Raw genomic sequence first — 57671 nt, 5'->3', positions numbered from 1 at the left:
TTTGATGCATACTCTTCCTCAAAAACGATTTTCATAGAGGTGGTGAAGCCCTCGCTTGTAGATTCTCTCATAGATCGTCTGTTTTGGGAAAACTGTTACATCGCGTCGGTTCAATGAGGTCAGAGAAACGAGACACCGAGCGGGAGCAGGGAAAATAACGCACGTGTAGGTCGTTTCCCTGTGAATTGGTCGTGCCTCTTGCACAACCGGTCCCTTGAAGCTGCACTAGATGACATACTAAGTGATATCCATGAATTGTTGGAGAAAAAGGGAATAGCGGTCACTATGTAACCCAAAGGCCACCCAGGCGGCACGATGTTCCGCCTGCTCAATGTGCTCCGCATCCTCGTCTCGGGCCTCCACCAGGGGCATGCGGGGAGTCCTGATGAAGCGTGCCAGGTCCGTGGATCCATGAGCTGAAGTGATTGCTCGCCAGATGGGGCCAGGATCTGGTAGAATACGAGCAGGGGTGTGTGGTCTGCCAGGGCAAAAAAGATCCCGGTCACCCCCTGGCGGGCCACCGCACCATGTTTCTTGCTCTTTGCCCGACGTGTCCCAGGGGGAATGATGCCGATACAGAGCTGGAGCCGCAAGCTGCGCTCTGCTCCACTCCCCAGAGGGGCAGCGACAGGCGAGGATCCACAAATCCCCGATCCCCTCCGCGCCTCTTTCGTCCTCTCCGTATGGATCGGCTCCAGCGAGGCAGAGGATTGATCGCTGTGAAGGGGCCTCCCACTTTGAAGACCTGGTGATACCTCCTGGCGAGTGCAGGGTTCGCGACGCGCACACCAGAGATGGATGTGCTTCCTCGCCTGTTCTCGTGTATTAGCCACCGGAGCGCCGAGAGGGCAGAATGGAGAGAGAACGACAATGCATAAACAATTTGAGCAGGTTGTGGTGGTGAGTGTCAGAACCACTTCCCATGTAAATAAAGTCGTTCCCATGTAAATAAAGTCATTCTCTCGGTTGATACCCATGTGTGGCGTGTCAGTAAACGCCTGGGGCTCATCGGCCCGAAGGTGAACGCCGACATGGCCCACACCGTCTTCGCCAAAATTACGCCGCCTGACTGGGTCTACGCCTTGCATGTTGGCCTCATCCGCCACGGTCGCCAGATCTGCCATTCCCAGCGGCCAAAGTGCAGTGAGTGTCCACTCTATGCCGAATGCGCCTACGTCGGCAGCGTCAACCCGCAAGAGACCGGGGTGTCTTAAACTGCTACGGTCGCCACCTCTGTTACGCACAGAGACCCAAATGCGGCAAGCGCTCAGTTCTTCGCTTTCCATCCCATAGCGAACTCGAAATAGGCAAGTACCCAGATTTGTATGGCCTTCTCTCAAACACCGAGAGCATAGCGCACAATCAGGAAGACTTGTGCGCTGGCTGTACGTGTCAGAACCGGATGTAGTCCTGGCGGGTTGTCTACTTCAAGAGAAAGGGTAAATTGGGCATGATTACCAAGGTCAGTCGTAGCACCTGCCGGGTCGCCAACGTTGGGATGTTTTGTCATGTCCTGCCCATAAAGATCAAAGCCGGTAATTGTAATCGGTTGGCCTTGCGTCAAGTACGGGAAGTAATCCCGGCGAATAACAGTAGTGAAGTTGGCAGTGCCATTGACAAACGCTGACCATTCGGTGGAAAAATCATAGCGCAGATTGAAGAGCAAGCCCAGGTTAGATGGCGAGGTCTGCCTGAACAGGCTGTCTAACGCCCCTTTGACTTTGGTAGGATCAATCCCCTGACGAGCCGTGTAGCGAATATGCAGAATGACATCTGAGATGGTTGAGTAGTCAAATGCTGGATAGTTCACAGGCAGATCCAGCTTCCAGGTGCTCTCTGCGCCTGCGCCTTCGAAGGGGAGGAAGCGCTCATCGCGCAGGTTGGTCTCGAAAAGCCCACTATCATTATTGGCACTGCTTGTGGCGATCGATTGCAGCGTGCCTGTGTAGTCTACAAAACGGTCATCCTCAGTACCCTGCCGCACATACTCACCGTCCTTGAGGAGTGGGGACTTCCGCAGACTGCTTTTCAAGAGCGAGAGGGTGCAGTTGACGCTCGTATACGGGCCAACAACAGATGGCAGAGAGAGCGCCGCGCTTTTGATGCGGCGCATATAATGACCGGGATAGTCCCGGTCGTAGAGCCATTCGGGAATTGTCACCTGACATGTACCAGTGGACCTGAAAGTGATTAACGCAAGAGGATCGAGTTGGCGCAGTGAGACATGGCGTGTCAGCTCCAACTCGCGCTTATTGTTGTCAAGGTACGCCATCTCCATCCGTTTAACATCTAGATAGAGTGCTTCACCAGATAGTAAGCCCTTGCGTCCACTATCCCAATAGTTGAACTTCACAAAGTCCTGGATATCTACTTCGGGGCGCATCAATTCCTGTTTCATTGTTCGCTCGGCTTTACGCGCAGTATCGAACGCGAACCGGTAATACTCGTAGTAGAGCCGCGAAATCTCGCCCTGCATCCACAGATAGAGGTCTTCGTTGGTAAACTTGTCGTGAAGGAACTGGTCTACCTCCTGCGCATTGGCAATCTGTTGCTGAATACTCTGGTACTCGTGGTGCGCGATCTGTTCGGCAATGAGTGAGGTAAGAATCTGCCGACCAATTTGCATTAGCTCTCGGGCGGCCAGATTGTACTGCAAGATCCATTCTCCAGCTCTTCGCTGGTATCCGGCCGCCTTTGAGGCATAGGACGCAGCAAATTCTGAGATATGGGCTAGCTCGTCAAGCGCTCTCGATACCGATTGCCCGGAGTTTGCGAACTCACTACCTCCTCCTACTGCAGCGTGTCCCCCAACACCCAGTGGTAACCCGTCGATAAAGGCATCTGGCACTTCTGCCAACACTGATGTAGTAGTATTTGTAGCAGAGGCAAGCGATCGCAGAACCAGTGCAGCTGGCCCCAGCACATTGAGATCTAAGAATTCGTACAGATTGAGATACAGGTTGCCGGCTGGCAACTGGAAAGCGATCAGATCCGACACCAGTTCCGGCGCTCGAATGATATTTGGATAATCCTGCACTGGAACTGCCCTGGTATATTGATCCACAAGCGCAGCGTAGGCTTCATCAAAATTATCCTCGGTCAGTTCGCGCCGATCGATGGGTAGTTCGTCAGGGACATCGGTGTTGTCTTCGCTGAACCCAAGCAATCGCTGATAATAATTGTAGCGTTCCAGTGCAGTGGCGCGACTATGGCGCAAAGCCTCTGTCGCCTCCTGTGCTTGCTTCCACTGTAAAAAGCGCACGCCCTGCGCCATTTGTTGGATTTGAACCTCATGGCGCTGGCGAACAAGCGCGAGGTGTTCAGCATCGCCCTTCTCAAGCGCAGAAAGGAGAGCATTGCCGAGATTGCGAACCTCGCCGCAGAGTTCTAATGCCTTCTGAATCAGGATCAAGCAACGAAGGGGGCCGATGGGCTGGTTCGCGCCGCTGACGATGCTCCCAATGTCGATTCCTGCTGCTGCCGCTTTGACCAGCATACCAGGATCGATAGGCGGATCGAACAAAGCGAGTGGACGAACGACGCCCGCGATATTCATACAATGACGAATCTTGAAGAGCCGGTCGGAGACGGTGTCCCAGTAGCCCAGTAGTTTGTCGTTGCGTGGAATACAGAAGTAGAGTGTACGCCCAATGCCAAAAAGCGCGTTGGAATCCCCTGCGTCGCTACCATCTGCGCTCGAATTTGGAGCGGCAAGATTGAAAGGGAACTGACCCTCCAGATCCACCAGCGCATCACCAATCGGTCCAAGTTCTTTCTTGAGTTGTGCGAAGGTCCTGATCGCAGTCTTCCCAGGAGGTGGAATCTGCTGCGGGCGTTCTCCAAGAATATTGGCGGCCAGAACATACAGCTGAGTTGCCTCGTTGATGGACTCCACCGTATCTTGCTGAAACAGGTTGTCACCCCACGCGATCAGGTTGTCCAGATACTTCATCACTACACAGTATTGATAGGCCAGATGGCGCGTCCGCGCAACAGCATGGGGCTGGAATGGTTTGTCACGGATGGCATCATAGCCATTCATGATATCATCCTGGAACAACTGATCGTCGTGCGACAATTCAGATCGTGGAATACTCAGCAGTCGAACGATGTCTTCGATGCGCTTGCTGCCGCCTGCTTGGCGGAAAGCGAGAAACTTCCAGAACCGCAGTGGCGGATCAACGCTATGATCGTTTGAGGTTGGGTCGAAGATATAGTGGAACCAGCGCTGTGCCTCAGCGAAACGTTGCGTCTTGCTCAGATGCACGGCGATCGTCAATGGGATATGAAAGAACAATTCCCAGTTGTAGCTCGCATACGGCCCATGCTCGGAGACATCTATCTCCTTTGGGAAGGATCTCACCTGAACAAGCTTGTTCTCAGTGGGATTGTAGAGGGCATTGAAAAAGTCTTGCTTGAGTCCATCCTGCCATGTGGCGTCCAACATACCGGGCAGCGAGTCTCTGTTCAGTTTCGCGAGCAATTCGCCGACAAATGGATGAAAAAAGTTCTCGAACGTGTATGTGAACTGCGTGTCTATATGGATACGTGATATGCCGCTCTTGAGGTCCGCTACCAGCATATCATGAAAGCCGGCATTGATTTTGCTGTTTGCCATTGGTTTTCTTCTCCTTATCTCTAGATGCTACCACTGGCAATCTCGCCCGAAGGCCCGATCTGCCGATCACCATACGTAACGCTGCGCGTGGTACTCAGGCCCTGGCGGATATAGGCGTCCTCGGTGACAAAGCGCTGCATCAGCGCGGGGTCTATCACACCAGGATCTGATTCGATTGGGGCACCATCACCCCAGAACCTTGGTTTCGGAAGCGGGGTAGTTTGCACCACCAGTGGTGGGATCTGCGCAGTTTGCATAACGCCAGGAGTATCGAGGATGCCGTAGCCTCCGTAACTGCGCATCCATACCGACTGCTCCTGAGTCGTGACCAGGAAAGCATGACGGCTATCCGCGAAGAAGAGCGGCGCATTCCAGCTGTCCTGCAGTGCGTGCCTTGGAGTGATCACCTCGAAGGGGATCGGCGTCTGTAGAATCTCCCGCATGAAGTCCGTCCCTGTGACATCGCTGTACTTGAAGGCAAAGTCTTGCGTGTAATCTCCTGCGAGATCTCGCCGCCTCACAGGCGCTGGCGCAGGCGGCACTGGAGCGACTGTATCCTCCCCTCGGATCGGAAGGCTATGAGTGTTATAGAAGAGAAATGAACCAGGCCATATTTCAACGAGATGCTGCAGACCATCTTGACCACGCCTGTAGAACTGGATAGGCGTGTCCTTGATATAGACGCGAAGCGCATCTCCTTCAACTGCAACTCCCAGACGGAGTGCTGCCCGATTGAACGCTCCAAGTAAGGATGTATCCAATGTGGTCGGCCGAGCCACATCCGACGTTTTCGCCGGCTGCCATTTGCCATTATAGTACTCACTCCAGTAGAGAACGGCTTGCACCGTGACCTCGGGACTGCCCGGCAGGTCATTCGTCGTGAGATCAGCGAGTCTCCTCCCGCGAGGTGGTGTGATGGCTACATCCAGCCTTTTCTTCAATAGCCGCAACCAGAATAACAGAAGCCGATCATTCCAGACGACAGGGATCACCGGGTTGTCTTCGATGTCAAGCTTGATCTGCTCCCACGGCATCCAGTAGCCGAGCTCATAGCGGCGATAGTAGTACTTACGATGGGCGCCAGCCGTGCGGGCCACGAGGTGTATGATCTCGTCCTGTTTGTTGGTCGGCTCTACATAGTACATGCCGCACGGCTCCAATTTGGCAACTTCCTCCATCTTCGACAGATAGTTGAGTAGCGTGGTCGTGGCAGAGTCCTCGGTGATGTCGCTTTGCAGCAGTTCGCTCTCGATTTCCTTGAAGAAGGGGGATTTGTCGTCGCGCAATTCGGGCTCTAGCCAGTTCTCAGGATAGAGATATACCTTGCGATTTGCCTCCCAGACTCGATAGCGCTTCATCCATTGCCACTGTTTGGCGTTGATGGCTGCAGGAGAAACGCGCGGCTCCAGGTTCATGAGGCAGCGTTCAATGAAAAGCTGAACCGATGAGAGCGCGTGGCGGATGCGCGAGGTCTGCATGCACGGGTCCATCTGAACATCCATTAAAAAGTATTCGAACAGTTTGTCTGGTGTATCGATGTGGGTGCTTTCAGGGTAAGACCGCATCTGGTGCAGAATGTAGGTTACCAGCGCATCCCGTTGCAAACTGCGCATCTCGTCGTTGATCGGCCGTATAACGTCTCGCCAGCTGGCAGCATCGTAGCGGGCATCCAGTGCCGCTTGCAGAGTGCGCACCATATCGCCTGTCGGCTCGTTCGTGGTTGCCTGGATCAGCGCTTTGGCTGAAATGCCCATCTTCTGAATGAGCGCAAAAGCGGCATAGATACGGCGAAACAGGTCGAATTGTCCAGGCCCTGTAAGGTTGCCACCAAGATGGGTCAGCACAGCATTAAATGAGGTTTGATTCCAGCGTGTGATGGTGAAGAGCAGGCTATCCGTGTTCTTCGTCACCATCACTGGGTCTTTCAGGATAGCCAGGAACGACTCGTCACCAGGCGAGATGTCTGCCTTGATGCGAGCAAAATCCAGTAGAGCACGTAAAGGTGTGAGCAGCGCGGCGTTCAAGTTCTTAGCGATGGCGGCATCCACCGGATTTGCGAGATGGATGTTGTCGGAATTCGGCAAGGCATTGAGCCAGCCCTGACCGTTGCTGTCGATTTGCCCCTGCGCATTAATGCGGTAATCGGCCTGTGTGGCAAAGTAGGCCATTTCGTTACTAGTCAGGCCGAGGTCCGCCGTCAGGGATGCGACTTTGAGGAAGCGGACATAGCTTTCCTTGAACGCCTCGAATAACACCAACGGATAAAGATAGCGCGCGGGAATCACGGCGCGTCCCTGCCCCTTCGGCTCCCACTCCCACTGCATACGTACGATATCTCGCACCTTCTCTACCGTCAAAGCGAACGCATAGAGCGCTCCTGCTCGCAATTCTAGCGGTTCCGTGTTATGCCAGAATGTTGCATCTTGCGCGAGTGAGACTTGCTTATCGTCCAGTGCCAGCTTTACGGTTGCGCCAGCGCCCACTTCGAGATACAGATTGAAGAACCCGCTCTCCGGCGCTTCAAGATAACCGCGCCAGATGCCAGAGATGGCGGTCCCCGGTGTCGGATTCTCAGGCAATGGATTGCCAGCCCCGCCGACCAGCGGAGAATAATTAACCTGCGGGGCATTACTGGGAGCGGGGATAGTGGCTCCCATGGCCGTGTCGCTGGCATAAAATTGCACGGAAAGTCCCTGCGTCTCCAGGGCGAGGAAGTCGTTCAGCGCGGGCTGGTCGTTGTGACCGGCAGCATGCATAGGGAAGGGAGTGGTGGAAGGGTCCAGGAAAGTTTGCGTGCGAGCCAAGTCGGTATTTGCCACCGCGCTCACCGCCTGAAGGGCCTGCTGCCGCTTCTCGCGCTCCACCAGCTCGGGCAGAATCATTTTGAGTAGCTGGGAGCGCTTTTCCGCTCCCATGTGAGTGGTATCCGCGACATAGGTATCATAGGGGGACCGCAGTTCCGCGTAGCGGGCGAAAAAGGGGTTGATAACAGCTTGATTCTTGTTGTACAAATCATCCACGGCGGCCGCGAACGCCGCTGATCCGGTTCCGGCAGCCGCCTTGATCGCATCCCGCGTCCCAGTCGTAAGCACACTAGAAAATGAGAGCCGCTTGCGGAAATCGTCGTAGGCAATTTTAGGAATTCCAGCGTCTGACTTGCCCGCCGCATTCTCGATCGCCTGTCGGACTGTGCCCGATAGCAGTATCCCATCCGGATCACTAAACTCAACCTCCACCGTCAGAGTATCGTTAAGAAGGCCAAAGAAAAACGTGGCAGCGTCGGTTCCGTAGACCATCGCCATCCGGGCCTGCGCAATAGCGCCATCAGGATCGTCAACAACAGCGAACGCGGTCTCGATGGCAGCGAAGTCGAGGCGCAGCATACGGGCAAAGGCAGCAACCTGCGCCGGGTCGGGCACGGACTTGCTGCTCAAGTCCTGATTCCAGATCAGATACAGCGCCGCGGCAGACTTGAACGCTCGCTCCTTCATCGACTGCACCAGCTCGATAAGTTGCGAGATCGCGGGGTGCGTCGGATCTGGTGCAGCAAATGGGTCGAGGCCGGTGAGTTGAGTCAACAATAAGAACTCGCGGACGCTGAGTTTTAATTTGCGTGCGAGCCAGCCTCGGCGGAAAATCGCGCTGATGTTGGGAATTGTCAGTGCTGTGTTTGCGTTATAGTCGAGTGCAGAGACGATGAGATCATACTCTTCCGCGGTCTGGTTGAACGCCGACCGCAACGCCTCGGCGTGGTCAGCCAGTTTCTTTGTCGCATCGGTGAGGAACTCCCCGTAGCCATTATCAGCGAACACGGGATCTTGTTTCAAGAGTGCCGCGTTGAGAAACATCTGGCGGTAGAGCGCAGTGCTGCCCCGGATACCAATATCGGACCAGCACGCCAGCAACGGCAGAAGATCGCGTTCCATCGTCAGGTTCAACGCCTTCATCGCACGGGTAAGCACGCCGAGACGAGGAAGCAGCATCAAAAAGCCGGTATCTAGCTTGCTAACATCGTCGATGTCGCTGGCAGCAAGGGGTGCCATATCCACCCGATAGAACGCACAGATCATGGCATCGGTCTGCTCCATCGTCCAACCAGTTTTTTTCCACAGGCGCAGAAAGCGCAGGAGGCGGACGAACTCGACCTTACTAATGTTCTGAGTCATTCTGGCTGGATCGGCAAAGCGAAAAGCCAGCTTGTCAAAGTTGAAACCGCTCGAGGTATCACGGCAGGTCCAGGCGACCGTCCCATCGCTACATGTATTTCCAGGAGTGGTAGGCCACTGTGGCTCAGAGTTGGCCGATACGCCGGGTGTCGTACACTCGAAATACAACGTGGGCGCCACCTGTGCTGCCGCCGTTGGCCGTATACAATCACCAATAGCATGAACCGTTGCAGCGGCCCAGATACCAGTTGGCAGCGCGAGCGTAATCAGTCCCATGATGCGAGCATAGTTATCAGCGTTTTTCACCCATGTGCGGATTGGCGTAAAGTTATCTTTCGGAGCATTGGGATCGCCAACGTATGCTGCAGGATCTGGTGGTACCGCAAGGGCAATCAGCAGCTGATCAAAATCAGCATCTGTGATCGTGCCATCTTTCAGGGCCTTGAGGGTGGCGAATGGGACACCTAAGCGTTCCAGTTTCGGCAGCAGGTCGCTGCTCGGGTTGATGAAACGCGTCTTGAGGACTGAAACCAGGTCTTCATAGCTAATTCCAACTCGACGGGCGAACTGTTCCGCATTGGATAGGCCCGCAATGACATCAGCGTCCAATGTCCCACTGAGAAAATTGTACATCCGCCATAGGGGGGCCGCGTTGGCGTCGGTCAAGATCTCGTATTCGGCTCGCGAGAGGCTAATCTCTTCCATCAGGATATCGCGCCAACCATAGGGATTAGCCCCGCGCTCAAGGTCTTCGGTCTTGCGCAGGCACTCCATCGCCAGCGGTAGCGGAACCTCAAACTTATTGAAATAGCGGCGCAGGTTTTCTAACGGCTGGTGAAACGGCAAAGAAAGCGGGAAACGTTCATTATACAGAATTGTGTACGCCGCATCTATCACGAACTGTGGGCTTGCCAGCAGATCTTCAGACGCGCTATCGTTTGTGTCGTGTCCAAGGTAGCCATTCAGTGAGAGTTGTTGTTGGTTGTTGGCAATAAAGTATTCCATTGTCTCGTTGACAACGTCGATGTATGGCAGAGCAGTGTTGGTGTTCTCACATGTCAGCGGGAGGTGTTCGATGTCCGGGCGGCGCGAGAGCAGGACATTCAACGGCGAAATCTCTGTACCCTGAGGTTGATGTGCCGCATTCCATACATCTTGATTTGCAAACGGATACGGAGCGCCACCATGTTGCGCGCGCCAGTTGGCACAGAAATCATTCCATTCCTGGTCATCAGCATGCAGGAAGAGCAGCAGGTCAACCAGGTAAGCAGCGGGCGAGAGAATAGAGCGGCAGTGCTCACACGCGCAAAAATCCATCGAGCCGAACAGCCGCTCCAGCGTCGCAGTAGCGATGACATCGTCCGCATTAGACGGCGCGGGATCCAAAATGCTGGGTGGACTGTGAACACCGATCGCGGGTGCGGTGCGTGCATTCAAGTAGCTGAGAGTAATGTTGAGTACGGTGTTATGGATCTGTACTGACTTGTCATAGGTCAGCGCGGCATGATCTGCCCCGCCTACATCCGCCGCGAAGCTCTGAACAAATGTTTCTTTGTCGTAGCGCACAACATGATAAGCAGCGTCAATCCCGCGCTTCATCAGCCCAATCATCGCCTGATCGCCTGGCGCAATCTGGTACACGCGCTGCAGCCGCTTCACTTGCTGGACGATCTCACTGGCGACCTGCACATTATTCTGGGCGATGTACTGCTCAACCGGTTGCACTCCGATCTCGAATTTGCCTTGATGCTCGGTTAAAAACGCATGCACCTGGTCAGAGACGCCAGTTGCCGCGCCTGTGAGGGGTAACTCGCCGCTTTTGACCATCTGTGCCACAGCCGCCGTCGGATAGCTCAGGCGCACCTGTGCCGCAAGAAAATCGGCGTAATTCGCCCGCTTCGCCTCCGGCGTGTCACCGGGGATCTCCTTCGGAATGGGAGTGGTCGTGGTCAACAACTCGCTCCATCTGGCGGCGCGGTGATAGCCCGCCTGCGCCAGTAGGAGTGGGTCAGACAACCCTTGACTCCCTCCTACTCTATGCAGCACCTGCATGAGCGAGGCGTTATTGATGGTAAGAAAGGCCAGCTTGCCATCCAGTTGCAGGCGCTGGGCCGTGTCCTGTCCAAATGTCGTGCCGACGGCCTGCCAGAAGGCTGCCGGGTCGGTGCGGTTTGCCGTGTAGAGCGTAGCGAATTGCTGTTGCTGGGCGTCGGTGAGGCGAGAGGAAACCAGCAGATCCTTGAGCGAGGACACGCCTGTCAGGGCGGGACCATTCAGCAGTTTCTGGGCGCTGAGAGCCTGGAACTGCCTCACGGCCGATGGAATCGTGCTGGTGGTGGAAAGCGGAATCACGCCTTGTTCGGCAGCCTTGTTCCAGATCGCTGTCAGTGTCTGAGCATCGGTATGATAGAGGATATCTTCGTTGGCGGGCAGCCCGGCGCGGAATAGCGCATAGAAAAAGGCCGGCGGAATTGCCAGGCCCGCGCCACCTGCCGGGACGGTCCTGGCACTGAACTGATCTGCCAGAGCGGCGAGCGCCACGGGGCGGGCGTCCCAGCCGGACTTGTTGGCAAGATAGGTGATGTCCTGGCGCTCATCGGTTTCCTGCAGATCACGCAGGTTGCCCTGGAAATAGGTGGAGAGCGTCCCGGTCAGGGTCTCGTGCTCGGATGCCAGCGCGGCATCCGCCTCATCGGGCAAGACCACGTTCAGCGTTTCGACGTTTGAAGCATTGTAGCGCACTTCTGAAGCGCCCAGAAACTTATCGCCCAGGAGAACGCGCGCTTGCAGGTCGGCCTTTTGCTTGGGGCCAGAATAAGAGAAGGCGGCGTGATAACTGCCATCATCAGTGGTCGATACTTCGGTGAGTTGCACATCCGCCCCAACATTCTTATCCACAATCTGGACGAGCAGCCCGCCAACGCCGGCACGTGAGCGGCTAGCGACCCTGCCATCGACGCGATAGAGCGGCGCCTCGCGGGGTACGGTCAAGTTGACAATTTCGACTGGCTTTGCGGCCTCGAGCTTTGCGTCAACACGTAGTTTGCTATCAGAATCGAAGGCCGCCACGCGCAACTTCGTACCATTGAGGCCCAATGCTGAGTCGTAGCTGATGGTGTAGCGTCCCTCGGGGTCGGTGGAATCTTCGCCCAAACGGATACTCCCCTGGTCAGCCTCATAGAACAGGATCACTGTGCCTCTGAACGGCGCGCGATCGTCCTGCACCACCTGCCCGGCAATCATCGGCTTCTGGCCGTTCTGCTCAGCATCCAACGCACCCAGATCCTTCAGCATCTGGTTAAGGGCAGCCGCTGTCGGCGCATCCACCGCACCTGTTGACTGCTGCAAGTGTTGCTGCTGCTGAAAAAGAGCAACTGCTTTAGAGGTGCCATCTTTGTAGGTTTGGGCTTGCTGCTCCTGGGAGAGCAAATTCTTGAACGTCTGGGCCTCGGCTGCCGAAAGCTGGATGCGGCCCTTGTCGATCAGCAACAGGAGCGCATCCTGCAAATTTGCCACGTCCGTATCATGGTCGCCAAACTTGAGTGGTGAGATCACTGGTTTCATTTCAATCGCCCTCCTTAGGAGACTTGGATTGCAAATCGAGAGGCAGTCAATAAAGGCCACGACAAACGGAGCTAATCGATCTCGTAAGCCTTAACAACGTAGAACGTCTTTCTAAAAAAGATATTCCTCTCGACTCTTATATCGACATAGCCTGAGCCACCGAGCGGGCCTATACCTGCTGGAACATCCTTGAACTCTTTACCAACATCGAAATCACCTGGGTCCAAACCCTCTAAGTCGATTGGCATCCGTCCGTCCAAATGGTTCCTAATATCTTCGACCATGAGGATGTTGCCCAACACACCAACTGCGCCGCCAACAATCGAAACTCCGGTGACCCTAATGTTCGGTCTGCCAGCGGACTCAATAATCCCTTCCGTCGTGATCTCAGGTTTCCTAACGCGTAGTTGGGCTGCATCCTTTATTCCAAGAGGGTCGCCATACCGGATTACATTTCTTGTTTCCGCCACTTTGTTAAGTGACAGCGCAGGCTCAGGACCAGGGAGAGATGAACGCGTTAGCGATTCGAGCTGCCGTCTTGAGGTGATTGCCGTGTCTTCCGCAACGTCGGCGGATATCTTCCCAGATAAGTAATTCTGCATGGTCTGGAGAGAATTGGCTGCGTTCTTAAAAGCGTAGGATAGACGTGCGGAGGAAATTCGAACGACGTCGATATACTGCTTTGTTAAACCATATCCTGGCGCAACGGTCGTGGGCATATCCGACGATGTTAGCGTCGGGCCAGTTGTGGGCGTATCCGATGACGCTAGCGTCGGGCCAGTTGTGGGTGCACCTTTGAGCCAGGAAGGGGGCGGCAAAGAGCGCTCATTTTCCGGAAGGGATTGATGTAACTCTTCTTCACGCGCTGTGGGGGTTGTAGAATCGAAGCACGACTGCGCCGAGTAATCGCACTGGGTACCAGTTGGATCGGCATAATTGACCGGATTGTTGCGCCCGTAGACATACACGTTCAGGCTGTCAAGCACGCCTTTCGGGTCGGTACTTGTCCACCTCCCCAACCACACTGTATAATACCTCGCCCCGTGATAACTAAACCCATTCTCCTCATCGCGCTCCATCACCGTATATCGATATCGTTTCAGGCTCACCTCTGCTGCACTACGCCCTGCTTGATAGGAGGTGCTGCCATAGGGGGTGTATTCCTCATAAGAGATGATCTGTCCGGCATCATCCAGCTCCAGAGAGGCCGAACCCAGATGGTTACCGTACTGATAACGGATGAGAGATTGGAGGGTAGGGATTGAGGATTGATTGTCGATTGTCTTCGTCTCCACCAATGCGATACGCTGCTTGTCGTCCATCACGTGCAAGGTCTCGCGCTCCAAGGTGACGCTGGTTCCGTTGCCGTCGTATTGGCGATAGACCTCGAACCCGCCAAAGTAGGTCCGCTCGTTCTGGCGCGTGCCGCTCTGGCGCTCGGTGACTTTGCGCACGCGCTGGCCTGCTGAGTCGTACACATAGTACGTCATCGCAGGCGTTTTGTCGGGCGGAGGGTTGTCGTTCTTGACCATCCCTGTTGTTGCGCTCAATTGATCTTTGAAGTCCCAGTTCATCTGCGGCAGGTGCGGCATCGCCGTGATGTTGCCGTGCAGATCGTAGGTGTATCTGGCGCTGTAGCCAGGTGTGGCGACGTAGTCGGGCAGGTTGGTTGAGTCTCCGGCCAGGCTGGTAGCGAGCAAGCGGTTGCTGTCCAGCGCATACTGGTAGCGCCGGTTCCACAGTACCTGACCCGGTTGCTCAAGGTTGCGCCCCTCCTGATGCAGCATCTGCATGATGTTGCCAACCTCGTCGTAGCGATACGTCTCAACGTAATTTTGCAAGGACTGGCAGTCGTTGGGCAGCGTTGACGCACAGCGGGAACTATCATCCCAGTCATACTGCTGGCCATCGCCCTTATGCTCGCGTCCGCTGGCCGCCAGCAGACGATACAGGGCGTCATAGCGATACAAGGCGCCCGGCAAGACACAGGTGTTGCTGTGGTACACGCGATCATTGGCGTTGTCAACAATCTGGGTGATGTTACCAACCGGATCATAGGTGTAGTTCAGGTCTTGCAACAGCGCATTGTCGCTGGTACGCGTGGTCTTCAGTTGGCTGAGCCGGAACGTGTCTTGTTCGTATTCATAGTTCGTTGCTGAGCCATTGCCAGATTGCAACAGCAGGCGCTGCCCTTTCGCATCGTAATCGATATTGGTGACAGCATGCAGGTTGGCGGTCGTTGGATCGAGCAAGGCCGTTGGCTCAGCGGACTGGTTGAGCCACACGTCCACGCGCTCCAGCAGCCCGGCTTCGTTGTATACAGGCTGGGTGATATTGATGCGTTGCGGGTTGGCTACCGTGCTGTGCGGTGCGCTCGTTTGCACAGGACGGTTCAGCGCATCGTAACGTGTGCTAGCAACGAATACCTCGGTTTCCAATCCTGGATTCTGCGACCAATCGGGTGTGGACTTGTAATCGACTGTCAGTTGGCGCGTTGTGCGCAGTGGATTGCCTTTGAAGTCGTAAGCCTCGCTGGTAATCATACCAGTTGTATCTTGATGCTTATACAGCTTACCGCGCAGGTTGTATTGTTTATCGTTACTCTGCCCTTCGCCGTAGGTCAATTTTTCGCATTGAAGCTCGTGTGCGGGGTGAACCGGGTCAGTGCCAGTGACAAATGAGCCGGTCGGTCGGTGTAGCCCATCATAAGTCACTCGCGTGATGAAGCCACGGCTGTTCCAGGCGAACATCGGCTTGCCCGCTGCGTCGTTCAACAGCCAGCAGTCACCGGCATCCATACTGTGCTGAAAGAGCAGGTTGCCAGCGATGTCGTAACACGGCGCAAAGCCTTGTGGGTTGATATTGTTTGCGTCGTTGAACAGGCTCACACCATCGGGTAGCGGTGTCATGATGTACTGCATCACACGGTTGCCGCGCGAGTCTTGCACCCACAGTGGTTTGCCCTCGGCATCGAGCTTGCTAAACGTGACGTATTTCTCGTCGAGCAGCGCGTTTGCCGCTCCCACACGGTTGTGAGCGATCGTGACGACCTCGCGCCCGAGGCTGTCGAGCACCGAGACCGATGGCGTGTCCGCATGTTCAGCGGCCAGGCGCGCCGCGCGCTGCTCTTCTGCCGAGGCTGTTGGCGCGCTCTTATGGGCAAACCAGGCATTACCCGGTTCGCTCACGGTGTCGTTGGCGTCAGAGTGGGTCACGTACCAGGGCGAGAACTCAACACGGCTGTAGGAGCCATCCGGCGACTCGGTGCGGATGAGCCGCCCAACCGCGTCGTAATACAGCACGGGTGTTACACCCACTTCAGCCGGTTCCTCAAAGCGATGCCCCACCTCGGGCGGGCTGAAATACGGCTCATATTGTTTGACTGGTTTTCCCTTGTTGTTGAGGATGGTCTTGCCACTGGCGACCCAGCGCAAAGGGCCACCGGGCTGTACTGGTTCGGCCTGTATCTTCTTCACCAGTACAGTTCCCATGCCATCCGAATATACAAAGGTGCTCTGCACCGGGCTACCTGGCATGTCGGCAACATGTCGCTCTCGCACGATACTACATGCGCAAGGGGGATGCTGTCCCCAAACCGCTTGGCCGTCTTTGAGGGTTTCACCGAAGGAATACACATGCCGCGCGCTGGCCCCGCGCAACAGGTTTTTGGCGTCGGTAACGTCATAATCTTTGGTGACGAAGAACTCCTGCTTAGAGGCAACCCCTGGATTGAGCAGCAAGTCATCAAAAGAGCTCAGGTTGTCACCTTCATTCCCGTTGCCCAGCAGCGCCATCGCGGCGGGCATCCCCAGAATATCGAAGCGCACTTCCGAAAGATTGTCGTTCGCATCTTTTATCTGGCATGGGGCCAGCACACGAAAGTCGAACCCGGTCACTTCGGTGCGATTGCCCAGCGCATCGGTGCTGGATTGGATGTAGAGATCGCATAGATCGTAGGTGAGCGTGGTCGGATTCCCAAATGGGTCGGTGTACTGCTCGGGCAAATAAAAGTGCTGTGGGGCATCGGGGGCGAAGCCCGCGACGCCTGAACACATCCAGTATTGTCCTGGCCCAGCCTCGCTGCCAAAACGTTCGGTCAACTCACTGCCGCTCAGGTATCCGCAGGCATGCTTGTCCGAGAGGGCCGCTTGAATGCCCGGCTGGATCTTGTCTTTGAAGATCAGTCCAAGCATGTCATCGGTCAGTGCCAGCTTGTAGCTCTCGTAGGGCAACCCCAGCGCGTTGAGCTGCCCCAGCACCAGTGGCTTATCCAGGATTGTATCGAAGAACAGTGAGCGAGTGTACTCTACAATGCGCTTTTGCGGCGAGGTGCGATTGGGCAGCACATGATAGGCGATCTCCTCAACGGCTATTCCGCCAGTCTGATAGGTTTTGTATGCGCGCACGTCGTCCAGCGTGAAGTAGCGACTTGTGGGCGCGATGCCGGTCAACTCATAGGTCAGCACCTCGCAGGGCAGGCGCAAGCGATAGCTGTCCGGATCGAGCACATCGTTGGTGTAGCGCGTCTCGATATAGGCCAGGTGCAACTCGGACTGTACGTGCTGGATCAACTCCTGTGCACTATCCCTCAAGGTGGCATCGATATACGTGCCCAGGCGGGGGTAGACCACGGCGACGGATTGCTGGATGTTGCCGTACTCGTCGATGCGCACGTTGAGCGTGTGGGCAATGCGCGGGTCGGGCGTCAGTTGTTGGGGGTGCAGGTCGAGCTCATAGTGATACGTGATCGCTTCGCGTTCGGTGACATGGAAGACCGCGTGTTGGTTGGCTGCTTTCGCTTGCAGGCGGTGAATATGGCAGGTGTGGTAGGCAGCCGAGAACAGCTTGACCGGCATGTATCTGCCAGTAGCCAGCGCATCCACATCCAGTGCATAGACCTCTTGTCGCAGCATCATACCTTTACACGCGCGCAGCGCTTCGCGCCACTCGTCGGCGGTGAGGTCGAGGACATCGAGGTCCGGTTCAGGCAAGGTATGCTCCTGGAACGTACCCAGCACGTGCTGACCAGGTTGCTCATCCTCAAACCAGTTTGGGAAGTACTCATCCTGAAAGTGATGCAGGAGGCATTTGCGGTCGAGAAACACGCCGGTGTGATACCAGGTCACGGTTTTGACCGGCGGCTGATAGAGCGTGTGGTCGTCGGTAATGTAGGGACTGCTCGTATTCCCCGCCGCAAACGTGCCGTAGTCTTCGACATCGACCTGTTCCACGCGACCAAAACCGCGAAACTCGCGCTCCGGCCCATCAAAGTAGCCGTGGTGATAGCTATAGGTAGTGGAGAAGGTGGCGTTGCGCCATTTGTCGCGCACCGTCACCTTCTCCACACAATGCACGGGGAAGGGCAACCTGGTGACCCAGGGGTTGCCTGCCGCCTTGTCTTGCAGGTAGAATTTGGTCGAGGGCGCATATGCAACCGTCGTCTCCGCACCCAGGTTGTTGACCGTCTTGACGAGCAAGTGGGGCTTTTGCCCGCCCATCAGGTCAAGGTAGCGCAGCGGGCGGCGCGCCTCATTGGGAAGCGGTGACGACCAGACCAGGCAGGCGGTGCCATTACCGAGCAGATCCAGCGTCTGCACGTCGGTGACGTTATCGAGTGCGGGGAAGTGCGTGATCGTGGTCGCTGCGCTCCAGCTATTGCCCGATTGATTGAAATACACACGCACGCCCTCACGGTGCAGATACAGCAGGTCGGTTGTGCCGGTGCCGTCGATATCGGCCAGACGGAGGCGGCGGTGATCGAATTGATCGACAGCATCAAACAGAGGCGCGTTGTCCATCGTGACTTTCGCGCCAAAGCGGCCATAGCCAAGGTTGGGCCAATAGCACACCTCGCCGTTGCGAATGCGCACGATATCACTCAAGCCATCACCCGACATGTCCGCAAGCAAGATGGACTGTTCCCCATCAGCAAAGACGATGGCCGGGCCCTGTTCTTCGTCCCAGAGCTTGCTCGCCCGTTGCGCGGCGTCAAAGCCATCTTCGCCCAATGAGCGATACCACACAAACGCATCGTGCTCGCTGATCAGGATGTCGGCGTGACCATCGCCATCAAGGTCAATAAACTTGAGGTTGGGGTCGCTCCAGTCCCTATTGGGTAAGGAGGCGAACGGCACAAACGGGTCCCACTGCTCGTCCGTAGTGCGGTCGTAAAACCCCGGCGTCGGGCCTGCAAATTGCACCACGTCCAGGCGGCCATCGCCCGCCAGATCGAGGAACTGCGCATGACCGGCCAGCGCCATTGCAGGCTTTGGCGAAACGACCTCTACCGTGGCGAACTTCGCCTCGATGTGCGCGTCACCATCGTTCCCAACCGTGTTGGTCGGGCTGAGGTTGCGTTTGTAGAACCACACACCAGCCTGTTCGGTCAGCACGCCCGATAGCCCCTCACCGTCAAGGTCAACCCATTGATACTGTGCGCCGTCAATGCCGATCGGCAGATCTGCCAGGCTCTCGCCGCGCAGTTCCCGCAGTTCCGCCTGGATGGTTGCGTCGCTGTAGGTGAACTCGAGCGGGGGGAGCGACGCAGAGAAATAGTCTCCACCTGCCTGCCGTTGATAGCTGCGCTGCGTCACCCCGATAAGTTTGGAGAAAAGAGGCGCGCGGGCGTTGGTTGCGTCCTGCTCGTACTCGTAGGTGAAGTCGGTTGAGCGTACGAGACCGTCGTACCCCTGCTGGCCGTCTGGAGCATCCGGGATGTGATGGAACATCAGCACACGCTGGCACAAGCGATGGGTACGCACTTCAAACGTCGAGCGATAAGATGAGAAGGGGTCCTGGCGGGCTGTCCATGTGCCGTCCTCTTGTGGTGTGGGATGGGCCTGGCCGTGCTCGCCATAGTCGAACACGACTTCGAAGTACCAGTTGCCCTCTCCCGGTGGCTCCGGCCACGGCTGGTTGACCACAAGTTCGGGCAAATAGGGTGTGTGGTTGCCGTAGAAAATACGCTTGAGATAGCGGTTGGCGGTGCGTCGTGGGTCGAGCCTGTCGCCACGATTGTGCTCGTGGGCTTGCGCAAGATCAACGTGTTCGGCGTCCTCTGCCTTGTAATGATAGGTGATGATGTTGCCCTTGTCGTCATAGGTCTCGCTGATCAGCCAGCTGAAAATGCGTTCAGGATGCGCGGGGTCGGCGATGCGCGAATTGTCGCTTCTGCCATACCAGGTGGTGATGTTGTCTTTCGAGATGGACCGCCAAAAGCTATCGCCTGGCTTGTCCGCGTTTGTCCATCGCTCAATGCAGGCGAACAGCCCTTCGACGCGCGGGCGATAGAGACGAATGCGATAGGTGGTACCATTGACGGTTCGCGGAGGCAGTTTCTCGTTCATCCATGTGCCCGATGCATCTTGTTTGAGCACGGGTACCAGATCTTCGGTACCCGAGAGGATGAATACATCCGATTCCTTGTCCGGGGCATCCTGATAGTGCGGCAACCCTTTATCCGTTTTGCGCGTGATCGCGGGCAAGGAGAGATTCCAGCCGAGGCCGAAGGGGCTGTTGCCCGCGCCGGAGTCATACGAGAGGATCAGTTGCGGACCAAAGCCGGAGCGGCCTGGGCTGGTGGCAAGAGGTACCGTTAAGGAGCCAGTGCCGGTCACCGGATTGGCACCGAATTTCTCACCGATGCCACGAATCGCGCCGCCGCCCCTGGGTAAAGAAAGAGTTGGTGGGAGATTGCGATTCGTCTCAGATGGCTCTTGCGAAGCCGATGCAGAGGCTACGGGCTGTTTGTCAGCGATTTGTCCACCTTGACCGAGAGTCATGAGCCCCTCTTTCTGCATGATGCAAAGCCGTTATCGCTCAGGTGCTACCAAAGAGTCGCAACGGGTATGAAAAATGGATGGCTCCATTTTCGTTGATCTGTCGTCTGCAGGGCTTCCATCTCTCTAGACGCAGAGGAGAAGATTTTTAGAAGATGACTTTTGCAAAGAGGAGAAGAGTGATAGGATCCCCTTACCGGGATTCTATCACCCTAATTCTGCAATGTATTCGAATAGAAGTGAATGAGAAAATATATACTCATCCCCCACTTTCCGAAGCAGCATGCATGTAAATTTGCTCACTTCATGGGAGGAAATTTACAGCAGGGGGGTGACACAGGAACGGTTGAAGTAGCAGGTGTTGCTCAAGGATCCTGATGCGCTGGTGGAGCGAGCGCTCTCCCTGTTGTTTCCGCCAGAGTGGGCGGACCTGGTCGTCGACATCGCCGTGTGTACGAGTCGCCGCCTGTTGTTGATAAATGAAAAGGTGACCAAATGGCTCCGAATGATAAAAAGAGGGGACTATGAGGAGTGGAGGGTATTGTCAAGTTAATGTTTGAAGTAGCGAGAAAACGCTTGCTGAGAGAACAAGAGGAGGTGGGAACTGGAGAAAAGGCCCATTATGCAGCTGATTTTTCGGTGGTAACCTCATTCCAGATCTCAAATCGTTCCTGTAGAAGCGCACGATACTCTGAGGCGTTGAGATGATGCCTTCGGGGTCGGAAATGATCGGAAATGGGGCCAAAGGCCGAGAGGAAGCGCTGAGCGTGACCAGGAGATGTGAAACGTCGCATGGTTCGTTCACGTTGTCTGGTGGGCTGATGCGAATTCTCAGCTCGATTGTTCAGGCCTTTGTGTTGTCGATGCTCGACGCTGGGCAGGATTTCCTTCTTAGCTGCAGCATAGCTGGGCAGCTTGTCAGTGATGATGACGCGAGGCGCGTACTTGAGTCCCTTTAAGAGCTTGCGAAAGAACTGGCTTTCCCGCTTGTTTGTTGCGTCGACTCTGTACCAGAATATCGAGCACGTTGCCATGTTGATCAACCGCACGCCACAGATACTGTCTTTTGCCCTTGATCGTCAAAAACACCTCATCCAGATGCCACGTGTCTCCCGGCTTTGCGCGGCGATGCCTCAGCTCATTGGCATCCATTTGGCCAACGTTGAGGCACCACTGACGGACGGTTTCGAAGGTGAGCACCACTCCACGCTCGGCCATGAGTTCTTCGACATCACGGAAACTGAGCGAAAAACGGAAGTACAACCACACGCAATGACTGATAATCACGGGCGCAAAGCGATACCCTTTGTAGGGTGAAGATGAGACGCTCTTTTTCATGAGGGTATTCTATCATGCTCTTCAGCTTTTGTGGGTAGCTTCATCAACTTGACAATACCGAAAGGTGGTATGCTTGATCATGAAATCAAGAGTTTTGCACATACGCTCGAAACCTCGCCACGACTTATTGGATCTCCCGAACTTTTGATGATTTCAGGATGAGTCCAACTTGGAAGCCGTTTCTACCCGCATCGCAGCACTCGCTCGTTTTTGTCGTGCGTTTGAAGAACTACGCAATTATTTTCGCTTCTCTTGCACAAGAGGAAAACCAGCCTCGCTGCGGGAATAACGGCAAAATTTTCTCCAGCGATTCATAGCTTTACAGGTATTGCTACAAGCTGCTTCATAGGCCGATGAGTGAGAGAGACGCATCCACGCACCCTGATAAACTTTTTCGTATCCTGAGCTCTGACAGAACCTATGCTGTACGCTTGGGGCGAGATCTGGGTCTGATTCGACCCTCGACTCGTTATCACATTGAGGTTCCCTGGATTGATCCCAGCTGGGTTGTGCCACTATCTCCCGAGGCGGTGCAACCTCGGGAGATGGTCCGCTATCGTTCCCAAACGAAAGGCACCGGGCCGAAGAGGGTTGGCCTCGTCCGGATCAAAGCCGGCAAACTCTATTTATTGGAGTAGGTGCAAACGCCCTTTCGTACTTACTGCTTGAGCAGTTCTTGCCCTCGTTGGTCGTAGATACTGACAATCTCACCGGTACTCTCTCCCCGGAGCAGATTGACGACGAGACGCGCCGGTTGAGATGGCTCAAGCAATGTGCCTTGCTCATACAAGCCTTTGAAACGGTTATGGATTTGCTGCCCGACTTGTTCTATCGGTAGGCCACGAATATGCGCCTGCATCGCCGTATCAACGGTGCCTGGACGAACGGCATTCACTGTCACGCCTTTCCCTCGTAACTCAGCCGCACTATTGCGAGTAAGCATCTCAAGCCCTGCTTTGCTTGTCGAGTACGCACTACTGTTCTCCATCCCGGTTCCAGTCGCGGCCCCTGTCGAAATGTTGATGATACGTCCCCAACCGCGTTCAAGCATCATCGGGAGACAGGCACGCATCCAACGAAACGCTCCGATGAGATTGATGTCGATGGCTTGCGCCCATGCATCAGGATCAACCGTTTGAATGGAGCCAATTGGCTCGACGACCCCTGCATTGTTGACCAGAATAGCGATTGGACCAAGCTCTTTCGTGATGGCTGCGATTGCGTGAGTTATCGCTTTGCCATCCGAGAGGTCACTCCTGATTGCAAAGCTCCGCTGCCCTGTTGCTTGTATTTCGGCGGCGACCTGCTTGATCTCTCCATGAGTACGCGCTAGCACTGCAACATCACAGCCCGCTTGCGCTAATGCAAGCGCGATAGCACGTCCAATACCACGTCCGCCACCTGTTACCAAGGCAACTTTTCCCTGGAACTCGTTCATGATGCAATCCCTTCGTTATCGCTCAAAAGCGAACATCGTCAGTTCTTCCAGCGTCATCTGGATATGACCAGGAAGATACGACGTACATAGGACATATAGACGTTTAGGCGTTTTTTCATATCAATGGGCATGAGGGCACATGTGAGAGTACGCTCCTCCCTGTTGTTAGTAGTTCTGATGCTGCATATATTTGATGAAATTGATGGTGTCGGCAGCAACAAGACGACCAATCGCGTCACTGGAAGAGACAGAGACAGCAATGGTGCCATCGGGTTGCAAGACGAATCCAGTGGCTTGCAAGTAGAGCGGGTCTTCGTTGATATAGGCGGATCTGTCAGAACTCAGAACACAGTCAGAGCATGGATGAAAGGTTTCCCCACTTTTCCTCTAAAACAGCGCTCATATACTTGTGTTTTCCCCACCAGCTGCTCGTTTTGCAAGAGGCATTCCCCACTTTCTGGGGACATTTCTCGCCGTGTCCTGAGTTCTGGCAGATCCTTTGCTGCTGCTGCTGCTTTCGCTTTTCACGGTACGATCTTTTATCCTGAAAGACTTCCCGCTGACCGCAATCACCTCTACATGATGAAGCAGGCGGTTAACCTAAGCGACGGGGTTGCCCCCGCCGCTCGGCTTCAGAACCGGACGTGACCCGTTAGCGTCATCCGGCTCCTCAATGATTTGGCTTTTGTCAAAAGTACCTTTCGTCGAAAAACCGTCGGTGGCTGTTTTCTGATCGTGACAGTGGCGATGCATGAGTTGGAGATTCGCATACCCATCTGTCCCTCCATGAACGCGAGGGAGGCGATGATCAATTTCCAACTGATCTCCGTCTTTCAAGTAGAGGTTGCACCAGGCGCACTTCCCTTGCTGCCTCTTCAGAAGGTAAGCCATCTTTGGGGGCGTTTCGGGATGCGTGCCTTGCCGTTTCGTCCAATAGATCCAATCGCCATCGAATGGACTTTTCTTGGCTTGGACCTTTACATGTCGTTTGATCGGCGTCATGCGGTGCAGTGTCAATGCTCCCTGTTCCGTCGCAAATTGCCATCTTCCCTTCTCGGGATGCCAGTATGCCTTGGCCCTCCACTTCCCTGATTTGTTGGGATGACGCCGTTTACTCCAATGCCACAGTTGTTGGAACAGATAGGTATCCATCTGCCCGTAACAGCGTTTGGCACAGACCGGAGCGTAATATCTTGCCCATCCTCTAATGAGGAGATTGAGATGGGTAATCAGCACTGCTTGTGGCAGGGCTTGATCCCGTTTGATCCGCTCTTTGATGGCCTGTTGATGTCGTTTTACGGTGGTGGCGCTGGGGGTAATGATGGTCTTGAAGCCGAGGAGCTTTCCATCATGCGTTTTTCCTGCATGCATTTTGCTTACAGGAAATTGTTGAATATGAAAGCCAAGGAAGTCGAAACCCACTTGACCTTCATCGGGAGACAACATATGCGTGATATGTGTTTTGCTCGCCTTCAAGGTCAATCCCATCCCTGTGAGCCAGTTTTGAGCAAGCTGTTGTATCTGCTCTATCGCTGTTTTCTCAGGATGGAGTACCACAAAGTCGTCAGCGTAGCGAACCACAGTCGGTTTCCAGCGTTCTCCGTGATGGGTCGAGGGAAATGCGGCTGTGAGTGCTTCTTCTAACCCGTGGAGGGCAATGTTTGCCAGCAGCGGGGAACACACGCCTCCTTGTGGGGTTCCTTTCTCTGTTGGGAACCAGGCTCCATTTTCCATGACTCCGGCTTTGAGCCATGTTTTGATGACGCGCCGCAGGAGTGGAAAGGTGTGGAGTTTGGCAAGGAGAGCTGATTGATCAATCTGGTCAAAACAGTGCGCAATGTCCGCATCGAGCACATACTTGGGCTTCTGGTTGATACTGCCATAGATCGCTTGGATCGCGTCATGACAGGAACGTCCCGGTCGAAACCCATAGCTATTTGACTCGAATTTGGCTTCCCATTCAGGTTCCAGGGCGAGTTTCGCAAGCATTTGTGCTGCTCGATTGAACAGCGTGGGAATGCCTAGTCCCCGTTTTTCCGCCGGGTTATTGGGTTTGGGAATCCAGACCCGTCGCACCGGATCGGTTTTCAGGTCAACACGCAGTCTCTGAATCAAATGTATACGCTGTTGAGGCGTGAGGGATTTTATCCCATCTACTCCAGCCGTTTTCTTGCCCTGATTGTCCTGGGTTACCCGACGGACTGTTAAACATTTCGCGGACCAGGAAGACAGTAAAAGTCGTTGCAGTTTGTGGACGCGATCAGTGTCACCTGCCTGTGAGGCTTGATAGATGCGCTTTTGGAGCTTAAATACCGACCGTTCGATGACACGCCACGGTAAGGTATTCCATTCATACATCGGCTTTTGTTCCGTGTTCATAACATCTGGACTCCTACTTGAACCTCTATCGTCCAAACCATCGTCCACACGTCAGCGTATCTGAGGCATTACCCTCAGCTTTTGCTTCTTGTGGAATCCTTCTAGCCATGCTATGTGGTTGACACCTGCTCAGCTTTGCTGAGAAGAGATGGCTAGTTATCTCGTTCCTGAGAATCGTTTTGCGTCGCGGTAGGCTGGTCCTCTACACCGGGGGTTTGTGGGGTGAACCCTGGTCACAAGAACGCGTGCCAGGCCCTTATCCTTTCCCATTTTGGGCAAGCTGATAACCCACGTAAGCTTGTTATTGTTAACGATGCCTCACAAGACCTTCGCTTGCGCTAGCCATGACGACCTGCTTCCAAAGGTGGCTCAGGTGGGTTCTGAACGTCCTCGGTTTTTCTCCCGCTTCAAGGATTGATGGTCAGTCGCTACCCTGGGGAGAATGCATTTCTCGGTTCACACGAGGTTGGGAATTGCGCCCAACTTCGATTCTCAAGTTGTAAAGGATGTTTTCCTTCCTCCTCATCCTCAGGTGATTTTACCTGTTTCGAGGAAACGATTCGCACGTTCTTATACACTCTTGGTGAAGGATGAGCTTATCTGAACGAGGCATCTCTTTCTTTGAGCACGATATCCATAGAACCAGGTTCGTATTGAAGAACTTATCCCTAAGATTGTGTAAGGCGCAACTTTCACCCAGATGACCAAACAATGCTTGCGTCTGTTCTAGACACTCAGAACTATTTTCCCGCGCAGATGACCTTCTAAGAGGCGCTCGTAGGCTTGACGAGCTTGTTCCAGAGGGTACACTTTCTCGATCCGTGGTTTTAGATGCCCTTCATCGGTGAGGCGAGCAAGCTGGGTAAGATCATTGGTGTCGGCTTCAACGATGAACCAGATTCCTTTCTTTTGGTACTGCTCAGCATATTTACCCACCAGATTATAGGCGTTGCTGGCAATCCCTACATAGGTCCCCTCTGGTTTGAGCAATTTGAAGCTCGCTTCAATCACCGAGGCTCCCACCACATCGAAGATAAAGTCGATATCACTCACTGCTTCAGCAACGTTGGTCGTGATATAATCGATCACTTCATCAGCACCGAGGCCGAGTAGAGTCTCACGATGCTGTCCAGAAGCCACAGCGATCACGTATGCGCCTTTCCAATGAGCGAGCTGGACGGCATAGTTACCAACCCCCCCAGCGGCCCCGTGGATGAGAATACGCTGTCCCGCTTGCAGATTCCCCTTCTTGAAGAGGGCTTGCCAGGCGGTGAGCGCCGAGAGGGCGAGAGCTGCACTCTCGTTATGACTGACTGATCGGGGTCGTCGGGCAATCCGATCGGGAGTGACAATGGCATATTCAGCCCAGGCACCATCGCGATTAAAGTGGGGAAGCCCATAGACTTCATCGCCTACTTGAAACGCTGTCACTTCTTCACCAACTGCTTCAATAACCCCGGAAACCTCGTGGCCGGGGATAATAGGGCGTGATCGTGGCTGGGCGCTATCTCCATGGTTGTACCATGTTTCCGGCCATGTAAGTTCATCAGGTGTTAAAGCCGCAGCTTTCACGCTCAAGAGCACTTCCCCGGCAGCGGGTACCGGTTTTGCAATCTCTACCACTTCCAAAAGCTCGGGACCGCCAATGTTTTCAGACAGAATGCCAATAGCTTTCATTCGCCTCTCCTTTTCTGTCCAGGTTATTTTTTATCCTGGATTCACTAACAAGAATAGTGTATAATCCAGGATACAATTTGTCAAGAATATAGAGTATAATGAAGACAAAGGAAACGAGGTTCTCTTAATGAAGTTAAGTGAAGGGGTTGAGTGGGGGATCCACTGCGCCTCGATGCTGGCGGACCTGCCTGAAGGAGCGGTGCTTCCTACAAAGGTGTTGGCGAAATACCATGGGGTCTCGGAAACGTATCTCGCCAAGCATTTACAAGCATTAAAGAATGCGGGGATTATTGGCTCAGTGCCAGGTCCGAAGGGCGGTGTCTATCTACTGAAAAAGCTGGAGGAATTGACCCTGTTGGATATTGTTGACGCTATTGAAGGGAAAGAGCCTCTTTTCCGCTGTACAGAGATCCGCCAGCGCAGTCCCATCCCCTGTTCCCAGAGCGAGTTTGATACCCTCTGCCCTATCCATATGGCTATGCTTGAAGCGAATAAAGCCTGGCGTGATGCACTGCAGGCGCAAACCCTTGCCAGTGTTATCCGACCGTATAAAACAACACTAACATCTGAAAAAAAAGCTCTGATCAACGCCTATATGGAGAAGGTGATCCGGAGATAGAAGGCAACGCATCTTTTTCATCAAAACTAATGGCACGCGCATTTCGTGGAGCGGCAAGGCGAGGCCGGGAACCAGTATATCCGTGCTTGCAACTTTGCATTTCGATAGATGTATGAACGCGCTACTCTGGTAGCGTCAATGGGGTGAGAGCCTGCAATTATGGAGTGCAGCCTCTCTTTTTGCGCTATACCAGATGCTGCTGCTAAATGCGCTGGAGCGCCTCTACACCCTGTCGTTATAATGGTCCCATAAATGAGGGTCCATCATACGTATCTGTGCTAACTTTCTCCTATTGGCTGGCAAAAACCACTCAACCTGTGCTCACAATAGCACTCGTAGCATGCGTTGTCGATGTTTTCTCCTGGCAAGAGTCATTGGTAAACAACCTGCTCAATAAAAATAGTGCTGCGTTCGTGCGTCGCCTGCCTCGGGGAGGTGGTAACGCACGATGCCAGTGTAAATTCAGGAGCAGGAGCCGTGACGACCGTCTACAGGGTCATTGGTACCTGCCTGCAACTGTACGGGTGTCAGGATAGGCTGACCGGGCTCACCGAGTAGAACCGCGACAAGTACAGCCTTGCCAGACGGGCTGGGATTGTTGGCGAGCAGATGAATGCATCCATCCGGCTCATAGAAGGTATCCCCCTGCTGATAGACCGTGGGTGTATGCCCACGCATCTCAAAGAGGACACTGCCTTCTACGACGTAGCCAAAGATAGGCCCTGGATGACGATGAGGTGGGGTCGTGTATGCGCCGGGCTCCATCGCCACCTCGATTACACTTACCTGTACTGGATCGTGAACCTGCACCGTTTTCTCTAGCAGCACTGGACTTTGTGACTTCGGGACAGGGTAGTCATCCCTCTCATGACACCAGTAACGCATGAACTCCTCCCAGGTCTGTTTACCCACAGCAGGGGCAGAATGCTGACGCTCGCTGGAGCTAAAAGTTGCAAACAGGGAGTTGGGCAGGTCTACAGCGCGCATGCGTACCTCCCTGCCTCGCACGTGGAGATAGGTCTGGATCATCTCTTCGAGGGTGAGAACCTGTGGGCCTCCCATATCCTCGACCTGCCCCGTCGCGCCTCCTTCGGCCAGAGCAAGCAGGCGCTCTGCAACTTCGCCAGTTGCGATGGTCTGCAAACGCACATTGGGCGGAACGGGGATCACGTTCAACCTCTCAATGCCAAGCGACTGGATGAGGTGCAGAACCAGGCTATGAAACTGGGTTGCACGCACGATAGACCAGGGAAGCTGCGATTGCATCACAATGCGTTCAGCTTCATACTTCGCCTGGTAGTAACCAGATTGTGCATGATCAATGCCAACGATAGAAACATAGATGAAATGAGGTGATCCGGCCTCGCGGGCGGCATGAACGAGCATACGCGTTCCACCAATATCAGTCGCCAGCGCTTCTTGAGGCGAACTGGCACAGTGAATGATGGCATCTACTCCTTCAACTGCCTCGCGTAGCCCGGTTCCCGATGTAAGCTCGCCATAGACGGACTCGGCCCCTCCGGAAGATCGAGATGCGTCTGACGGCTCAAAACCCGAGGCGTATGTTGATGGGCCAATAATTGAGCGACGACCAGACGACCCAGTTCGCCGGTTCCTCCCGTAACAAGAACATTTGCCATAGTGTATCGTAGTCCTTTCCTTCTATTCTGAGAGTGCCTGCCAGGCGGTGAGCGCCGAGAGGGCGAAAACTGCACTCTCTTCATGACTGACTGATTGGGGTCGTTCGGGACCATCAATGTTTTCAGAAAGAATGCCAATAGCTTTCATTCCTCTCTCCTTTTCTATCCAGGATATTTTTTGCCCTGGATTTACTAACGAGAATAGTGTATAATCCAGGATAAAGTTTGTCAAGGATACGAGGTATAATGCAGACAAAGAAAAGAAGGTCCTCTTAGTGAAGTTAAGTGAAGGGGTTGAGTGGGGGATCCATTGCGCCTCGATGCCAGCGGGACTGCCTGAAGAGGCGGTGCTTCCTACAAAGGTGTTGGCGGAATACCAGGGGGTCTCGGAAACGTATCTCGCCAAACATTTACAAGCATTCGAAATGCATCTGCTCTCGCTTCATTCCCCTGATTCGTATAGAAAGGAAGTTGTCACCATGATAGTCCTCAGTCCGCTCCACACGATCTTTTTGTTTCTCAGTGCTCTCATCTCATTTTTTTCCTTCTTTCGCTGCATCGGCGGTCGCCGATGGCTGAGTCACTTTGATGCAGGAAGCGAAGTGGGACATACAATGATGGCTCTTGGTATGACATTCATGTGCGCGGGCTGGCTCCCATCTGTTCTCATTCACTACTGCACGATCATCCTGTTTGCACTCACATCGCTGCTCTGGATGTTCCGCCTGCTCGCGCGAAAGCCTCTTCTCTCCTTCCTCCTGGATTACAATGGCGAGCACCGCACGATCCAGTCTACAATGATCCATGTGCTAATGCATATAGGGATGTGCTTTATGTTTCTCTGCATGAGCAATATGGCATTGAGCATGACACCGCCAGCGATCTATACCAGTACCATCTTTTTTGTCTCTTTCGCACTCGTCACCTTTTTCCAGAGCCGGGAAACTGCTCAACATCTTCAGATGACAAAGATAGATTGGCTTCAATGTGGCACACTTCTGGCCCAGACTCTCATGAGTGGCATGATGTGCTGGATGTTTATCGAAATAATCTCTATGTCCATGAACATGCCCTGATTTTTACTTTCGCCTCTTTTTCTCGTAATCTATCACCACGTACGAATGTTCGACGCGATTGCCCTCAGCCCAACATGTTCAATGCGATCATTCAACGCAATTACCCAACTATCCGATAAATCTTAGCCAGTGAGCTCGTCGTACTTTCCGTTTTTTCTCATTGTATCCCCTCTCCGGGCCAGGCGCGACGTTTTCACCGCCTATTCAACCATTCTCCCATCACTCAGAACGTACGTCTTCCTTGAGCACGTACGTTTCGACGATCCGGTCGATGGCAGCGAGCATTTTCTTTTCGGTGAAGGGCTTATACACAATGATCGTTCCTCCTGCAACTCGCGCACGTATCCGATCGAGCAAACCACGTCTATTCCAGACGCTGATAACAGGAATAGACGCCAGTGGATCTGTCAGAACTCAGGACACGGCGAGAAATGTCCCCAGAAAGTGGGGAATGCCTCTTGCAAAACGAGCAGCTGGTGGGGAAAACACAAGTATATGAGCGCTGTTTTAGAGGAAAAGTGGGGAAACCTTTCATCCATGCTCTGACTGTGTTCTGAGTTCTGACAGACCCGTCACTTCGAGGCCGAAATCATCCTTGTCTGTGTGAGATGGTATTTGCGGTACGCCCTCAGTTACCGCGACCTCGAAGAACTCATGCGAGAACGAGGACTCTGCGTCGATCACACCACCATTTACCGTTGAGTGCAACGCTATGCTCCTGAGCTTGAGAAGCACTGTCAGTCTCATCTCAAAAGGATGACCGACTCGTGGCGCGTCGATGAGACCTACGTAAAAGTCAAAGGGGAGTGGATGTATCTCTACCGCGCAGTCGATAGCCAGGGAAGCACCCTGGAGTTCCTGTTGAGTGCTACCCGCGATGCCCAGGCAGCCAAACGTTTTTTTCGCAAAAGCGCTCCATGCTTCCCACACCGTGACTCCGCGTGTCATTACGGTCGATAAAAACGCAGCCTATCCCAAAGTCCTCAAGGAAATGAAAGCAGCAGGGAAGCTTGCCGCTTCGTGTGAACTCCGACAGAGCAAGTATCTCAACAACGTAGTCGAACAAGACCACCGCTTCATCAAACGGCTGGTGAAACCGGGATTGGGCTTCTTTTCGTTTCAAACAGCATGGAACACATTACAGGGCTATGAGAGTATGCACATGATTCGTAAGGGACAGATTCAGGGGATAAAAAAAGGGAACCTCATTGGACAGATTTCCTTCATTGCCAGCCTGTTTGGACGAATCGCCTAAGCACGACAAGAAACGAGACTGCACACCTATCGTCTTCCCTCGTGAATCTTTGCAACACAGCCTTTTTTGCTATGAACGACCCTACCCTTACCACCCGAACAATGGTAATCACGACCTTGCCCAGGCGCGCACGTTACAGCTCATCGTTTGCGATGTATCCGCGAGTCAGCTCAAGCTAGTTTTTGCGATGACTCTGGCAGGTGGCATATGATTAACAATTCTCTGCCTGTTGCTTCCGTCCAAGATTTTTGCAACACAGCCAATACTTTACCCATCACTCCTCTCATAAAGCGTAAAATGTGCATATCACAATACAAAAAAGGCCAGGTTATCTAGGAGTGAGCTCATAGTAGCCTCGGTTATAACCTGCCGGATAGCCTGCACGGAAGCCCTTCTCATAGCGCGATGAAGAGCAATCGCCTGTAATAACACCATGCATTTTGGCGAGGGACAGATTGACATTCCACTGCTCCATAGACACCTCTGGTGAATAGGTGCTACCACTGTCCAAACGGCCCACTATATGGCCTAGGTCATAGCCTTTTGAGTAGCCCTTCTGATAGCACGAATCGCCTCCACCTCTACTTTCGTTATCTGTTGGTCCTTGAGCATGCGCTACTGAACCGAGGGTGATAGCAAAAGAAATCGCTACTACTGTTACGATAGCAGCTAAAACAAGCAATCTTTGGAGTGTCTTCGGGAGAAATCGGAGGAAGTTTTCTACAGTTTGGTGTTTCATTGTACCTATCCGTTCTGTCCAAATGCTTAACGGTATCGTAAAAATCAGCAAGCAATAATACAATGATTATAAACAGCCCCTTATTGCTACGTTCCTCATTGGCGCTATCATTACTGCCAGGCAGAGTCTATGGATAAAACATGCCTGCATTGGTTCTAAACCTTGATTCAGCGTTTTATTCAATCAATGAGGAACGCAGCATTATCGGTACTTCGTTGGTTTGGGATTTTGCTCCTTTTTAAACCCATCAAGTGAGAGCAATCTGTGCTTAAATTGCTCAGGATATACATCTAATACCAGACGCGATTTCCCGAGTCCACAAAGTACCGTTATTGCTCTGTTCCTCAAAGAGAGCGGTCTGTGGAAAGGCAAAGCCAAACTTTCCAAACGCGGCAGTGGCTTGTTACGGCGAGTTCTCTACATGACTGCTCTGCGGAGCATTCATCGGGAAGACTCGACCTTCGGCGTGTACTATCAGCGCCAGGTGGCGCGCGGCCTCAAGACGGACTCGGCCCTTATGGCCGTCATGCGCAAGATGCTGGCAGTGGCTGCTCACTTCCTCATGCATGAGGAGGAGAAATATGATCCCAACAAGGTCTGTGGGAGCAGTGCAGGCTAGTTGGCCGGCTAACTAGCCTGCACTGCTCCCACGCCAAGGGATTCGCTTGCAGAACGCTTCAGGACGTTGCTCTGAAGCGCAAAGGGGTTATCTTTTTTTCTCAGCCCAAAGACTTTTTTGTCTTCCTTGTACAGAGCTTGACAAATCTTATAGCTTCTCTCTAAGAGCTTCTGGGGAGTGAAATCGAACACGGTCATGAAGAGGCTAAGGGTCATGGGCTTACAAAGCTCAAGAAGCACCCTGTCGATGGGTGGTCTATGGCCCATCAGCAGCAGATGGCCCATCCTGGGTAAGTCCGTCAGCCTGAGTAGTGGTACATTGGAATTATTACCTTGCATTGCATATGTTCCTTTCTTACCCACAATCCGCAGCTCGCCGATTCCGCGAGCCAAAATATGAACACTCTCTACCCTCCCGCCGGGTGAGCAGCGATCCGTTGCAATGCCTGTTTTACATCCGCCATATTGGCTGGCCTCTCATTCTCAATTGTCTTCACCATGCTCAGAATCAGTGTGCTCAGCTCAGCAGATATGCCAGCACCCGTAAGCGGTGCGAATTGGAAAGGATTCTCCGTGGGATCGTCCCCTGACAACAGCTGGTGCAGGGTTGCCCCCAAGCTATAGATGTCAGAGCGAGGGGTGGTCTGTGCTTTGCCAAATTGTTCTGGTGCGGCATAGCCTATGGTTCCATAAGCGGCGGTATCCTTGGATTGTCCCGGCTTAAAGTGGCGGGCAATGCCAAAGTCAATCAGGTAGAGATCGCCATCAGGGGTGCGCATAACATTGCCGGGCTTGAGGTCACGGAAGATGATAGGAGGCTGCTGCTGGTGCAGGTAGCACAGCACACTAGACAACTGGATGCCGATGTCCAGCACCTCCCTCACGGGCAGTTGTCCACCCCTTGTCTCGAGATACTCCTGTAGCGTTTCCCCTTCGATGAAGTCCATCACCAGATACCAGCGCCCACCCTCCTCGAAATGATCGTAGATATGCGGTAAGTGGTGATGATGCAGGCGAGCCAGCAGCAGCGCCTCCCGTTTGAAGGCGTCAATGGCCTCCGTGACCTTCTGGGAGTCCAGCCCATGCTGGCTCATTTCCTTGACCGCCACTGGCCGGTTGCCTAGTTTGATATCGGCAGCCTTATAGACGGCTCCCATTCCTCCCTGCCCCAAACGGCTAATGATCTGATAGTGCTTATCAAGCAAAGAGTGAGGAGAAAGCAAGCCAGTAGTGTGCGCAGAGGGAGGGGCGAATTCTTCCGATGGAGTTTTTGTGAGTTTTACTTTTTGCTCTTTCTTTTGTGGAGTTGCTGGTTCTTTTGGTAGAGCTTTTGCTGGTTTTGCCTTAATAGCATCAAAGGTCATCGATACGGCGGCAATAGTACCAAGTATGCCAAGAAGCATAAGTCCTCCTACCAGTAATTCCATCATCTGGTTTAGATGGGTATGGCTGTTTTCAAGATATATCCCAATACCTCCCATGAGTACAAATATAATGAGCCATGCGACCGAGCAACCAATCGTCGGTGGACCATCTTTCTTCTCATTAGGCATCGCTATCTCCTCTTCGTTCTCCCTACTCTGCCACACAGATCTGCACCATGGCCTCTGCTATTGCAGAGGCAAGGTATTTCCCATCGAGCGACCACGCCATTGCATTCACGGCAATAATACATCTGGTCATGAAGCGTGCCAATAGCGGGTGGGTCGATCTTCCACCTCCATACTCCTTAATGTCGCGTGTTCTGTGGTTGGTTCCCTGGGATAGTATGATGGTTGAGTGCAAGCGTTTTTTGCGTGTAGTAGATGAGGGCAAGGCAACCTTCACCCGCGTGTGTTGGCGGGTCTTGCAGGCACCTGCTTGGCCCAACTCCACCGACTGACTATCCCCAGAACGGTTCCATAGGTCAGGTGCCCCACCATCGAGACACTCACAAACTCGTTCAACGCCTTGATATGCAACCACCCTGGATAGATCCCTAACATGAACGCCTCGAGCCCTAATGCCCAGAGGATACCATTCCACCACCGACGTGGAGCGAACAGAATGGCGTACGTAACCGCGAAAAAGAGTCCGTTGAGATAGTGATAGAGCAGGCCAATGGTGATAGCAACGTCTGGAGCCAGTGCCTGGCCAGCTATCGCATACCCGAAGAGCGGAAAGATATCGAACGGCCAGAAGGTGTCATGAAAGATGGTCACGATGCACCACCGTGAAAGGTCATATAGGAGCGTCGCCAGCAGACCCGCCACCACTCCTGCCTTGACGCGCCTGATCAACTCGGATCGAGCCTCGGTGGCCAGACTGCGCCAGGTGAACAAGCCCATGCAGACATTCAGGATGCTTGTCACCACCAGCGCCAGCCCAAGAGAGATAGGGATCAAGACGTGGACCAGCAGAGCAATTCCACTGCCAAGCGGCAAGATAGCCAGGAGGAGCCAGCGTCTTTTGAGGGTCATTACTTTGCGCATGCATTTCCTCCTATCGTTGTAGGAATAATACAACCAGACGGTAATCATCATACCATTCTGGGGAACCTAGAGCAAAAGATCGTGAGATCAAGGACCTATCACCATGATGGGAACCAAATTTTACCTGAAAAACCGAGTGTAGCATTGAAAAAAAGAGAATATTCTATTAAGAATCAAAAAAGCATTATATTATTGCATAGTATCAATAAAAATGATATGTTTCAGAAGAAATTTAGCCATATATTTAATTGATCAGATAGCTTTTATTGCCTTTGTATAGTGAGCACAAGTAGATATAGCTGAATAGAGAGCGCAAGAGACAAGATAGGTAAGCTCATTTGATTCACCCATGCGGAGGTTACTATGTCCCTTACCCCTCCCGATATATCAGAGCAACAGGGACCGCCTATTATCTGTGACAGTTGCGGCTCTGCGAATCGTCCTCTGGGGAAGTTCTGTTCCCACTGTGGACACATATTGTCTCACCAGGCGCTTCCCCCACTTCATCCATCTGACCCGCCTGTCTCTCCAGTTGTACCCAGCCAACCCTTAGTTATAGGAACTGGATCACGACCGAGCAAAAATCCGTTCGTAGAACTCTGGTGGATTCGTCTTCCTATCTGGTTTCGCCGCTCTTCGGTTCTTCTCTCTGAGATCTGGCGTGATGGTCACTATCTGTTAACCATCCCATTGGCTGCAACACTCTTACCACTCTTGCTCTTCTTCTTTGGCGTTCTCGAAGGCATAACTCATGGGGGCATCCTGCCCAATCCGTACGCGAGTGGCGAAATGCTCGTGCCTTTTACTCAACTCTTTCCGCTCCTGCTCTTAACGGCGGCAGCCAGTGCCTTCAGCATGAATGTAGGTCTGACCACCGTCCTTGGCTACGCTCTTGGAGATACACTGCATACAGCTTTTGACGTTCATAATCCAGCACTAGCAGAGTGGTACGCCATGCCGCAGGCTGCTGTGCTGAACATCTACGTGCCCCACCTGCTGAGCTATGTGATTTTCGCTCTCCTCGTGGTGATTCCTACATTGTGTGCCAAAGCACTGATGGCCTGGCTGAGCCGGCTGAACCACTCACCTTCTCTGCTAATTGTGGCTGTCGGGGCCTGTATCCAGGGGGGCCTCGTGTATGCCTGGATACAGGCAGCTCCGCTCTTGATTCGCACCTTCTGGGGTTGGGGTTGGTATAGCCTCAATACCACTACAGCGGCCATGTACTATCTGCAAACCCCAGAAATGAGTAAATGGATCATATGGTTCGCGGTCATGGCGTTCGTGTTACGCAATGTCCTGGCATACCGGGCATCTGCAAAGTCATCTTTCAAAGAGCGTGAGGAGCGATTGAGCAGAGGCTTCAAAGAGGCGGATGCGCATCCAGGTGTGCTGAGGCGGCTCCCTTCCTTCCTTCGTGCCCTTGTCTCAGCAGGCGTCACGACGTTAGTTCTGGGCGGTATTCTCACAGATCCGAGAGAAGGTCTGATCTTCTTCCTGTTCTTGTGGTCCCTGCTTATCATGCGAGGCACGATCTTACCTCGCTTTAGCTTTTGGACAAGCTGGACCCAGTTGGTAGCTCGTGTTCCTGTTCTGGTGCGCCTGCTCGCTGCCCTATTGATCATCTATGTGCTTGCCTGGAGTGCGATCAATTTATTTTGGACCCAGGCGAAGCTGTTCGTTGATACGCCGAGCGCGAGCTTTGAGCCTTACCTGCTCACGATAGGAATCTCGATCGCTATCATGGCTCTTCTTCTCCCGCAGACAAAGCAACTGGCGCAGCCAGGAAGAAAGCCAACCAGCTAGGAGAAGGGGAAAGAGCCATGCGACGACTATGCATCCAGTTAGCGACTGGGCTCTGCGGAGGTGTCATACTGTGGCTGCTGACCTCTCCAGCAGTGTACGCCGATAACTGTGGCAGCCTTCGGGATTGTTATGACACGATCGCTGCTGCTGTAAAGGCGGCAATTGGCCTTGGAGTGCTTATCAGTGTACTGCTCAGCCTGGGCGCAATTGCTGGATGGACTCCGAATAAGCAACCACCTAAGACGAAAGAGGGGTGGTGGTCAAAAGCTGGGCGATTTCTATGGGGCGTTGGTGAAGGGTTGCTGCCTTTCGGTCTGGTGGCAGGAGCAACAGCACTGGTATCAGTAATATCACCCGTCGCTGCTGCGGTTGGTGCAGGCGCGCTACTAGCTTCTGTGATTGGTTATACTTATAGTCATGCACCTGGGCCTGGAGTAGGGGACAAGGTAAGAAGCGCATTTAACGCGGTAAATCCTGTTAGCCAAGTCGGAGAGGGTATTATTGGGGCACAGGAGGCATTCAACGAGGGTGATTATCAGGAAGCTGGAAAACAGGTAGCAAACACGGCTTTAGGTGTATTTGGGGTTTTCACGCTAGTGTCGTCGCTGGTGCGAAGAGCGGCCAGTGCATTAGGACTTGGGAAAGGAACAACAGTAGAGCCACCAGCGCCAGCCACACCAGAGGAGCCGTCATCGTCTCTGCCGGAAAAGGAGCTACCGCTACCAACCGAAGGTACTCAAGGAGATCAAATCGTTATAGCAAGATCATTGCTCAGGCGACTTGCAGCAAATGGCGAAGAAGTTATCGTTAATATTGGCGGTGCAGGAGCTCCACATGAGCCTCCAACTGCTATTAATGTAAATCCAAATATAGACGCACCACGTATTGGGATTCCTAATTTTGTTAAGGAAAGAGGAGAAATGATCGGCACTCTATTTGAGGCTGGAACTGTTGATAAAGTTGTAGGTAATAGATTGCTTATTAGCAAACTTGGATTGGATGAGATCGCCCAGGGTGCTTACAAAATCTTGCGCTCAGGTGGAACCTTCGACATGAATTTTTTCCCGAACGAGGATGTTAAACTCATGGCAGAAGCCTTAAAGAGAGCTGGATTTGAAAATGTCAATGTCGAACTTGACCTTGCAGTAACGGCTAGCAAGCCATAAGAGATTATAGGGTGATTGGAAAGAAAGGCTCTTTGCTCCCATGGTCGATCTCACGGCAGGCGAAGCGGGGAAGCAGATAGCTTTTCTTTATCAAGGATCAGTTGATGGTTAGACAATCACTCGGAGATCGCCACCAACCAATCCCCCAGCTGGGTATTGGTGCCTGATAGACGGCCCCCGTTCGGCTAGCCGAATGGAAGTGGCATCTCCTTGATCCCATCCGCTACATGCGAAAAACAAAACCATATGCTTGCTTAGTGAAAGGAAGGGGTAAATTTGGTAATTACATGGCTCATGACCACTTGAGGTACTGGTGATGAGGCCAATTTTCACACTCGGCATCAACCATGACAAGCTGAAGAGCACTTTTTTTAACGTCGTCACTAGTACCAAATCTGTGCATGAGCCATTGAGCTGCCTCATTTACAACAGGAGGGCACTATGGCTCAAAATTTCCCTTTTTGGAATACTTTAAGCGAGGAAGCGCGACAAGCTTACGAGATAGCCGAAAGAATGCTGCAAAACCAAGAAACCATAGGTCAGGCTTCTAAGTTTCTTAATAGAAGGGGGATTTCTTGGCCTGCAGAAAGGTTGGCTAATGGATTAAAAAAAGTTACAGAAGCAATGGAGCAGTATGGCGTTGAATCTCAGCAAACAACTCAAGTAATTACCCATGGTACTGAAGCAGCTACTGAAGCTATGGAAGCTGCGGCTGTGGAAGCTGCAGCAGAACAAGGCATAGTTAGAAGAACTCTCTCTACAATTGGCAGATGGATTTTGAAAAGACTTGGTTTGAGTGAAGGAGTGAGTTTAATGGGAGCAACACTTACTGGTGCTCTTGCTGCAACTGTAGTTCTTGGTCTACTTGCATGGGGTTTATCAAGTTGGTTAGGTTCACTCTCTGGTGGCCATTCTGTTCAGCTGGGTGAGCAGAAAAATAAGTCCCACTACGCTCGTGTAGATGTTCCAGGATGTCAATCGGATGGGCCTTACTTCATCTACGTGCTCGATATTGAGCCTGGTGGCTCCATCTATATCTGTGGGAAGGAAGGTGTGCAGAAGCCTAGTTGTAACTTTGTGGATGGAGGCCCCCCTCCTTGCGCGGGCCAACCTAACGTGGGTGTCCTCGGGACGCTAGGCAAGAGCGAAGGCTATGACACGTACGACCAGGCTGTGGCTGCATACTGTGGGATGCGTACAGAAACCCATCCGGCTTATGGTGGGACGAAGGGCACTGTCAATGGGCAGCTTTACTGGCTCGACAACGCGCCAAAGTGTCCAGGTGATTAGAATGGATGTGTCAGGTTCTGTTGCAAAAAAAACATCTGATAGGATAGAGCCAAAAGCTGAAAAGAAGACGGTTCTGACAATGCAAAACGTGTTCAAATGGCGGCATTTTGAAGCAGAGATCATTTTGCTTTGCGTTCGCTGGTATCTGCGGTATTCGCTCAGTTATCGAGATCTCGAAGAGATCATGCGAGAACGAGGATTGCAAGTGGATCACACCACCATTTACCGCTGGGCCCAGGGTATTGTCAACTTGAGAACGTAGCTGAACACTGTGTTACAATAGCCTCATGAAAATAATGACTACTGCTCCCAATTACAAAGGCTACCGTTTCCCGCCTGAGATTATCAGTCACTGCACCTGGCTGTATTTTCGCTTCTCGCTCAGTTTCCGTGATATTGAAGAGATTATGGCAGAGCGCGGCATCATCCTGACCTATGAAACCATCCGTCAGTGGACGTTGAAATTTGGGCAAACGTATGCCAATGAACTGCGCCGTCACCGTCCTCGTTGTGGCGACAAATGGTACATAGATGAAGTCTATCTGAAGATCAACGGGAAGATGCATTACTTATGGAGAGCGGTGGATCAGGACGGCAACGTTCTGGATATTCTGGTGCAGAGCCGACGCAACAAAAAGGCAGCCAAGAAATTCTTTCGGAAACTCCTGAAAGGACTTCAATACGTGCCACGAGTAATTATTACCGACAAACTAGCCAGCTACGCTGCCGCAAAGAGGGAGATCATGGCAAGTGTGGAGCATCGCCAACACAAGGGCTTAAACAACCAGGCGGAACGCTCACATCAGCCGACCAGGCAACGAGAACGTACGATGCGGCGGTTCAAATCCCCTGGGCAGGCTCAACGGTTTCTCTCCGCGTTTGGACCGATTTTGGATCACTTTCGGCCCAAACGGCATCGCCTCACTGCAGAGGATTACCGTGCTCGCATGCAGGACCGCTTTCTGGCCTAGAACGAGGTGACCAGAGGAAAGGCAGCCATCTAACGGCGAACCATTCTTTCTAATCCTACGCCTCTCTCCTCCCATTTTCTCTTCACTTCAAAAAAAGCTCTTCTATTCTCTCGCCAAGTTGACAATACCCCTCCGAGTAAGAGCAGGCAAGTCACTATGACAAAACTTTTGATGCAAATATGCTCTTCGATTTAAGAGACCTCGCACATTTGGTCGATAACAGCCAGAATGAGTTCTATATTTGGTTGATCCTTAGTAGAGATGCTTAGGGTCGGAAAAGAAACTTCTTCCCTTGTATAGATGCGTATAAACCGCTCAGTTTCTTCAGCGTGGTCTATCTCCTGCCATGATAGGAATCTCTTGCCTTCAGCTGCGCTTCCAGTGATACCTCTTTTGTCTATGCGCGTGGAATCCGTCAGAAACAATTCCTTTCCTGCTCCAAATCCATGCAAGATGCGTGGAAGCTGGGTGTTGGTAATGCCTTCAGAGCAGAATGCGCCGAACTCATCCACGTTCTCTGTAATACGAGATGAGAGGCGAATTGCTGTTCCATCTGTGCAATCGAGGAGACACCGGTAATCAGGCCTAGTGAGGATTCCCCCAAGAAGACGCCCAAGAAGACCGTAATATCTATAAAAGTTTGCAGGCAAACGGTATTCTCGTAGCTCCTGAACCTCTTCCCAGGGATAGCATCTGAACTGTCCATAATGTGAGAGTACAAATCCTCCCTTATGCAGATAAATGCGTCGGCCTACGCCAATGAGCATATCCTTCCACACAAGAAAGAGCAGGAACATAAAAAAGAGAGCAAAGATACCGAAAATGAGAATAAACATAAAAAGAGAAAAAGGATCTCGATAACCATCATACCGCATACTCATAGTAATCTCTGAGAGAAGCATAAAACCTATCAAAGCGACCAGGGGCAATAGTATGATCGTTACGAGGATTGCCCTGGTAACTAACCAAGCAATCCGTGAAGGATATTCCGCCACAAATGCCCCTAGATTGTAGTCAGTTGCCATTTGTTGTATTCGTTGCGGAATGCCAGATGTGGAAGTCTCCATCAACATAATTTCCTTTCATTCTTCAAAAGATCTGTAGGTCAGCTAAGCAGTGATGTACGTGACTTCTCGTGTCTACGGCGCTCGCCTGAGAGTGGGTGTGGAGCACCTCATTGACAGAATTGTGTTTTTTATGTACAGTAATGATTATACAACGTTTTTGGTCATTACATTCCATAAAGGAAGGGTTATTTATTCGCCGAAAACTTGTTGAGCCATAAATCCATCCCTTTTTCTGATGCGTTGATGACTACCATCTGATCTCCGACTCGACCATCCATGAGTCCCTGCTCTTCTTGCTCGATCATCGGTTGTGTTGCAAAGATGACGCCAATGCGATAAGCTTGGGCTTATTTTCTGAAGAGAGGCCCTGTCATGGAAAATGCCAAACTGTTCAAATGGCGTCATGCGCGAAGCGGAGCTCATTTTGCTCTGTGTTCGTTGGTATCTTCGGTATGCTTTAAGCTACCGAGATCTCGAGGAGATGATGCGGGAGCGGGGCCTATCCATCGACCATACGACCATCTATCGCTGGGTTCAGCACTCTGCTCCAGAATTGGAAAAACGCTGTCGGCTTCACCTAAAAGCCTGGAATGATTCGTGGAAAGTCGATGAGACGTACATCAAAGTCAAGAAAGTCTGGATGTACCTCTATCGCGCAGTGGATTCTGAAGGAAATACGCTCGAGTTTCTCCTGAGCCCAACGCGGGATGCCGAGGCTGCCAAAGGCTTCTTCCTCAAAGCCTTGCAACGCACAACGTGTTCTCCCCCTTAAGACCGTTTGCCCCTGGAGCTCATGAAAGATCCCTCGGCAGAGGATGCGGTTCAACCCACCGCTTCTGCTCGTTTTGAGGTCCGCAGAATGATCCCAAGAGTGATCAATGTCGATAAGAACGCAGCCTATCCCAAAGCGATTGCTGGGCTTAAAGCAGCCGGAGTGCTGCCTGAACACGTGGAACTGCGGCAAGTGAAATACCTCAACAATCTGATCGAGCAAGACCACCGGTTCATCAAACGCTTGACCAAGCCAGGAATGGGCTTTTTCTCCTTCGAAACAGCCTGGCGAACCGTACAAGGCTTCGAGGTGATGAATATGCTGAGGAAGGGGCAGGTACAAGGAGTGAACAAAGGCGATGTACAAAGGCAGGCCGCACTAGTCGCCAGACTCTTTGGAGTTGTTGTCTAAGCTGAACAAGGAGAGGCATTCCACGCTCATCTTGTTTCTTCTCATTTCTTGCAACACAACCGTTTCTGCTGCGGTCAAGCCTCGGACTGACCTGCCAATTCGTCCCACCGGGTTGAGAACCGACCAACCCGGTAGGATGTCTCTCAAGACTTCTTGAAAGGCAACTTAATTCCATAACACGAACGATGGTCTCGTAGGGAAGAGTGCTCCCAGCACTGGCCTGGCCTCATCGCTCACCCACACATCAGGGAAGACGTGGCGGAGGGCTTCTATGCTACGATGACCGAAGAGGACTTGCAGGAAGACCAGGGGAGGGAAAGCGCCATTGGCAGCAGAGCCGTAAACGGGGGGCTGCCAGTCTTCCGCGCCTACCAAGCGTCCTTGTTCAAAGACCATGCGCAGGCCAGAGCGATAGAAAGAGAGCTTGATCTCCTGGTTCAGGCCCGCGACAGGCGAAGTTGCCAACCGTCGTTCGAGGACGGGAGCGATATGCAGGAGAAAGGCCGGAAGATTCTTCACACGGATATACCAGGCGTAAGGCGGCTCTCTGGGACGATCTAATGCCTCGCCCAGCAGTTCGTGAACCGGGTGGGTCGTTCCCAGAGAGAAGCTGATTTCCTGCAAGGCCCCGGTCTCAGGCAGGATGGGTTTGATGCCCAGACCATAAGCGGAGAGCGCACGCAACACAGAGGGCATGGCGCGTTGCATATTCACCCCATCGACCCATTCCAGCAGCCAGACGCCCAGTGCCCTGCCACGGCGATAGGCATCGCATGCCACGAAGCCAACCGTCTCGCCCTTCACATCAACAATCATCTGGAAGGTAAAGGTATGCAAGAGGTCAGGATGCCTCTTCCAGGTTTCGATCTCATAGAGCCAGAGCTTCCGTGTCCGACGTTCTGAGACGATGGAGTGCTTTTGTTGCCGCTCGTAGAGTTCCTCCATGACGGGGATATCGCGGGCGGTCACCTCACGGAGGGCGTAGCGTTCGGGCTCATCATCTTGCGCTTTGGGGATCAGCACCAGGGGAGTGGCGCGCCAGTCTTCCAGTTCGAGTGCATATTCATAGCCGAACTGGCGGTAGAAGTAGGGGACGCCGCTAATGGCCTGGACAAGGTCGCCTTCGGTCTCGCTACGTGCGTGAATCATCTCAAAGAGCGTACGAATGAGACCCTGATGCCGATACGCCGGATGGGTGGCAACTGCTTCAGGCCGACCAACCCCGAAAGGGATCCCCTCGTACGTCCAGGTATGCTTCCACAAACAGGTGGAGGCCACCACCGGGCTGCCTTCCTCGCTCGTGTCCTCAATGATGCCGAAATCCCGTGGCCCCATCAGGGGATAGTCTCCGTTCATCAATCTCCGAATGTGCCTGAGATAGTGGGCGTTGGGTGGAGCGTCAGCTCGCTCACGATGAACGAGCGCGTGCAGGGTCGCGATGCGTTCGGTATCTTCGGCAGTTGACCAGTGGAGCACCAGTCCATCGCCTAAATCACGACGAAAAGAGCTACTGTGAGCGGTGTGCATAGGATTCTCCTTTTTGCTGCGTGTAGGTTGATGAGACAACAAGTGCCTCGTAGCGTGCAACAACATGCGAAGGATATGACGAGGCCGTGAAGGGCGGAAGGTATTGCATCTCATGTGCATGCGAGGTGCGGGAACGTGATCCGAAAGCCAGGAAGACCCCTTATCTGCAAATGGACACAATGATCCTCTGGGCCAAGCTGGAAGTGGGTTTATGGTGATGGGAAGGAAGAGAGAACATGACCAGAGAGAGGCGTGGTGCAGTATGAGGTGATAGCTGCATAGTTCTTCTGCCTTTCTTGATCATAGAGTGCCGTGCCCCACGATGGAGCTGTAGTAGAAGCATCTCCGTGATTCTACGAGATAAGGTCAGGGGCTGTCAAGTCGAGGCAGAACAGCTCGAACGTGAACCTGCATGAGTGACGAATCATGAGGTCTTTTTCTGTTTGGAGGCGGACCCTGCTATGACCAGCTATGTGGTGGCGTTACCCTCAGGCCAGTGCTGGGATCTCTCGTGGTTGGATCAGCAGCGCGAACAGGGGATTCTGGCCTGGCACGAGCCTGTGCGCCAGCCTCGTTACGCTGGATGGCGCGTGCTGCGACGCGAGGATCAGACGGCGGGGGAAGTGCAAGGCGTGGTGAGGGAGTTGGCTATGGCGGGGACCTATGAAGTGCGTGTGCAGCAGACAGAGGTGCAGTTGATTGGGATCAATGACCGAACAGAGGTCACGCGCTATTCGCCAGCCGAGGGGGAAGAGGTCGCGCTGTCATTTGCGCTGGAGCCGGGGGAGTCGCTGCTTTTGTGGTGTCGGAGACGAGCAGGGGAGCAAGACGCGGTGGTGACGGCCCTGTTCTTTATGGCGCGTGCTGAGAGCGTGGCCAGGAGAAGGAGGCTCGCGCTCTGCGGAACCTTGGTGTGTCCAGGCGGTACACCGCATGTGCTCTGCCGGTGCAGAGTGTGTAAGCCAGAGAAGGGGACAAGCGGGGATGGCGGAGCCGAGAGCTGTAAGCAAGGACGTGCGGGAAATCATGCCTGCACGTCCTTGCGTTTGCTCCCCTCGAGGATTGGCTGTATCGAGGACCTCTCCTAGCAGCTTGTCGGAGAGAAGTGGGAGCGTGCCTCTTCTCCTTTTCTTAGAGCATACCTGACAGCAAACCTATGCTGTAAGCATAGAAAGAGCGTTGGAAACATGCTGAAAGCAAAGTATAATCGGAGCGAGGGACAGGAACATTGATACTCCCTCAAGCACGTTCGGCTCACGAGGGAGAGCTTTATGCCTGGTTTCTTTGCTCATGCACCTCTCCGACATTTCCAAGGCGATTTCTGGAAATTTTGGAGCGGACAGACCATTTCTACGCTTGGCAGCTCAGTGACGAGCTTCGCATTGCCCTTGCTCGTTTTCAAATTGACCAACTCGCCTCTGAATCTTGCGCTGACGATGGTTTTTACTGTCCTGCCATATCTCCTCTTCGGATTAGCAATCGGTGCCTGGGTGGATCGCACCAATCGCAGGTGCGTCATGGTTGGCACTGATTGTGCCCGTGCGTTGGTGATTGCTTCGATTCCTCTCCTGGCGGTCCTGGGCCTGTCGTCGGTCTGGTGGATTTACATTGTCTCATTCGTCAATGCAACGTTGACCATTGGTTTCACTGCCGCCAACTTTGCTGCTCTTCCCAGTCTTGTTGAGCCGGATGACCTAATCGCGGCGAATGGGTCTATTCAGGCTAGCTTCTCCATAGCCAGCATTATCGGGCCGCTTGTGGCAGGGCTCTTGCTCGTGCATGTTCCACTGCCCCTATTACTCTTGATTGATGCTGCCTCGTTTCTCGTCTCTGCTGCCTCGCTCTTGCTCATCAAGAGGAGCTTTAATGCCAGCGAGCAGAAAGGAGAGGCAGGAATCGGCAATGCGATCCTTGAAGGACTGCACTACGTGTTGCGCTCCCCGATAGTGTTCTGGCTCACGCTCCTGCTGCTCCTTTTCAACTTCATCCTGCCAACGGCTGATGTCCAAATCGTGTGGTACGCGAAACACTGGCTGCGGGCGAGCGATACGCAATTAGGGTTGCTGTATGCGAGCGACGGGATCGGTGTGGTGGTGTTTTCCCTGCTGACGAACCGCTTGCGCAAGCGCTGGTCGTTTGGTGTCGTCGCGTTAGGATCGATGATGGTCCTGGGGTGCTCACCTCACTCATGGCATTCACTCACTGGTATCCATCTGTCCTTGTGATCTGGGCCTTGCGCGGCGGGACAGACGTACTTTTTCTGATCAGTACCTACAGCATGACCCAACGTATCGTTCCCAACGCGTTGCTTGGGCGCGTCATCACCTTCATCAGAGTCTTGACCTGGCCAACCGGCGCGCTGGGTGCGCTGCTCGGCGGCCTGGCACTTGCACAGACTGGGAATGTGGGCTTGGTCTACGGATGTGTTGGTTTGCTGGTCTTTCTCGTTGCGTTCGCCTTTTGGTTGACACCGCTTGGTCACGCAGAGCGCTACGTGCCAGAGGCGAAAGCGCCCCAAGGTGATTGATTGGCCGGGCCCCATTTTTGTGGAGACTGGAGAACATGAGTAGAACATTTAAAAAGGTGGACTACGACCAGGCGCTCGATCTGACGGTGCGGCTGGGCGACTGTCTGCCACCCGACCATTTGGCCCGCTTCGTGGTAGACAGCGTGGCCCAACTTGATCTCTCGGCTCTCTATGCCCGCTATGGGTCGCGCGGTGGGGAACCCTACGGGTATTGTCAAGTTGATTAGAGTAGTCACAAACAGGCTGAACGGTATGATAGAATGTTCTCATGAAAAAGAACAGCCCCGTTTCTCCATACAAAGGATACCGTTTTCCGCCCATCATTATCAGCCATTGTGTCTGGCTCTATTTCCGGTTTTCTCTCAGTTTCCGCGATATCGAGGAACTCATGGGAGAACGTGGGGTGCTTCTATCGTATGAAACCATCAGACAGTGGTGCATGAAATTTGGTCAAGCTTATGCTCATGAGCTCAAACGGCGACGTGCTCGATCTGGAGACAAATGGCACTTGGATGAGGTGTTTCTGACCATCAATGGGAAACGATCCTATCTGTGGAGAGCTGTCGATCAAGATGGCGACGTGCTTGATATTCTCGTGCAAAGCAGGCGCAACAAAAAAGCAGCGAAAAAGTTTTTTCGCAAGCTGCTCAAGGGCCTCGAGTACATTCCACGTGTCATCATCACCGACAAACTAGCGAGTTATGCAGCAGCGAAGAAAGAGACGATGCCTAGCGTCGAGCATCGTCAGCACAAAGGCCTCAACAATCGAGCGGAACGTTCGTACCAACCGACGAGGCAGCGTGAACGGACCATGCGTCGTTTCAAATCCCCCGGTCATGCGCAGCGGTTTCTCTCCGCCTTTGGTCCCATCTCTGATCATTTTCGGCCCAAACGCCACAGTCTGAACGCCTCAGCGTATCGAGCCCTCATGCAAGAGCGATTTGAGGTCTGGAACGGGGTTACCAATGGAAAGAACATTGTATAACCAGGTCATTTCCCCAGCCATCTCTGTTCTTTTCCTTCTCAAGAAGCTTGGTTTGAGCAATATGGTCCTCTTCGAGCAGTAAGTTGACAATACCGCTGTTTTCCCGCTGGTTACCTCATTCCAAACCTGGAAGCGATTCTGCATGAGGACTCGATACGCTGAGGCGTTCAGACTGTGGCGTTTGGGCCGAAAATGATCGGAGATCGGACCAAACGCAGAGAGGAAGCATTGCGCATGGCCAGGGGATTTGAAGCGTCGCATGGTGCGCTCTCGTTGCCTGGTTGGTTGGTACGAACGTTCCGCACAATTGTTCAAGCCCTTATGCTGGCGGTGCTCGACACTGTGCATGATGTCCCTCTTGGCGGCGGCGTAACTAGCGAGTTTGTCGGTAATGATAACCCGCGGCACGTAGTGCAAGCCTTTGAGCAATTTACGAAAGAACTTTTTGGCAGCATGCTTGTTGCGCCGGCTTTGGACGAGGATATCAAGCACATTGCCATCCTGATCAACCGCCCGCCACAGGTAGTGGGTTTTCCCGTTGATTTTGAGGAAGACCTCATCTAAATGCCACTTGTCTCCTCGCTTTCCATGACGGCGTTTCAGTTCATTGGCATAGGTTTGCCCAAACTTCTGGCACCACTGGCGCACTGTTTTATAGGTTACGACGATCCCTCGCTGGGCCAAAAGTTCCTCAACATCACGATAATTGAGTGAGAAGCGGAAATACAACCACACCGCGTGGCTGATAATCTCAGAAGGGAAACGGAACCCTTTGTAGTCGGGAGCAGTGGTGTTTGTTTTCATGCTCGCACTCTGTCACAAGATTTGTTTTCTGGTCAAGCCAATAGCCAAGTTGACAGTATCAAGACATCGGTACAAGCAACCTCCTCGCAAGAGACCGCAATATCCTCAGCATTCGATTTCCATGATGAGCTTCTGTGTTCTCAGTTCTGACAGAACCCATTGTTCTCTTCCTCCTATGTGAGGAGTGCTAAAACCGTTTTCTGCCTCGATTCTATCCCATGTTCCCTTTTCTAGAAGTCTCTTCCTGCTGAGATAGACACGAAGTCGCTACCCAGTTAAGATGACGATGACGCAACATCATACACTTCTCAATAGAGCCATTACCTAATAAACCCATCATTCACCAAACTTATGCTAGTTGCCACGGAGACGCAACAAGACGTTATCTGAGACCGGTGAGCCAGATCTCTCGCCTCCTGCCCTGTTGTTAGATGAGGAATTGACCATCTTTACAGAAGAGTTCATCGTCAACATGGATTTCGCTGCCCTGGCGCAAGTCACAGACCATATCCCAATGCAGGGCCGATTGGTTGCTGCCACCAGCCTCAGGGAAACCGGCACCCAATGCGAGGTGAATAGTACCACCCATCTTCTCGTCGAAGAGAATGTTTTTGGTACAGCGATCAATATTGTGGTTATTGCCGAAGGCAAATTCACCCAGGCGACGAGCACCTTCGTCCAGCGCCAAAATTTTGTCAAGGTAGTCCTGCCCTTGTGTCGCTGTAGCTTCGATGACCTTGCCGTCTACAAAGCGCAGGCGCACATCTTCAACTGAGCGACCACCGAACGTGGCAGGGAAACTGAAGCGGATGTAACCGTTAGCGGAGTTCTCGATTGGGCTGGTGAAGAATTCACCACCAGGAAGGTTCTTCAGGCCATGATCGCTGATGAACGTGCGACCATCAATGGAAAGCGTCAGATCAGTATCCTGGCCGCGCACATGGATTGTATGCTTTCCCTTGAGCCATTGAACAAAACGTTCTTGCTGAGCGGCAAGTTCTTGCCAGCGCGCGACTGGATCTTCATCATCCAGGAAGCAGGCACGGTACACGAAGTCCTCGAAATCGCTCAGAGACATATTCGCATCCTGAGCGTAAGCATTCGTGGGGAACATGGCAATGGACCAGTTGAGTTCTCCCTCTGCGGAGCGCTGCGTTTGTGCCTTGTTCAATTCGGTCATGGACTGCTGTGATACGGCCATACGGGCAGGATCAACACTGCTCAGACTTCTGGTGTTTTCTGCGGAGAAAAACATGAGGAGCGCTTCGTATTGCTCGAAGGCCATGCGTCGTGCAGAGGGGATAAAAAGGAGTTGCTCGTTGCTCCCTTCTTGCAGCAAGATCTCCCTGATGCCAGGCAGATCGATCATTGGTTCAGGGTGTGCTCCTGCTCGTATGGCTTCACGATAGACTTCACGAATGATCGGGGCGGCCACAGGACCAGCGATGATAGCCAGGCGGTCTCCCTTTTCAACCTGCAGCGAATAGGTCACAAGTAGGCGTGCCATGCGCTGTAAACGAATATCAACCATAAATACGCTCCTTTGTCTATGCTCCATCGATAATACCTGCCTTCAAAGGCAAGTTTTGCTAAGAGCCAGTTTGAAAAGGGGCAACCAGTCAGGTGAGATAGACTTGGGATATGAAAGCAAACCAAATGTATCCCACAGATCTGACGGATGCCCAATGGTATTGTATCAAAGCGTTGATCCCAGCAGCCAAGCCGGGAGGAAGACCCAGAACCCTACCATGCGAGCCGTCGTCAACGCGATCCTCTACGTGGTTGTGACAGGATGCTAGTGCGCGTATGCTACCCAAAGAGTATCCCGCTTGGCAAAGCGTGTATGTGTACTTTCGCGCGTTTCGTCGCGATGGGACGTGGCTGCGAATTCATGAGACACTGCGTGCTCAGGTTCGTCGACGAGTTGGTCGTCACAAGCATCCACCCGCAGGTGCCCTGGACAGTCAAAGCGTGAAAACGACACAGGGGCCTGGTATCCGTGGCTATGACGCAGGCAAACACGTCAAGGGTCGCAAGCGTCATATCCTGGTCGATACGTTGGGCTTGCTCATGGCCGTTGTGGTCACGGCAGCCTCAATGTCCGACGCCGCAGGAGCCAAACTGCTGCTCAAGCCCCTGGGTGGGGCGTGCAAAAAGCTCCGGCGCATCTGGGTCGATGGTGGCTATCGCGGCCATCTGCTCGAATGGGTGATGCTGCATTTTCACTTTCTTCTCCAGCCCGTGCTACGTAGCGATGATCAGAAAGGCTTTGTTGTCCTGCCCAGGCGATGGGTGGTGCAACGAACCTTTGCCTGGATCACCCAATGTCGTCGCTTGAGTAAGGACTATGAAACGCTGACAGAAAGCAGCGAAGCTATGATCTACATTGCCATGACTCGCTTGATGATCCGACGCTTGGCAAGAAAATGACCTTTACAAACAAGTTCTAATACTACAGCTCCACTTAAAACGTGGGGTGGCTCCACACGCTCACTGCCACGTTACAAGCCTTCTACAAAGAAGAAGCCTACGAGGCCACTTCGTAACATACATACCTCGCTAAGTGGGGCTGTAGTACTAAGCAGGATCTTTTGGGAAAGGGGGCGCAACGCGGAAGTCCTCTTGCGCCCCCTTTCAGGCCAAGGTGGAAGAAGCTCTTTGTTCTTCCACCTCGCGAACATTGCTCTTCTTACGCAGAGGAATGGGAGCAGGGATCGGCCCTGGCGCTCCTCGCCGCCATTTTCCGCACTCTTTTATTTTATGCACTCGTTGGCACCATCGGCGGCTGGACCTTGCAGTGTCCTCCGCGTTACTGTCGTGCGTCGCTCGGCTTATCGAACAGGTTGGAGATCAGCAGTGCGATGACAAGCAGTGCCAGGCCAATGAAGCCGCTTCTAACATATCCACTGCACCAGACCTGTTCCAATCCCTTAAGCGAAGGTGCAAGTAAATCAGGAGTGCAAAACAGCCTTTTCGTCGACGGCTGATCGTCTCTGTTTTCTTTCAATACAGGAGCAAGTAAATCAGCAATCGAAATCTTTGCCTGTTTTCGCGAAAAGCGTCCCTTTCGCTTGACAGAAGAAAGGCTCCTTTGCAGCGTAGTCATAACCACAATTCCCTCAGCAAAGGAGTCCCTGGCTATGATACCTGTTTCTCATCTTTTTGACCAGACGATTCTCACCGCCCTTCTCGATCATGATCCAGTGGTCCAAGACTATCGCCAGTTTTTTGCTTTGCTCGACTGGTCCCTCGTTGAGCAATGGGAGCGTCAGTGTTCCTCGCATCGGCGTCCGCCTCTTCATCCCGAAACGGCCTACATCGAAGCCTTCCTTGTTCGCATTCGTGAAGGTCTCATCTACTCGACACAACTGAGGCACATTCTGCTCAAGCACCCGCTTCTCATCATGGAGCTGGGTTTCCATCTCGAGCTTGATCCTCTGGCTCCCTACGACTTTGATGCGCACAAGGCGCTTCCCTCTCGTTACTGGTTTGGCGAAAAACTGCGCACCCTCGATGCGTCGCTCCTGCAACAGCTCCTTCAGGCAACGGTGAAGGCATTACAGGCGCAAATCCCCGGCCTGGGCGAAACGGTCGCCTTTGATGTGAAGCACATTTACTCCTGGGTGAAAGAGAATAACCTGCATGCCTACATCACTGAACGCTTTGACAAGCAGCAGGTGCTTGCCGGTGATCCTGATTGCAGGCTTGGCGTCAAGCGCAGCACCAATCAGGAACAGACTGACGGCACCACCAAAGAAAAAAAAGGAGCTGCTCTGGGGCTACGGGTCTGGCGTGGCCGCTATCACCATCCCCGACTACGGCGATGTGGTCCTGACTGAATACACTCAACCCTTTAACGAAGGTGATGTGACCTCCTTTCGCCCCCTCTACCAGCGTGCTGCACTTGCGTTACAAGCCTTCCCCACCCATGTCACCGCCGATGCGGCCTTTGATGCCTGGTATGTCTACGATGCGGCTGCTCGTCATGGGGGTATTGCTACCATTTCTAAGAATGGACATGATTATCCTGAAATGCAACGTGATCCTGACGAGACTCCTCGATGTGCCAAAGGCTTGCGCATGATACCTCGCTTTGGATTTCAGCATACCAACGGCTATCGTGCTCAGCGTTTTGGCTGTTCCCTCCTCCTTCCCACCCTAACTGGAGAGGCCTGTGAACGGCTCTCATCCAATCATGGACAGGGTAGCCACAAAGATCCCAACTGGGAAGCTGGTGGAGGTATGTGTGTGCTCTTAGATCGCTGCAGCCCGCTCTATAAGGCTATCTATACCCAACGCACGAGCTGCGAACACATCAACAGTCAGGCCAAAGAATTGGGCATCGAACGTCCCCGCGTCCACAATCGTCGCTCCGTTGCCAATCTCAATACGCTCATTTATGTGATTATTAATGTACGTGCTTTCAGTCGAACTATTTCTATCAATAAGGGACTTCTACCTATGATTTAGTTACACCCCTCTAACTCGGGAGCAAGAGCATTTAGATGCCGGAGTTTCCGCGAGGCTTGAGAAGTCCTTTGAGAGAGTAATTCGCGGGAACCTCTCTTTTCGTGTGCTTTTTGAGGGTAGAAACCGGGCTATTTTTGGTTGGAAAAGTGCTGAGCTAGCTTGTAGCGCCTAGCGGGAACTTGAGCTCAGAACTCTCAGAGTATCTGGTTCTCGCGCAATATGTCATGGTGTATCATGCACGTTCGCCAGTTGATGGCGAACCTCTCAACCTTCACTGTTTTTGTTACAATCTGCATAAGGAACTGCGCGACATCCAATAGTGCTCTTAGCAGTATACATCGTTCTTCTTGCTGTGGGCAAGCGTGTTGTATCGCATTCTCCATAGGGAGAAAGGCATGACATGTATCCCGGTGCAGTCTGATCAAAGGTGGTTCCAAAATCTGTATATAAAAGCAACATGTAAACTTATTCCCAGAGTATCCGCCTGCTACGACGAGAGCTCGTCCTGTGCTTCCTCCCATGCATGGCTCAATCAGGCATCAAGCATTCGGAGCCTCAGAAGATGGTCCCGCTTACGAAAAATCGCCTGGCTTCTCAGGGCGTCTTCTCGTCCTTGCGCTGGCAGGTATTGTCAACTTATCTGTAAAAAAGGGAATATTGATGAGCTGTAAGGAAGAGAGCCCCAGAAGAACAATGAGAGGTGAGGAAGTCTGTGTGGTTATGCAATCCGCTTGACTCCAATTACCTCATTCCAGGTCTGAAATCGGTCCTGCAAAAGAGCATGGTACTCCCCTGCACACAAACGATGTCTTCGTGGTTGGAAATGTCCAGTGATGGGTCCAAAGGCCGAAAGAAAGCGTTGCGCGTGTTTGGCTGATTTGAAGCGCCGCATGTTCTTCTCTCGTCGTCGCGTCGGTTGATGGGAGTTTTCCGCTCGATTGGCAGAAGCCTTTGTGTTGCCGATGCTCCACGCCAGGCAGGATCTCGCGTTTGGCTGCTCCATAGCTCTTCAATGTATCGGGAATGATCACGCGCGGGACGTAGTGCAACCCTTTGAGGAGCTTGCGAAAGAACGTTTTGGCCGCCTGCTTGTTGCCTCGGCTCTGCACCAGGATGTCCAGCACGTTGCCGTACTGATCAACAGCTCTCCACACATAATGGGTTTTGCCATTGATTTTCAGGTACACCTCGTCCATATGCCATGTGTCTCCCGTTTTCGGACGGCGACGGCGCAGTGCGTTGGCGTAGGTCTGCCCAAACTTCAAGCGCCACTGCCGCACGGTTTCAAAGCTCACGACGATGCCGCGCTGTTCCAGAAGCTCTTCCACATCGCGAAAACTGAGGGAGAAGCGGAAAGAGAGCCACACAGCGTGACTGATGATTTCAGGTGGGAAGCGAAAGCCTTTGTCGCTTGGAGCAGGGGTGTTTGTTTTCATGCAGCTCTTCTCGCACATTGTTCAGCTACTTTCCCAAGTTGACAATACCTTATCCCGTGCTGGTTGCCTACCAAGAGTCCCTGGCTCAACCGCATTGAGCCCAAATGGGTTCATGGCAAACGCGCCACTGTTGAACCGGCTCGGCTGCTGATGGCAAGCGAGCTCAAGCAGCGCGTCTGCGATTCCTTTGCGTGCGAGTTGCTTGAATTGCTTCTACAGCAGGTCTCTTGACCCAATGCTAGCTCCCGACAGCTATGATGCTCTGCCAGGAAGCGCCAGACCAACTCACCTCCAGGGAGTAACAACCAGCAGTGGAGAAAACGGGGAAGAGCCCCCATTCCGACCAGCCGGGACCTGATGAGCCATGTGGAATGTCTGGTACGCCGGGTACGGAGCCGACATCCCCTGTATCTGTGAGCGGGTTCAGGATCAGCGTCTGAGTGGCTGCTCTGGGGGAGTCTGGCCATCGGTCCACCAGGCCAGTGTTTTCGTCTGTCTATCTCGCAGGCGCAACGTGACCGGCAGAGAAGTGTTTGGACCGACTTCAACGACCCATTTCGTCATTGGCCATCTCTGATCAGGGCCAAACTGGCTCAGGTGGAGAACATTCTGATAGAAGCCGTCATAGATCCAGAACGCTCCACCCCCGACTAAACGCACATTGGTATTGGAGCCCAGGCTGTCGAGGTGCTGCTGCTGCGGTGGGGGCTTGGTGGTGCAATCCTGGGAGGCGGAGCCAGAGGTGTCGTCACCGGCGCGAGGCTCGTGATTATTGTTGAGGTTAGCTGTGGAATGCTCGCGGGTGCGGTGGCAGTGATGTGTGGACTTCCCGATGCCTCCGTTGAAGTGGCGTTTGGAATGCCCGTGTTGGGGGAAGAGCAACTTATGAACAGCAGTGCGATCAGCAAGCAAGCCCAACATGTTGAAAAGAGGGACGAGAGTCCAGCGAGATGAGGATATGGACGTCGGAAACACATCTATTTCTCCTTCTTTCTTTGGTCAAAGCAAGGCTTTCTTACCCAGATTACCAGCTTTTCCTGAAAGAGATCTGAACGTTTGGCTGTGTTGCAAAAAGAAAGCTGATCTGTCAGAATGGTGGGAAAAAGAACACAAGAGCGTCTACCATGGCAGAACAGCAGCCCTTCAAATGGCGTCACTTTGAGGCGGAGATTATTTTGCTTTGCGTCCGCTGGTATTTACGATACGCGTTAAGCTATCGGGATCTGGAGGAGATGATGCGGGAGCGGGGTCTCCAGGTGGACCACACCACGATCTATCGGTGGGTGCAGCGCTACGCTCCCGAACTGGAGAAGCGCTGTCGGCCTCATCTCAAATCCAGCAATGATTCCTGGCGGGTAGATGAGACGTATGTGAAGGTCAAAGGTATTTGGATGTACCTGTACCGCGCGGTGGATTCTCAGGGAAAGACGCTGGAGTTCCATCTGAGTGTTACCCGCGATGCACCAGCCGCCAAGAGCTTTTTCGCGAAAGCGCTCGGAGCCTCCTATACGGTAACTCCCCGCGTCATCACCGTTGACAAAAACGCGGCCTCTCCCAAAGCCTTCAACGAATTGAAAGCAGCGGGGACCCTTGCAGGTCCTTGTGAACTGCGGCAGAGCAAGTATCTCAACAACCTGATTGAACAAGATCACCGGTTCATCAAACGGCTGGTGAAACCGGGATTGGGCTTCTTTTCTTTTGAAACGGCATGGTATACCTTACAGGGATACGAGAGTATGCATATGATTCGCAAGGGACAGATGCATGGGGTGGAAAAAGGGAACATTCCTGGACAGATTTCCTTCATTGCCAGCCTGTTTGGACTGGTTGCCTAAGCGCAACAAGAAATGAGACTTCACGCCCATTGTCTTCCCTCGTAAATCTTTGCAACACAGCCCAAAGGAGAAGCCAAAGAGGCCGAGCAAAAGCAGTTGTACCAAAAATTGAGAAAGACGACAGAGCAGATGGTGCGGCAGACCACTCGCGTGGTCAAGGCGCTCAGTCAGCAGAGCGAGTCTGAGTCCAAGCGGCTTGTGCAGCAGGCCCAACACATGCTGCCCCTGGTGGAGCGCGTCATGGCGCAAACGCGCAGCCGGGTGCTCGAAGGCAAGAAGGCGCCCTCAGAGCAGAAGGTACTCAGTCTCTTTGAGCCGCACACGCGAGCCATCCTCGCCACAAAGGAGGAGCACTGGTCGAGTTCAGGTCGACATGTCATCCTTGACGCGCGTGGAGGGAGGGATTGTGACCGGCTATGAGATCTTGGAGCATCCTCATGAGCATGGGCAGGCGATCGAGGCGGTAGCGCATCATCAGCAGGTCTTGGGCATCCCCCTCATCTGGTGGCAGGCGATCGGGAGTGCATTCGGCCCAGACGTCGAGCACGTTGCAGGCAGCAGGGGTCAAGCTGGTGGCGATCCGGCAGCCGGCAAAGTGTCTGAGGAACGCCAGGTGCTGGAGCACACCCCCGCTTGGAAGCCTGATTCTTACCCACATTTAGGAAGTGATAGAATCAAGAATGAAGACGCAAGAAGTATGAGACGCCAAGAGTTGGGCCGAGCACACCTTTGGGAACGTCCAATTGCACGATAGCCGCCGAACGAGACGCACCATCCAGGCAGCCAGCAACCTGGCGGAGAACCCTCTGGGTTCGCTGCCTGCTCAAATGCACGACTGGAAAGGGGCAAAAGCCTTGTATCGTTTGCTCAACGAGCCAGACGTGACCTTTGCTGCCTTGATGCAGCCGCATGTTCAACAGACGAGGGAACAAGCTGCATCCTCTGCAGTGATGTTGCTGGTACAAGATACCACCGATATCGATCTGTCGCATCGCCACAAGATCAGTGGGACAGGGCAAATTGGCAATGAACGTGGGCGTGGTTTCGCGCGTGCAAACAGTGCTTGCTGGTGCGTCCCCTACCAAGGAAGTGCTTGGCTGTATGGCTCAAGAACCTTTGTGCGCATTGCAGCACCAAAGGGGAACAACGCCATCACGGCTCAAACGCAAAGAGCGTGAAACCGATGTCTGGATGCGCCAGGTAGGTGCCATTGGGAAGCCTAAGCCAG

General features: G+C 53.2%; 38 protein-coding genes and 8 pseudogenes (1 of these 46 running past the window's edge). 23 read left to right on the top strand and 23 right to left on the bottom strand.

What is annotated here, in order from left to right:
- Both JMJ16_RS55480 and JMJ16_RS49620 read right to left on the bottom strand, forming a co-directional pair.
- On the bottom strand, positions 1 to 10 hold the 5' end (the start) of the coding sequence (locus JMJ16_RS55480) for a hypothetical protein (RefSeq protein ID WP_236602094.1). 206 nt of this gene lie to the left of the window's left edge; 10 of the gene's 216 nt are visible here — the first part of the coding sequence; its start codon is at positions 8 to 10; its stop codon lies off the left edge, out of view.
- Positions 11 to 237: 227 nt separating this feature from the next.
- On the bottom strand, positions 238 to 645 hold the full coding sequence (locus JMJ16_RS49620; protein WP_201393761.1) for a hypothetical protein: 408 nt from the start codon (positions 643 to 645) through the stop codon (positions 238 to 240).
- Between the two features lie 386 nt (positions 646 to 1031).
- Here JMJ16_RS49620 and JMJ16_RS49615 point away from each other — a divergent pair, with 386 nt between their 5' ends.
- On the top strand, positions 1032 to 1214 hold the full coding sequence (locus tag JMJ16_RS49615; RefSeq protein ID WP_201393759.1) for a hypothetical protein: 183 nt from the start codon (positions 1032 to 1034) through the stop codon (positions 1212 to 1214).
- Positions 1215 to 1336: 122 nt separating this feature from the next.
- Here JMJ16_RS49615 and JMJ16_RS49610 read toward each other — a convergent pair whose 3' ends face one another.
- From JMJ16_RS49610 to JMJ16_RS49595, 4 genes and pseudogenes are all read right to left on the bottom strand, one after another.
- Positions 1337 to 4618, bottom strand: a complete 3282-nt coding sequence (locus JMJ16_RS49610; RefSeq protein WP_201393757.1) for a hypothetical protein — start codon at positions 4616 to 4618, stop codon at positions 1337 to 1339.
- Positions 4619 to 4638: 20 nt separating this feature from the next.
- Positions 4639 to 12348 (bottom strand): neuraminidase-like domain-containing protein, encoded by a 7710-nt coding sequence (locus tag JMJ16_RS49605; RefSeq protein ID WP_201393755.1) that lies wholly within the window; start codon positions 12346 to 12348, stop codon positions 4639 to 4641.
- Between the two features lie 71 nt (positions 12349 to 12419).
- Positions 12420 to 20129 (bottom strand): SpvB/TcaC N-terminal domain-containing protein, encoded by a 7710-nt coding sequence (locus tag JMJ16_RS49600; RefSeq protein WP_201393753.1) that lies wholly within the window; start codon positions 20127 to 20129, stop codon positions 12420 to 12422.
- A gap of 617 nt (positions 20130 to 20746) precedes the next feature.
- Positions 20747 to 21464, bottom strand: a pseudogene (locus tag JMJ16_RS49595) (IS6 family transposase).
- A 353-nt stretch (positions 21465 to 21817) separates the two neighbouring features.
- Between JMJ16_RS49595 and JMJ16_RS49590 the strand changes: the two are divergent.
- The gene (locus JMJ16_RS49590) at positions 21818 to 22102 is read left to right on the top strand and encodes a hypothetical protein (protein ID WP_201393751.1); all 285 of its coding nucleotides are present in this window, start codon (positions 21818 to 21820) and stop codon (positions 22100 to 22102) included.
- Positions 22103 to 22122: 20 nt separating this feature from the next.
- Here JMJ16_RS49590 and JMJ16_RS49585 read toward each other — a convergent pair whose 3' ends face one another.
- From JMJ16_RS49585 to JMJ16_RS49575, 4 genes are all read right to left on the bottom strand, one after another.
- Positions 22123 to 22902: an SDR family NAD(P)-dependent oxidoreductase gene (locus JMJ16_RS49585; protein WP_201393749.1), complete on the bottom strand. Its 780-nt coding sequence runs from the start codon at positions 22900 to 22902 to the stop codon at positions 22123 to 22125.
- 165 nt (positions 22903 to 23067) lie between these two features.
- Positions 23068 to 23202, bottom strand: coding sequence for a hypothetical protein (locus JMJ16_RS56335; RefSeq protein ID WP_255553329.1), 135 nt, complete (start codon positions 23200 to 23202; stop codon positions 23068 to 23070).
- Between the two features lie 300 nt (positions 23203 to 23502).
- Positions 23503 to 25281, bottom strand: coding sequence for a group II intron reverse transcriptase/maturase (gene ltrA, locus JMJ16_RS49580; protein WP_201393747.1), 1779 nt, complete (start codon positions 25279 to 25281; stop codon positions 23503 to 23505).
- Positions 25282 to 26007: 726 nt separating this feature from the next.
- Positions 26008 to 26958 carry an NADP-dependent oxidoreductase gene (locus tag JMJ16_RS49575; RefSeq protein ID WP_201393745.1) on the bottom strand — a complete coding sequence of 317 codons (951 nt, stop codon included), beginning with the start codon at positions 26956 to 26958 and terminating at the stop codon, positions 26008 to 26010.
- A gap of 172 nt (positions 26959 to 27130) precedes the next feature.
- Between JMJ16_RS49575 and JMJ16_RS49570 the strand changes: the two genes are divergently transcribed.
- The gene (locus JMJ16_RS49570; RefSeq protein WP_236602093.1) at positions 27131 to 27577 is read left to right on the top strand and encodes an Rrf2 family transcriptional regulator; all 447 of its coding nucleotides are present in this window, start codon (positions 27131 to 27133) and stop codon (positions 27575 to 27577) included.
- Between the two features lie 462 nt (positions 27578 to 28039).
- On the opposite strand, the gene JMJ16_RS49565 is transcribed toward JMJ16_RS49570, so the two are convergent.
- Positions 28040 to 29155 (bottom strand): NAD(P)H-binding protein, encoded by a 1116-nt coding sequence (locus JMJ16_RS49565; protein WP_236602139.1) that lies wholly within the window; start codon positions 29153 to 29155, stop codon positions 28040 to 28042.
- Positions 29156 to 29239: 84 nt separating this feature from the next.
- On the bottom strand, positions 29240 to 29365 hold the full coding sequence (locus JMJ16_RS56330) for a hypothetical protein (protein ID WP_255553328.1): 126 nt from the start codon (positions 29363 to 29365) through the stop codon (positions 29240 to 29242).
- 127 nt (positions 29366 to 29492) lie between these two features.
- Here JMJ16_RS56330 and JMJ16_RS49555 point away from each other — a divergent pair, with 127 nt between their 5' ends.
- Positions 29493 to 30293 carry a hypothetical protein gene (locus tag JMJ16_RS49555; protein WP_201393731.1) on the top strand — a complete coding sequence of 267 codons (801 nt, stop codon included), beginning with the start codon at positions 29493 to 29495 and terminating at the stop codon, positions 30291 to 30293.
- A gap of 588 nt (positions 30294 to 30881) precedes the next feature.
- A pseudogene (locus JMJ16_RS49550) lies at positions 30882 to 31548 on the top strand (IS6 family transposase).
- 328 nt (positions 31549 to 31876) lie between these two features.
- Here JMJ16_RS49550 and JMJ16_RS49545 read toward each other — a convergent pair.
- Positions 31877 to 32287, bottom strand: a complete 411-nt coding sequence (locus tag JMJ16_RS49545) for a hypothetical protein (RefSeq protein ID WP_201393729.1) — start codon at positions 32285 to 32287, stop codon at positions 31877 to 31879.
- Between the two features lie 220 nt (positions 32288 to 32507).
- Between JMJ16_RS49545 and JMJ16_RS56325 the strand changes: the two genes are divergently transcribed.
- The gene (locus JMJ16_RS56325; protein ID WP_255553327.1) at positions 32508 to 32906 is read left to right on the top strand and encodes a transposase; all 399 of its coding nucleotides are present in this window, start codon (positions 32508 to 32510) and stop codon (positions 32904 to 32906) included.
- An 8-nt stretch (positions 32907 to 32914) separates the two neighbouring features.
- Here the strand turns inward: JMJ16_RS56325 and JMJ16_RS49535 are convergent, their stop codons facing one another.
- The 3 genes from JMJ16_RS49535 to JMJ16_RS49525 all read right to left on the bottom strand — a co-directional run bounded on the left by JMJ16_RS49535 (position 32915) and on the right by JMJ16_RS49525 (position 35376).
- Positions 32915 to 33298 (bottom strand): hypothetical protein, encoded by a 384-nt coding sequence (locus JMJ16_RS49535; protein WP_201393727.1) that lies wholly within the window; start codon positions 33296 to 33298, stop codon positions 32915 to 32917.
- Between the two features lie 14 nt (positions 33299 to 33312).
- Complete coding sequence (locus JMJ16_RS49530) at positions 33313 to 34458, bottom strand: serine/threonine-protein kinase (RefSeq protein ID WP_201393726.1); 1146 nt, start codon at positions 34456 to 34458, stop codon at positions 33313 to 33315.
- A gap of 270 nt (positions 34459 to 34728) precedes the next feature.
- Positions 34729 to 35376, bottom strand: coding sequence for a DUF6789 family protein (locus JMJ16_RS49525; RefSeq protein ID WP_201393724.1), 648 nt, complete (start codon positions 35374 to 35376; stop codon positions 34729 to 34731).
- A 363-nt stretch (positions 35377 to 35739) separates the two neighbouring features.
- Between JMJ16_RS49525 and JMJ16_RS49520 the strand changes: the two genes are divergently transcribed.
- The 5 genes and pseudogenes from JMJ16_RS49520 (at position 35740) to JMJ16_RS49500 (ending at position 40609) form a co-directional block, all read left to right on the top strand.
- On the top strand, positions 35740 to 37182 hold the full coding sequence (locus tag JMJ16_RS49520) for a hypothetical protein (RefSeq protein ID WP_201393722.1): 1443 nt from the start codon (positions 35740 to 35742) through the stop codon (positions 37180 to 37182).
- Between the two features lie 17 nt (positions 37183 to 37199).
- On the top strand, positions 37200 to 38348 hold the full coding sequence (locus tag JMJ16_RS49515; protein ID WP_201393720.1) for a hypothetical protein: 1149 nt from the start codon (positions 37200 to 37202) through the stop codon (positions 38346 to 38348).
- A gap of 441 nt (positions 38349 to 38789) precedes the next feature.
- Positions 38790 to 39638 carry a hypothetical protein gene (locus JMJ16_RS49510; RefSeq protein WP_201393718.1) on the top strand — a complete coding sequence of 283 codons (849 nt, stop codon included), beginning with the start codon at positions 38790 to 38792 and terminating at the stop codon, positions 39636 to 39638.
- Positions 39639 to 39711: 73 nt separating this feature from the next.
- A pseudogene (locus JMJ16_RS49505) lies at positions 39712 to 39908 on the top strand (IS6 family transposase); the annotation flags it as partial.
- Positions 39909 to 39925: 17 nt separating this feature from the next.
- Positions 39926 to 40609 (top strand): IS6 family transposase, encoded by a 684-nt coding sequence (locus tag JMJ16_RS49500; protein WP_374229187.1) that lies wholly within the window; start codon positions 39926 to 39928, stop codon positions 40607 to 40609.
- Between the two features lie 191 nt (positions 40610 to 40800).
- On the opposite strand, the gene JMJ16_RS49495 is transcribed toward JMJ16_RS49500, so the two are convergent.
- Positions 40801 to 41676, bottom strand: a complete 876-nt coding sequence (locus tag JMJ16_RS49495) for a DUF6585 family protein (RefSeq protein WP_201393697.1) — start codon at positions 41674 to 41676, stop codon at positions 40801 to 40803.
- Positions 41677 to 42048: 372 nt separating this feature from the next.
- On the opposite strand from JMJ16_RS49495, the pseudogene JMJ16_RS49490 reads away from it, so the two are divergent.
- Positions 42049 to 42859, top strand: a pseudogene (locus tag JMJ16_RS49490) (IS6 family transposase).
- 165 nt (positions 42860 to 43024) lie between these two features.
- Here JMJ16_RS49490 and JMJ16_RS49485 read toward each other — a convergent pair.
- Complete coding sequence (locus JMJ16_RS49485; RefSeq protein WP_201393695.1) at positions 43025 to 44386, bottom strand: GNAT family N-acetyltransferase; 1362 nt, start codon at positions 44384 to 44386, stop codon at positions 43025 to 43027.
- A 461-nt stretch (positions 44387 to 44847) separates the two neighbouring features.
- On the opposite strand from JMJ16_RS49485, the gene JMJ16_RS49480 reads away from it, so the two are divergent.
- From JMJ16_RS49480 to JMJ16_RS49460, 5 genes are all read left to right on the top strand, one after another.
- On the top strand, positions 44848 to 45474 hold the full coding sequence (locus JMJ16_RS49480) for a hypothetical protein (RefSeq protein ID WP_201393693.1): 627 nt from the start codon (positions 44848 to 44850) through the stop codon (positions 45472 to 45474).
- A 183-nt stretch (positions 45475 to 45657) separates the two neighbouring features.
- The gene (locus JMJ16_RS49475; protein ID WP_201393691.1) at positions 45658 to 46611 is read left to right on the top strand and encodes an MFS transporter; all 954 of its coding nucleotides are present in this window, start codon (positions 45658 to 45660) and stop codon (positions 46609 to 46611) included.
- Positions 46575 to 46913 carry a hypothetical protein gene (locus tag JMJ16_RS49470; protein WP_201393689.1) on the top strand — a complete coding sequence of 113 codons (339 nt, stop codon included), beginning with the start codon at positions 46575 to 46577 and terminating at the stop codon, positions 46911 to 46913. Before JMJ16_RS49475 ends, JMJ16_RS49470 begins: the two co-directional genes overlap by 37 nt.
- Positions 46914 to 46948: 35 nt before the next feature.
- Positions 46949 to 47140, top strand: coding sequence for a hypothetical protein (locus JMJ16_RS49465; RefSeq protein WP_201393687.1), 192 nt, complete (start codon positions 46949 to 46951; stop codon positions 47138 to 47140).
- Positions 47141 to 47181: 41 nt separating this feature from the next.
- Positions 47182 to 47898, top strand: a complete 717-nt coding sequence (locus JMJ16_RS49460) for an IS6 family transposase (RefSeq protein WP_201393686.1) — start codon at positions 47182 to 47184, stop codon at positions 47896 to 47898.
- Positions 47899 to 48009: 111 nt separating this feature from the next.
- Here the strand turns inward: JMJ16_RS49460 and JMJ16_RS49455 are convergent.
- Both JMJ16_RS49455 and JMJ16_RS49450 read right to left on the bottom strand, forming a co-directional pair.
- Positions 48010 to 48702 (bottom strand): annotated as a pseudogene (locus JMJ16_RS49455) (IS6 family transposase); the annotation flags it as partial.
- A gap of 427 nt (positions 48703 to 49129) precedes the next feature.
- On the bottom strand, positions 49130 to 50233 hold the full coding sequence (locus JMJ16_RS49450) for an aminopeptidase (protein WP_201393685.1): 1104 nt from the start codon (positions 50231 to 50233) through the stop codon (positions 49130 to 49132).
- Positions 50234 to 50343: 110 nt separating this feature from the next.
- Between JMJ16_RS49450 and JMJ16_RS49445 the strand changes: the two are divergent.
- Positions 50344 to 51132 (top strand): annotated as a pseudogene (locus tag JMJ16_RS49445) (IS5 family transposase).
- Between the two features lie 379 nt (positions 51133 to 51511).
- On the opposite strand, the gene JMJ16_RS49440 reads toward JMJ16_RS49445, so the two are convergent.
- Complete coding sequence (locus JMJ16_RS49440) at positions 51512 to 51808, bottom strand: hypothetical protein (RefSeq protein ID WP_201393684.1); 297 nt, start codon at positions 51806 to 51808, stop codon at positions 51512 to 51514.
- A 34-nt stretch (positions 51809 to 51842) separates the two neighbouring features.
- Between JMJ16_RS49440 and JMJ16_RS55470 the strand changes: the two genes are divergently transcribed.
- Positions 51843 to 52541, top strand: a complete 699-nt coding sequence (locus JMJ16_RS55470) for a hypothetical protein (protein WP_236602092.1) — start codon at positions 51843 to 51845, stop codon at positions 52539 to 52541.
- The gene (locus tag JMJ16_RS55465) at positions 52495 to 53172 is read left to right on the top strand and encodes a hypothetical protein (protein WP_236602091.1); all 678 of its coding nucleotides are present in this window, start codon (positions 52495 to 52497) and stop codon (positions 53170 to 53172) included. The genes JMJ16_RS55470 and JMJ16_RS55465 overlap by 47 nt, the downstream gene beginning before the upstream one ends.
- A gap of 718 nt (positions 53173 to 53890) precedes the next feature.
- Here the strand turns inward: JMJ16_RS55465 and JMJ16_RS49430 are convergent.
- Positions 53891 to 54608, bottom strand: a pseudogene (locus JMJ16_RS49430) (IS6 family transposase).
- Positions 54609 to 55037: 429 nt separating this feature from the next.
- Complete coding sequence (locus JMJ16_RS49425) at positions 55038 to 55583, bottom strand: hypothetical protein (protein WP_201393683.1); 546 nt, start codon at positions 55581 to 55583, stop codon at positions 55038 to 55040.
- Positions 55584 to 55732: 149 nt separating this feature from the next.
- Between JMJ16_RS49425 and JMJ16_RS49420 the strand changes: the two genes are divergently transcribed.
- From JMJ16_RS49420 to JMJ16_RS49405, 3 genes and pseudogenes are all read left to right on the top strand, one after another.
- Positions 55733 to 56443, top strand: a complete 711-nt coding sequence (locus tag JMJ16_RS49420; RefSeq protein ID WP_201393589.1) for an IS6 family transposase — start codon at positions 55733 to 55735, stop codon at positions 56441 to 56443.
- A gap of 63 nt (positions 56444 to 56506) precedes the next feature.
- Positions 56507 to 57083: pseudogene (locus tag JMJ16_RS55460) on the top strand (ISNCY family transposase); the annotation flags it as partial.
- Positions 57084 to 57186: 103 nt separating this feature from the next.
- Entirely contained in the window at positions 57187 to 57621 is a 435-nt protein-coding gene (locus JMJ16_RS49405; RefSeq protein WP_201393680.1) for a transposase DNA-binding-containing protein, read from the top strand.
- Positions 57622 to 57671 lie beyond the last annotated feature (50 nt).

The sequence above is a fragment of the Ktedonobacter sp. SOSP1-52 genome (genome assembly GCF_016587395.1).
Note: the sequence above shows the minus strand (reverse complement) of the source record. Positions and strands in the feature narration are given on the sequence as shown.

Excerpts from the sequence above, each read along its gene's own strand:
- JMJ16_RS49575 (WP_201393745.1), bottom strand. The coding sequence starts at position 26,958 with ATGAAAGCTATTGGCATTCTGTCTGAAAACATTGGCGGTCCCGAGCTT.
- JMJ16_RS49480 (WP_201393693.1), top strand. The coding sequence starts at position 44,848 with ATGACCAGCTATGTGGTGGCGTTACCCTCAGGCCAGTGCTGGGATCTC.
- JMJ16_RS55470 (WP_236602092.1), top strand. The coding sequence starts at position 51,843 with ATGATACCTGTTTCTCATCTTTTTGACCAGACGATTCTCACCGCCCTT.
- ltrA (WP_201393747.1), bottom strand. The coding sequence starts at position 25,281 with ATGAACACGGAACAAAAGCCGATGTATGAATGGAATACCTTACCGTGG.
- JMJ16_RS49615 (WP_201393759.1), top strand. The coding sequence starts at position 1,032 with ATGGCCCACACCGTCTTCGCCAAAATTACGCCGCCTGACTGGGTCTAC.
- JMJ16_RS49590 (WP_201393751.1), top strand. The coding sequence starts at position 21,818 with ATGAGTGAGAGAGACGCATCCACGCACCCTGATAAACTTTTTCGTATC.
- JMJ16_RS49530 (WP_201393726.1), bottom strand. The coding sequence starts at position 34,458 with ATGCCTAATGAGAAGAAAGATGGTCCACCGACGATTGGTTGCTCGGTC.
- JMJ16_RS49485 (WP_201393695.1), bottom strand. The coding sequence starts at position 44,386 with ATGCACACCGCTCACAGTAGCTCTTTTCGTCGTGATTTAGGCGATGGA.
- JMJ16_RS49460 (WP_201393686.1), top strand. The coding sequence starts at position 47,182 with ATGAAAAAGAACAGCCCCGTTTCTCCATACAAAGGATACCGTTTTCCG.
- JMJ16_RS49440 (WP_201393684.1), bottom strand. The coding sequence starts at position 51,808 with ATGACTACGCTGCAAAGGAGCCTTTCTTCTGTCAAGCGAAAGGGACGC.
- JMJ16_RS49545 (WP_201393729.1), bottom strand. The coding sequence starts at position 32,287 with ATGAAACACCAAACTGTAGAAAACTTCCTCCGATTTCTCCCGAAGACA.
- JMJ16_RS49500 (WP_374229187.1), top strand. The coding sequence starts at position 39,926 with ATGAAAATAATGACTACTGCTCCCAATTACAAAGGCTACCGTTTCCCG.
- JMJ16_RS49520 (WP_201393722.1), top strand. The coding sequence starts at position 35,740 with ATGTCCCTTACCCCTCCCGATATATCAGAGCAACAGGGACCGCCTATT.
- JMJ16_RS49495 (WP_201393697.1), bottom strand. The coding sequence starts at position 41,676 with ATGGAGACTTCCACATCTGGCATTCCGCAACGAATACAACAAATGGCA.
- JMJ16_RS49585 (WP_201393749.1), bottom strand. The coding sequence starts at position 22,902 with ATGAACGAGTTCCAGGGAAAAGTTGCCTTGGTAACAGGTGGCGGACGT.
- JMJ16_RS49510 (WP_201393718.1), top strand. The coding sequence starts at position 38,790 with ATGGCTCAAAATTTCCCTTTTTGGAATACTTTAAGCGAGGAAGCGCGA.
- JMJ16_RS49610 (WP_201393757.1), bottom strand. The coding sequence starts at position 4,618 with ATGGCAAACAGCAAAATCAATGCCGGCTTTCATGATATGCTGGTAGCG.
- JMJ16_RS56330 (WP_255553328.1), bottom strand. The coding sequence starts at position 29,365 with ATGAAAGCTATTGGCATTCTTTCTGAAAACATTGATGGTCCCGAACGA.
- JMJ16_RS49470 (WP_201393689.1), top strand. The coding sequence starts at position 46,575 with ATGGCATTCACTCACTGGTATCCATCTGTCCTTGTGATCTGGGCCTTG.
- JMJ16_RS49450 (WP_201393685.1), bottom strand. The coding sequence starts at position 50,233 with ATGGTTGATATTCGTTTACAGCGCATGGCACGCCTACTTGTGACCTAT.
- JMJ16_RS49515 (WP_201393720.1), top strand. The coding sequence starts at position 37,200 with ATGCGACGACTATGCATCCAGTTAGCGACTGGGCTCTGCGGAGGTGTC.
- JMJ16_RS49570 (WP_236602093.1), top strand. The coding sequence starts at position 27,131 with ATGCTGGCGGACCTGCCTGAAGGAGCGGTGCTTCCTACAAAGGTGTTG.
- JMJ16_RS49605 (WP_201393755.1), bottom strand. The coding sequence starts at position 12,348 with ATGAAACCAGTGATCTCACCACTCAAGTTTGGCGACCATGATACGGAC.
- JMJ16_RS49420 (WP_201393589.1), top strand. The coding sequence starts at position 55,733 with ATGGCAGAACAGCAGCCCTTCAAATGGCGTCACTTTGAGGCGGAGATT.
- JMJ16_RS49600 (WP_201393753.1), bottom strand. The coding sequence starts at position 20,129 with ATGACTCTCGGTCAAGGTGGACAAATCGCTGACAAACAGCCCGTAGCC.
- JMJ16_RS49525 (WP_201393724.1), bottom strand. The coding sequence starts at position 35,376 with ATGCGCAAAGTAATGACCCTCAAAAGACGCTGGCTCCTCCTGGCTATC.
- JMJ16_RS49475 (WP_201393691.1), top strand. The coding sequence starts at position 45,658 with ATGCCTGGTTTCTTTGCTCATGCACCTCTCCGACATTTCCAAGGCGAT.
- JMJ16_RS49465 (WP_201393687.1), top strand. The coding sequence starts at position 46,949 with ATGAGTAGAACATTTAAAAAGGTGGACTACGACCAGGCGCTCGATCTG.